Raw genomic sequence first — 54,845 nt, 5'->3', positions numbered from 1 at the left:
GATCATGTGGCGCGCGCCCTCGCCGCCGCGGCGGCTGCCTGAGCCTCGCGCAGGCCGGCGCCGGGATCGCGCGCGCCGATCAGCGCATAGGCCCGTTCATGCACCGCATCCAGCCCGGCCTGGACGGCGAGCCGCGCCGCCTCGCAGGTCGCCTCGTCCGCGTCGCGCGCGACATGGACCGGCTCGCCGACGACGATGGCGCCGCGTCCGAAGGGCAGGCCGATCGAGGCGCGGTCCCAGCTGTTGAAGTCGATGCGCCGGCTGGTCACCACGGCGATGGGGTGGATGGGGCGGCCCGAGGCGCGGGCCAGCTGCACGATGCCGGGGCCGCAGATCCGGGCGCGCTTGGGGATGTCGGCCGTCAGGACCATGGTGTCGCCTGCGGCCAGGCGCCGGACCATGGCGAGGAAGGCCGGTGCGCCGCCCTTCTCGCGGACCTTCTTGCCGGAAGCGCCGGAGCCGCGGATCGCGCCGATGCCGAGCTCGCGCAGCGCCACGGCGTTGAAGCCGCCATCGCCATGGCGCGAGACCAGCGAGCAGGCCGGCATCCAGTCGGGCCGGGCAAAGGGGATCATGATGTGCTGGCCATGCCACATCGCGATGATCAGCGGCAGCTCGCCGCGCACCCGCTCGTAGATGTCGGCCGGCTCCACGACGAAGCGGTTCGTGCGGCGCACCAGGCGCAGATAGGAGGCGAGGCTGCGGCCGAGCGCCTCCTGCGCGAACCTGGTCTTGAGCAGGGAAAATCCCATCGAACCGGACTGGCGGCGGCTCTGAAATCAGCGCTGCATGGTCGAGGGATCGAGCAGGCGGTGCAGATGGACGACGAAATAGCGGGTCTGGGCCTGGTCCACGGTCGCCTGCGCCTTCGCCTTCCAGACGGCGTAGGCCGCGGCGTAATTGGGATAGACACCGACGATGTCGACCTTGGAAAGATCCTTGAACTCGACCCCGTCGAGCGAGCTCAGCTCGCCGCCGATCACGAGGTGCAGCAGCTGTTTGGTATCCTGGCTCGCGCTCATCGTCCGTCTCCGGCCCGTGTCATCCTGATATGTCGAAAGCAGGCGGACGGCGCCGCCGGATCCGACCCGGCCCGCCCCGCCCGCGCTTTTGCCGTGCGACCAGATAAGCCATCCGCGCCGCGCGCGCGAGGCCCGTCCGTCAAGAAAATGCGGTTATTTCCGGCAGTTTTCCTGCTAACGCTGCGGCCGCGGCGTTGCGTCGCGTTCAGCCGCGCAGCGGCTGGCTTTCACGCAGGCGGCGCAGGGCCCGCGCGAGCGGAGCGGCGAGGCCGGAGCCCGCCGCCATGAGCATGCCGTGGACCGGCGTCTCGCAATTATAGCGCAGCGCTTCGCCCTCGGCCGTCGTCACCTGCCCGCCCGCCTCGCGCAGGACGAGGTCGGCGGCGGCGAGATCCCAATCGCGCGCATCGGGCGAGACCAGCCCGGCGTCGATCGTGGCATCCGCGATGCGCGCGAGCCGCAATGCGAGCGAGGGGATCTTGTCGGCCGCGACGAAGTCTTCATGGCGGGCCAGCGCGTCGAGCATCGGCTTGGGACCGGCGATGCGCGCGCCGGAGAGCGTGTCGATCGCGTTCGTGCGGATCGGCTGCTTGTTGCGCAGGGCGCCGCCGCCGCGGAGCGCCGTATAGGTCGCGGTCGCTGCGGGCGCGTGCACCACGCCGAGGATGGGTCTGCCCTCGTCGAGCAGGGCGACGCAGACCGCCCAGTCCGGCGAGCCCGTCATGAAGGCGCGGGTGCCGTCGATCGGGTCGACGACCCAGACGAAGCGGCGTGACAGCCGCACCGTGTCGTCGACGGTCTCCTCCGAAAGCCAGGCCGCCTCCGACAGCAGGGTAGACAGGCGCACATGCAGGAAGGTGTCGACGCCGATATCGGCTTCCGTCACCGGCGAGCCGCCCGCTTTCGACCAGGTCTTCGCCGCCGTCTTCGCGCCCGGCCGGAACAGGTCGAGCGCAAGCTGGCCGGCCTCGCGGCAGGAGGCCTCGACGGCCGGCAGCAGGTCCTCGGCGATGGGCAGCGGCATCGATGTCATCATGCTTCGTTATGGCGGCATATGGCGGCCGAACAAGGACAAAACCGGAGCCACCCGAAAGATTCCGTCAAGCATCATCCGGGAAACCGGCCGGGATCGGACCGAAACCGGCTTCGTCACCTTTGTTTAACCCAAGCTCTTAAGCGCTCGGACAATCCTTGCCGCCAGTCTCCTTCCTGCAAGCACGAGAACCCCGCATCGACAGAGGGTTCCGCGCAGCAGGGATTGAAGAGAGGCGTTCAAACCGATGGCCAGCGTCACGCCGGCCGCCGGGGAGGCCGGGCGCGTGCCCGCCTTCCCCGGCGCCGCACATAATCATAACCAGAACGGACAGCCTTCGCAGGCGGCGCATGCGCCGCAGCCCTGCGACAGCCCCCGCATCGAACGTGTCGGCCCCGTGCGCATCCTGCGCGGCGGCGCGGGCTGGCGCGGCATCGCGCTGCGCCTCGCCGGAGGCGCCATCGCCGACGACGACCGCTTCCAGCTCGCCCTGACCGCGGGCGACGGCCGCTCCGTCGTCGTCGCCGTGCTCGATCAGGACGATGCCATCGCCGTCTGGCGCGATGCCGGCCGCAGCAGCGGGCTGCCGCTCCTGCTCGAGACCAGCGACGGGGACATCACCGAGCCCTACCCGCAGCTCGGCCGGCTCGCCCTGGGGCCGATCCGCATCCGCCGCCGCCATGCGCTGCTGGCCGGCCGCCGGCCACGCTTCTTGGCCCGCCGCAAGACCGGCCGCCTGCCCGATCGCCCGGTGGTGATCACAGGCGAAATCCTGTCGTAGAGACGCTCTCCGCCCAAGCCGGCGCGGGGCCCGTCATCGTGGCGCGTGCGGCGAAGCGGGCGGGCGGGCCGGAGCGCTCTGACGCTCCCGATGGCGACGATCCGGCGCGGACGAAAGCGATCTAGAAGGCGAACTTCACCAGCGCATCGAGTGCCAATCCGGCGGCGAGGATCAGGCCGGCATGCCAGTTGGACCGGAACAGCATCAGCGCCGTGCGGCCGTCGGCGCCGGCGATGCTGTGGACCTGCCAGGCGAGGTGCAGCGCGAACAAGCCGAGCCCGATGAAGGCGACGAGGCCGGCGCCGGCAAACCAGGCCGCGACGCCGGCGAGGGCGATCGTCGCGCCGTAGCAGAGCCCGACCGCCTGCTGGGTGAAGGCGCCGAAATAGCGCGCGCTCGACTTGATGCCGGCGATCACGTCGTCCTCGATGTCCTGCATCGCGTAGATCGTGTCGTAGCCGATCGTCCAGAACACCGCGGCGGCGTAGATCAGATAGGCCGGCGCATCGAGCCGCCCGAACATCGCGCTCCAGCCGACGAGCCCGCCCCAGGAGAAGGCGAGGCCGAGCACGAATTGCGGCATGTTGGTCACCCGCTTCATGAACGGATAAATCGCGACGATCGCCAGCGAGGCGATGCCGACAGCCACCGTGAAGCGGTTGAACTGCAGCAGCACGACGAGGCCGACCAGCGACAGCCCGACCATGAAGAGCGCGGCGGCCTTGGCGCTGACCTGCCCGGAGGGCAAGGGGCGGCCGCGCGTGCGTGCCACCTGGGCGTCGAGCTTGCGGTCGACGATGTCGTTGAAGGTCGAGCCCGCTGCCCGCATCACGATCGCGCCGACCAGGAAGAGCAGGCAGTGCCAGAGGTTCGGACCAGGCTGGCGGGCCGCGATCGCCGCCAGCCCCGCCGACCACCAGCACGGCAGCAGCAGCAGTTGCCAGCCGATCGGGCGCTCGATCCGGGCGAGCTTGAGATAGGGCCGCAGGCGCCTGGGCGCGCGCGTGTCGACCCAATGGCCCGTGAGAGCGTCGGGAAGCGGAGCGTCGGTGGCGTGGGGAGAAGACGACGCCATCGCGCGCGGCTGCTTCAGAGCGCGCCCTGCGGCACGCGCATCGGGCCGCCGGTGATGGAATCGGCGCCGCCGAACGGGTTGGCACCCTGCTGCTGCGCCTGCTGCTGGGCTCGACGCTGCATCGCCGCCTGCTGCTTCACCGCGTTGCAGGCCTGGCCCTGGAAATTGGTGGCCTTCTGGTTGTCGGTCTTCATGCCGTCGATGAAGCTCGCCGGAATCTGGCACCAGTCCTGATTGGCGGTGGCGAACTTGATCAGCGCGTTGCCGTTGCCGACCAGCCGGCCGAAGGTGCTGCAGGCCTGCTGCGGCGTCAATTTGCGTTTCGCCTTCGACGAGGCGTTGAGCTGCTGCACGATCGACTGGCGTTCCTGGACGAGCTTCTGGAGGTTCTCGCAGCCCGAGGGCACTTGCGCCCATGCCGGCCCGGCCAGGCCCAGGCCGGCCAGCGCCGTAGCCAGCTTCAGGGTCGCGTATCGCCGCATCATCCGCTCCGCTCTTGTCCCGTCACCCCGCCCGTCCCGGCGTTGCGGGCCTTTCCATAACAGCCACAGCCGTGCGCCAACAAGCGCCGGCTTGCATTTCGCCGCGTATGCTTGCCGATAGCGCGGGATTGTGGCGACTTTCGCGCCATTCTGGCGCCATCGGATTCGGATCGCATGCGGGACTTCTCAAAACACCGGCTGTATTGCGATGCGGCACTGGCCCCGGAAGCCGTGCTCGATCTCGCCCGCGATCAGGCCAACTACCTGCTCAACGTGCTGCGACTGCGCAGCGGCGACACGATCCTGGTCTTCAACGGCCGCGACGGCGAGTGGCTCTGCGCGATCCGGGCGGAGGGGCGCAAGCAGGCGAGTCTCGAAGCGCTGCGGCAGGCCCGTCCGCAGCCTGTCGCGCCGGATCTCGTCTATCTGTTCGCGCCGCTGAAACATGCTCGGCTCGACTATATGGCGCAGAAGGCGGTCGAGATGGGGGCGGGCGTGCTCCAGCCTGTGCTGACGCGCTTCACCCAGGTGTCGCGGATCAATCTCGAGCGGCTCGCCGCCAACGCGGTCGAGGCGGCCGAGCAGTGCGGCATCCTGACCCTGCCGCAGATCCGGCCCGAGCAGCCGCTCGCCGCGGCGCTCGCTGCGCTGGAGCCGGAGCGGCTGCTGATCTTCTGCGACGAGGCGCTCGAGGCGGAAAGTCCGCTGGCGGCCTTGCAAGGATCGCCGCGCAGGCCGCTCGCCGTGCTGATCGGCCCGGAGGGCGGGTTCGACGAATCGGAGCGGGCGCTGATTCTCCGGCGCGAGCGCACGCTGCGTCTGTCGCTGGGTCCGCGCATCCTGCGCGCCGACACTGCGGCGGTCGCCGCGCTGGCGCTCGTCCAGGCGACGCTCGGCGACTGGTCCGCCAATTAGTCCCGGGACTTGCGGCCGCCCGTCCGCCATGCGGCGGGCTGGAACGTGCGGGCACCTTCCGCGTTGAGGCGGAGGAATTGCGCCTCCGGCCGCAGTTCTGACTCATTGACTGCCAGTCTGGCGCCGCTGCTTCGCACTGGAGCAGGCCGCCACGGGGGAGAGACATCATGGTGAGCAGCGCCTACCGCTTCGGCGTCGAGGAAGAGTATTTCCTGTCCGATGCCGAAAGCCGCGGCGCCGTGCGCAAGATCGCACCGCGTTTCATCGAGGCGGCGCAGGCCGCCTTTCCGGACGAGTTGCAGCGCGAGATGCTGCAATCGCAGATCGAGGTGGCGACGCCGGTCTGCGAGACCATGACCCAGGCGCGCCACTCGCTGCGGCGCCTGCGCTCGGGCCTGGCGAAGATCGCGCGCGAGCACGACATGCTGCTGCTCGCCTGCGGCACGCATCCGAGCGCCGTCTGGGCCCGCCAGCGCGCCACCGAGGCCAAGCGCTATGACGGCATCATGCGCGACCTGCAGATGCTCGGCAGCCGCAACCAGCTCTGCGGCCTGCATATCCATGTCGAGGTGCCCGACCAGGAGCAGCGCATCTCGATCATGGTCAGGATGTTGCCCTACCTGCCGCTGCTGCTCGCGCTCTCGACCTCCTCGCCGTTCTGGCAGGGGCGCCGGACGGGGCTGATGGGCTATCGGCTCTGCGCCTATGCGGAGCTGCCGCGGACCGGCCTGCCGGAGCTGTTCGCCGACGCCGCCGACTACCAGACCTATGTCGACACCATGGTCGCAGCCGGGGCGATGCGCGATTCCAGCTTCATCTGGTGGGCGGTCCGGCCCTCGCATCAGCATCCGACGCTCGAGTTGCGCGTCGCCGACAGCTGCACGCGGCTCGACGACACGCTCGCCATCACCGCGCTCTATCGCTGCCTCGTGCGTCATCTCGCCCGCAATCCCGGGCTCAACGCCGACCTGACCGCGGCCTCGCGCGCCCTCGCCGGCGAGAACATCTGGCGGGCCCAGCGCTATGGCCTGCATGGCGGCTTCGTCTGCGAGAAGCGCCGCGCCATGATCCCGGTCGCGCAGGTCCTGGACGAGGTCCTGGCTCTGCTCGACGAGGATGCGGCCGCGCTCGGCTGCGGCCTCGACCTGGCTCATTGCCGCACCATCGTCGCCGGCGGCACCAGCGCGGACATGCAGCTCGCGATCTTCGAGGAAGCGCGCGCCGGCGCCGGTGGCCAGGCTGCCGGGATCGCCGCGGTCACGGACTGGATCGCGGCGCAGACCCGGGCGGACGACGACGGGCTCCTGCCGCAAGGTGCGGATCTCCTGCGCGGTGCGGCCTGACGCGTCCGGGATCATGCATCGATGCAAGGTCGATGCGCGCGTGCACGCGTCCGCGGTCGTTGTCGGATGATCGCCGCTCGCCTATGTCTGGCGCTCCTCAGCGCATGGCGCGGCGGGGCGCCCGCTTGCGCTCGCCATGTCGCCCCGTTCGATCCGGCCTGTTCCGCTGCCCGAGAGGGCAGGCGGCGCGCCGGGCACGCATGCCGGAGCAGTCATGGCCCGCGACGTATCCGATTCGACACCGATCAGCTCGAAGGCCGAACTCGTCGGCTGGATCGCGCAGGGCGAAAAACCGGCGGACGAGTTCAGGCTCGGCACCGAGCACGAGAAGTTTCCGTTCTATCGCGACGATCTCGGCCCGGTTCCCTATGAGGGCGCCGCCGCCGGCCGCAGCGGCGGCATCCGGCAGTTGCTCGAAGGCATGCAGGCGCGCCTCGGCTGGGAGCCGATCCTCGACGCCGGCCACATCATCGGCCTCGCTGGCCCGGATGGCGGCGGCGCGATCTCGCTGGAGCCCGGCGGCCAGTTCGAGCTCTCCGGCGCGCCGCTTGCAAATGTGCACGAGACCGCGCGCGAGCTCGATCAGCACCTCGCCGATCTGAAGGCGGTGGCCGAACCGCACGGCATCGGCTTCCTCGCGCTCGGGCACTCGCCGCTCTGGACGCGCGAAGAGACGCCGATCATGCCGAAGCGGCGCTACGAGATCATGAGGAACTACATGCCGAAGGTCGGCACGCGCGGCCTCGACATGATGTTCCGCACCTGTACGGTCCAGGTGAATCTCGACTTCGCCAGCGAGGCCGACATGGTCCGCAAGCTGCGCGTCGCCCTTGCTCTGCAGCCGCTGGCGGCGGCGCTCTTCGCCGCCTCGCCCTTCAGCGACGGCAGGCTCAACGGCTTCCAGTCGATGCGCTCGGAGATCTGGCGCGACACCGACAACGCCCGCTCCGGCATCCTGCCCTTCGCCTTCGACGCGGGCATGTCTTATGAGGCCTATGTCGACTGGGCGCTCGACGTGCCGATGTATTTCGTCAAGCGCGGCGACACCTATCACGACGTCGCCGGGGCCTCCTTCCGCGACCTGCTCGCCGGCAGGCTGCCGCAATTGCCGGGCGAGCGCGCCACCATGTCGGACTGGGCCAACCACCTCTCGACCCTGTTCCCGGAGGCGCGGCTCAAGCGCTATATCGAGATGCGCGGCGCCGACGCCGGCCCCGTCGAGATGCTCAATGCGCTGCCGGCCTTCTGGGTCGGCCTGCTCTATGACGACGCCGCGCTCGCCGCCGCCTGGGACCTGGTCAAGGCGTGGAGCGCCGAAGAGCGGCAGGGCCTGCGCGACACCGTGCCGAAGGCCGGGCTCAATGCGCGGATCGGCGCGCGCCCGCTGCGCGATCTGGCGCGCGAGGTGGTCGAGCTGGCGCGCGCCGGCCTCGCCCGTCGCGCCCGCCTCGACGAACAGGGCCGCGACGAGACGCATTATCTCGATCCGATCGTGGCGATCACCCAGAGCGGGCGCACGCTCGCCGAGCGCCTGGCCGTGCGCGAGCAAGGAGCCTGGGGCGGCAAGGTCGAGCCGGTGTTTCCCGAACTGGCACTGTAATCGGCGCGCTTGCAAAGAAGAGTGCCGGTCAGGGCCGGTTTCGCGCTTCGGGTTAACCAATTATCCGGAGTTTTGCGTTAGTCGAGGAGCATGGAACGCCTTCCCGCCCTGGTCCTCGACTTCCTGCGCGACCGCCGCGGCGCGACCGCGCTCGAATACGGCTTCATCGCGTTCTTCATCTCGATCGCCGCGCTGGCCGCCCTGCGCGAGATCGGGCCGCTGCTGGCTACGAAATATGCCAGCGTCCTGCCGGGGCTCCAGTAAATCCGGTCCTCCAAACCGCTCGGCTGCCAGCCCGCCTGCCGAGCCCGACTCTCCATTCAGTTTTAACTGCATTTTACCATGTTGCCCGGGAATGCCGGATTCCACCGGTTTTCGCAGCGATAGCAGTGACATTCGCGGGTTCCGGAAAGGTTTTCTCAATCGCCTCGCGCCTAGCGTCCGGCAATCGTCCTCTTGCTTGCCAGTCCTGTTTGCGAGGCCTTCGATGCCCGGCCTGTTCCGATCGTTCCTGAAGGATGTCCGCGGCGTCAGCGCTCTGATGTTCGGCCTCGCCGCGCCGGCGCTCGCGCTCGCGGTCGGCGGCGGCATCGACCTCAGCCAGGCGGCGGCGCGCCGGCAGCGGATCGCGAGCGCGGTCGAGCTCGGCTGTCAGCAGGCTGCGAAGGACATTGCGAAACTGGCCGAGTCCAACCCGAACCAGAATTTCACATCGACCGCGAACCAGGTGATCTCCTCCTGGGTGAGCGGTCTCGCCCAGAACGGCGTCAGCGGCGTCACCGCGTCCACCTCGATCTCCAACAACGTCATCACCGTCAATGCCACGGCCGCGAGCACCAACGCTTTCGGCGGCATACTCGGTTTCGACACCATCAATCTCGCCGTGCAGCGGACCTGCAACATTACGCTGGCCGCGGCGCAGGCAGGCCAGATCATCTTCAGCGAATCCTTCGAGAACAACCATAACGTCGCCTCGAACAGCTGGACCGTGCTGAACAACTGGAACGGCTGGACGACCTTGAGCGGCAAGGGTGGCATCGAGATCAACGGCATTCCCGAGCTCGCTGCCAACGACATGCGCTTCGGCAACTTCTTCGCCGAGCTGGATTCCCATTGCTACACGTCCAATTGCAGGACCAATTCGGCCATGTATCGCGATTTCAAGGCGCCCGTGAACGGCGCCTACGAGCTGCGATACTGGTATATTTCGCGCGTTCGCAACCCAGCCTACGGCAACCAGGTCATCTGCGCGACGAAGACTGCGGCCTCCAATTGGGCGACCGCAGTGGACTGGGCCACCTGGGAACAGCAGACCAACCGGATCGAGGTGTTCTTCGACAAGAATACTGCGACAATCCCTGCCTCGAATCTGTCGAACATGGTCGATGTCTGCGTCCACAGCGCGCAATGGACCGAGCGGGTGATCAAATTCACCGGCCTCGTCAAGGGTACGACCTATCGCATCTATTTCCGCGCTGCCGGCCGCGAGGACACCTATGGCGGCCTGATCGACTATATCCGCTTCTGCAGCGGCGCTTGTCCGTGACGGAGGGCAGACGTGTCCTGCCGTGACGCCTTGTCGACCGCCACCGCGCGTCTCGCGTCGCGGTGGCGGGCCTTCTGCCGGAACGCGGCGGGCTCGACCGCGGTCGAGTTCGCCTTCATTGGCCTGACCTTTCTCGTCCTGATGCTCGGCATCCTCCAGTTCGCGCTCGCCTTCATGGCGCAGATGTACCTCCACGATGCGGTTTCCAACGCGGCCACTGGGCAAACTGCTGGAACTTACGCCGGAAATCGGGCGCAGGTCGTGGCGCAGGTCTGCGCGCGCATGATCGCGATCGACAATTGCGCGGCCAACCTGCTCCTCGAAAACCAGCCTCTCGCCAATTACGGGGCGGGGACGCAGCCGATCACCGGCGCCGCCTTCGTCGCCGGGGCCGCCGGGACCCTGATGCTGATCAGAGCCCGCGCGCCCGTCGCGACGTTCGTTCCCGGACTGCCGACGCTCTACGTCAGCGGTGCCGCGCTTTACAGGAGGCCGTGATGAGGAGGCTGGCCAACGTCTTCCGTCGGGGTTCGCGGCGCGGCATCGTCAGGGACCAGCGCGGCGTCGCCGCCGTCGAGTTCGCGCTCATCAGCACGGCCATGTTCGCGATGCTGTCCGGAGCCGTCGACCTCACCTATGCGATCACTATCCAGCGCGACCTCAATCGGATCGCCGCCGAGATCGCGCTGGCCCTTGCCTCCTGTTCGGATGAGAGCTGCCTCAATCAAGCGATCCAGTCGATCGGACCGCGCCGTCCGAGCATTGCTCCGGCATTGCCGACGATCGAAATCGGCATGGCCTATTTCCAGGAGAAGAACAACGCGATCGACGGCAACAGCATGGGTGGCACGATGACGTTCCTGCCTCCCGATATGAATGCGCGTGCCCTGGCCTTGCTCGGCGATCTCGATCATGGCGTGGCGGTGCGCGTCAGCTATACCCATCGCCCCATCATCCTCGGCTTCGCCGATGATTGGGGCTTCACCGTCAAGAATTTCAGTGCGTGGGTCGTGACGCTACGGCGGCACAATTGATCTTCCGGGTTGAACCCTACTCCGCCGCCACCTTGAAGCTCTGCAGGTTGTCCAGGCTCTGGATGATGTGCTCGGCCAGTGCGTTCGACAGGATCGAGGGGTCGTGCCTTGTGCGCAGCAGGCCGATCTTGCAGGAGGGGAGGGTCGAGAAGCCCTCCGCCGGCCCGAGGATGCGCATTCCGGGCCTGACGGCGCTTTCCGGCAGCACCGAGACGGCGAGCCCGGCCACCACGGCGGCGCCGACCGCGGTCGAGTTCCAGCTGGCGTAGAGCACGCGGAAGCGCCTGCCCTTGCTCTCCAGCGCCTCGACCGCCGCCTGGCGCCAGTTGCAGGTCGGTCGGCCGAGCGCCAGCGGCAGCGGATCCTCCTCGTGCACGCAATGGCGGGCCGACGTCACCCAGAGCAGCGGCTCGATCCGGATGATCTCGCCCTGGCCGCGGCCCTCGACATGGGTGATGATGGCGAGGTCGATGTCGCCGGTGCCGATCCGCTCCGCCAGCATCGGTGTCGGCTCGCACACCACCGTGACCTCCGTGCGCGGGTTGGAGCGGGCGAAGCGCGCCAGGATCTCGGGCAGGTAGCGGTCGGCGTAATCGTCGGGCACGCCGAGCCGGATGCGGCCCTTGAGATCGGCCTCGGTGAAGCTCGCCACGCATTCCAGGTTGAGCCGGACGATGCGGCGGGCATAATCGAGCAGGCGCTCGCCGTCCTCGGTCAGCTTGGCATGGCGCCCGTCGCGGCCGAAGAGCGGCCGGCCGATCCGCTCCTCCAACCGCTTCATCTGCATCGAGACGGCCGATTGCGTCTTGAACACGATCTCCGCCGCGCGGGTGAACGAGCCGGTATCGGCGATGGCGACGAAGGTCTTGAGCTGATCGGCGTCGAGCACATGGGCCATGCCGGCCTCCTGCCAGAGGTTCATCAAGATCGGTTGTGCTAAACATCATAACCATTCGTTTGGCTGATGACCAGCGCGGAGTTATCGTTTGGTCACTCTCCCGCATGGACCGGTCGGCATCGGTTCAGGGCGGAAGGCTCCGTTCCATGTCCAACCCGAGGAGGCCGTCATGCTGGTCATGACCTTCGTCACGAAGACCTTGTCTGCCGTTTCCGGCGGCGCGGCGCGTGCTGCCGCCCACACGGTTTCGGGCGCGAAACATCTGGGCCGAGCCTTGCTGCATCGTCGCGAGGTGATGCGTCTCAGCGAGCTCGACGAGCGCGGGCTGAAGGATATCGGCCTCGTCCGGTCCGATATCGAGGGCGCGCTCTCCGTCTCCTGGCTGAGCGACCCGTCGAGCGTGCTCGAGGCCCGCTCCGCCCAGCAGCGCTCGGCTGCCGCCGGCAGGCGAGAGGCCGGGCTTCGACGGCCCGTGGTGATCCAGGCCGCCCCCCGGCCGAGCGCGAAGGACATCAAGATCGCGTGCAACGCCTGACCCCTTGGCGTGACGCGTTCCTGCGGGCGGTGGCTTCGGCTGCCGCCCTTTTTCGTGCGCGAACTGCAACCTCGCCGAGATCGTTAACCGGGTCGCACGCGCAGTAACGCTTCGTTCAGCAACATCGGTCACATTTGCGCCGCATTGCGCCGGCCGCGGCGCGCTCGCCAATCCATGCCGGGGGCCTCGATGCGTCGCTTTCAGGATTTGCGGATCAGGTTCAAGCTCGCCATCCCCATGCTGGTGATGGGAGCGATCGGTATCGGCTCGGCGGTCTATGGCGCGGTCGAGTTCGGCCGCATCGAGAAGACCTATTCCGATCTGATCTCGCAGCGGGCGGCGGCCATCCTCGACTCGGCCCGCGCCGCCAGCGCCATGAGCGAGATCGTCGGCAATCTCTATCAGGCGATCGCCTATCCCGAGTTCATGAAGCAGAACGCGACCAGCATCGAGAAGGTGAAGAGCGCCTATGCGGCGTCGCTGCAGGCGCTGGTCGAGGCCAAGATCAGCTTTCCGCAGCGCGCCGAGAGCTTCGACGAGCTGAGCCGGCGCCTGCAGGCGGCGAAGGCCGACATCGACCAGATCATCGCCCAGGCCGCTCGCGACGAGGACCTGCCGGCGCTCTCGATCATGTCGCAGCTCGACAGGACGATCAGCGAGATCGCCGGCGCCGCCGCCAAGGTCAACGACGAGATCAGGCAGGACACCGAAGCGACATCGGAAGCGCTCGCCGGCGCGGCGCGGCGCGTCAACCTGATCGCGATCGGCCTCAGCGTCGCCGGCACCCTGCTCGGCCTGCTCGGCGGCGCCCTCCTCACGGCACGGGCCATCACGCGCCCGCTGGAGCGCCTCAAGCTCCGCATGGGCCAGATCGCGAGCGGCGACCACGCCGTCGAGGTCGAGGGGCAGGATCGCCGCGACGAGGTCGGCGAGATGGCCCGCGCCGTCCAGGTGTTCAAGGAGAACGGGCTCGCCGTCCAGCGCCTCGAGGGCGAGACGGAAGCCGGCCGCGCCGCCGCCGAGCGGCAGCGTCTGGCGATCGAGGCCGAGCGCGCCGCCGCCGCCGAGGCGCAGCAGCGCCTCGCCACCGAGCAGGCGGTCGTGGTCAGGGCGCTGGCGGGGGGATTGACCCGACTTTCGCAGGGCGATCTCGGTGTCCGCATCGAGGAGGAGGTCGCCGCCGACTATGTCGCGCTGAAGCAGGACTTCAACAACGCCGTCGCCCATCTGGCCCAGACGATCACGACGATCCAGGCCACCGCCGTCGAGGTCGGCAACGCCGCGCGCGAGATCAATTCCGGCGCCGACGACCTGTCCAAGCGCACCGAGGAGCAGGCCTCTTCGCTCGAGGAGACGGCCGCGACCACGGAACAGCTCGCCGCCTCGGTCAAGGCCTCGGCGCAGGCTTCGCGCCAGGCCGTCGCGCTCGCCAACGAGGCGACCGAGGTCGCGGTCGACGGCGGCGCGGTCGCCGGCCGGGCCGTCGACGCGATGAGCCGCATCGAGCAGGCCTCGCGCAGGATCACCGACATCACCTCGGTGATCGACGAGATCGCCTTCCAGACCAATCTGCTCGCGCTCAACGCGGCGGTCGAGGCGGCCCGCGCCGGCGACGCCGGCAAGGGCTTCGCCGTCGTCGCCTCCGAGGTCCGGACGCTGGCTCAGCGCTCGGCAGAGGCCGCCAAGGACATCACCGCGCTGATCGATCAGTCCGGTGTCGAGGTCGAGCAGGGCGTCGGGCTCGTGCGCGCCGCCGGCGAGGCGCTGAGCCGCATCGTCGAGGCCTCGAAGAAGGTGTCCGCCACCGTCTCCGACATTTCCGCCGCCGCTGCCGAGCAGGCGCACGGCATCGACGAGATGAGCCAGGCGGTCGCCCATATGGACGAGATGACCCAGGCCAATGCGGCACTGGCCGAGGAGAGCGCGGCTTCGGCGAGCACGCTGAGTGGCCAGATCGGGCGGCTCAACGAGCTCGTCGCGCGCTTCCACACCGACGACGGGTCGTCGCGGACGAGCGCACCCGTCGCCGACGACGCGTATGAATGGGACGAACGCCTGAGCGCCTGACGACAGGCTGCATCACGCAAATTGATCGATGGCCGCCTTCGGGGAGCTCCGGCGCCCGTCAACCGGTCCCGGATCTGCGCGCCTGTCGGCACCTGCGCGGAATGACGGTCCGAATTGACCGTGCCGCAATGCGTCGCTCAGGCCTTGCGCTGGCCGCCGCCGAGCATCGTCTCGAAGATCGAGCGCAGCGCCTCCTGCTGGTCGGCCTGGACCTTGCGGCCGTGCTCGAACATCTGGTTGAGCGCGTCGAGCCCGATCGAACCCGGCCCGGTCTCGCTCGATGGCGGCGGCTCGTCCGGCTCCGGTTCGGGCGCCGGCCGGCGCGATTGCGCTGCCGGCCCCGGACTGGCCTGAGGAGCCTGGCCCTGGGCGCCACCGAACATGCCGTTCAGGATCTGGCCGAAGATGGCGCCCATCTCCGCCGGCATGCCGGGCATGGCCCCGCCGAACGGGCCCCCCTGCGGCTGGCCGGCGGGCGGTCTCTGCCCGCCGAACAGCCCGCCCAGGATCTGCTCCCAGGGATTGGCCGGATTGGCCTGCGGGGCCGGCGCCTGCTGGCCCGGCATCTGGCCGCGCATCATCTCGGCGAACTGCCCGAGAATGCCGCCGAGACCCTGGCTGTTCACCGATTTGAACAGCCCGCCCATCAGGATCGAGGCGATGACCGGGAGCATCTGCTTGAGGATCGCCTGGCCGACCCCGCTCGTCGCGGCCGCCTGCGCGGCGATGGCGTTGGCGACCTCCTTGGACCCGAAGATCTGGCTCATCACGTCCTGGCCGAGCGGCGTCGCCCGGTCGGGGATGCCGTCGCCGTCGGAATCGTACATCTGGCCGAACGGCGTCGCCGTCATCATCTGGGCGAGATTGCCGAAGGCATAGGGATTCTGGATCTGTCGCTGCAGCCCCATCGAGAAGGCGGGCAGGAGCGCGTCGAGCGCCGCCTGGGTCTGCTGCAGGGAGAGCCCGTATTGCCGCGCCAGATTCTGCATCGCCTGGCCGTTCTGGGCCGACTGCATCATCTCGAACAGGGTCATCATGGCGCGCTCCCGCCAAGAGCATGGAGGCGGATTCGCCGACCGGGTTGTCGTAACCCGGCCGGATCCGGCTCCGGCGGGATCACCCCGCCAATTCCGAGGAGGAACGATAGCAGCCGGCCGCTGTCAGGCAAGCGAGGGCCTTGCGGCGGCCTCGGCCGCACGCTCGAGCCGGGCGATGCCGCGATAGGCGGTGACGAGCGCGGCGATGCCGAACAGCACGGCGCCGAGCGCGGCGCCGGCGAGCGCGCCCTTCGGACCGGCATGATAGGCGCCGAGCCAGGCGAGCGGCACCGTGCCGAGCGTGGCGCGGCCCCAGCTGAACAGCGTCGAATAGAACGGCATGCCGAGATTGTTGAAGGCGGCGTTGGCGACGAAGAGCGCGCCGACGAAGAGCCACATCGGCCCGGCGATCAGGCAGAAGAACGCCACGAGCTCCGCGGTCTCGCCGCCGGCGCCGAACAGGGCGCCGAGCTGGTGCCGCAGCAGCACCAGCAGCAGGCTGGCGACTGCGACATAGGCCGCGGCGAAGCCGACGGAATCGGTCAGCGCCCGGCGCATGCGATCATAGCGCTGCGCGCCCCAGTTCTGCGCCAGGATCGGCCCGACCGCGCCGGACAGCGCGAACAGCACGCCGAAGGCGACCGGCACCAGCCGGTCGATGATCGCGGTCGCGGCGATGACCTGGTCGCCGAAGCGGGCGATGATGCCGAAGAAGCAGGCATTGGCGATCGGGTTGGCGAGATTGGTCAGGATCGCCGGCGCCGCGATCGCGAAGGTCGGCCGGACGTCGCGGCGGAGCGCGGCGAGCGTCGGGCGCGCGATCATCCGGTGCACGCCGAGCGCTCCCTGGAAGCCGACGGCGAGGAAGACGATGCGCGAGAGCACGGTCGCCCAGGCGGCGCCGTTCGGCCCGAGGCCGAAGCCGAAGATCAGCAGAGGGTCGAGCGCCGCCGTGACGATGCCGCCGGCGAGGGTGACGTACATCGCCCGCCTCGCGTCGCCGACCGCGCGCAGGACGCCCGAAAGACCCATGCCGAGCGCCATCAGCGCGTTCGAGGGCAGGGTGATCCACAGGAACGCGGTCGCGACCGCGAGCGATTCCCCATGGGCGCCCAGCTGGGGCAGCAGCCAGGGCAGCAGCGGCAGCATCACCAGGCTCAGGCCAAGGCCGCAGATCGCCATCACGGCCAGCGAGGAGCCGGCGAGGCGGCGCGCGCTTTCGCGGTCGCCGGCGCCGAGCGCCCTCGCCGTCAGCGCGGTCACCGCGATCATCAGCCCGACATTGAACGAGACCATCACGTAGAGCACGATCGTCGCATAGCCGACACCCGCCGTCGCCTCGGGCCGGCCGAGGCGCGAGACGTAGAGCAGCGACAGGAAGTCGACGACGAAGATCGCGATCAGCCCGACCGAGGCGGTCGCCGTCATCGTCACGACATGGCCGAGCGTCGAGCCGCTGACGAAGACGGCTTGCACGGATTTCGTAGGCGCGTTCACTCGGCCGGTTCCCCGACCCCGCCGACCGCGACCTCGGCGCCGCCATCCTCGATCACGTCCTGCGTCTCCTTGGTGAGCGCCTTCGACTTGCCCTTGGGCGCGATCAGCGGCTCGGGCGTGACGCGCGGCACCTTGTCGAGGCCGGCGGCGATGCCTTCGCTGAACTGGATCTCCATGCGCTGCGCGTCGCGGTCGCGCACGTGCTCGATCACGAAGCTCGCCTCCTCATAGCTCAGCCCGAGCGCCTCCAGCGTCACGCGGCCGAAGCCGAGCGCCGATTCGAAGGTCTCGCGCAGCTGATAGTCGACATCGGCGCGCATCAGATCCATGGCGTGGACGCGGTCATAGGCGCGCGCATGGATGCGCGCCGCCGGGAACTCGGCCTTGGCCATCTCGACGATCCGCAGCGCCGCCTGCCGGTCGTCGATGCAGATGCACACCACCTTCGCCTTGCCGGCGCCGGCGGCGCGCAGCACGTCGAGACGGGTGCCGTCGCCATAGTAGATCTTGAAGCCGAACTTGGCGGCCGAGCGGATCCGCTCGATGTCGGAATCGATGATGGTGACGTCGAGGTGCTGCAGCAGCAGCGCCTGCGTCACCACCTGGCCGAAGCGGCCGAAGCCGATGACGAGGACCGAGGGCGCCACCCCGTCGAAGGTCTCCTCGATCTCCTCCGGCGGCGGCGCGTGGGCGGCGAGCCAGAGATCGATCAGCTTGGCCGCGACCGGGCCGAGCAGCATGCTGAGCGCGGCGATCGCCGTCGCCAGCGCGCCCTGCCTGTCGTCGAGCAGGCCGAGCGAGGCGGCGAGCGGCAGCAGCACGAAGGCGAATTCGCCGGCGGGCGAGAGCAGCGCGCCGGCGCGGATCGCCTCGGTCGTCGACGAGCAGGAGGCGCGCAGGATCGCCGCCGCCACGGCGATCTTGAACAGCACCAGCAGCGGCGCCGCGACCATCAGCAGCAGCGCGTTCTCGACGACGAGCCTCAGGTCGATCGACATGCCGACCGCCATGAAGAACAGGCCGAGCAGCACGCCGCGGAACGGTTCGATATCGGCCTCGAGCTCATGCCGGAAATGCGAATCCGCCAGCAGCACCCCGGCGAGGAAGGCACCCATCGCCATGGAGAGCCCGACCTGCTCCATCAGCAGGGCGGCACCGAGCACGACGAGCAGCGCGGCGGCCGTCATCACCTCCTTCGCACCGGCCTTGGCCAGCAGCCGGAACAGGGGATTGAGCGCATAGCGGCCGGCGAGCACCACCATGGCGATGGCGAGCAGGGCGAGGCCGAGCCCGGTCAGCGCCTTGCCGGAGCCGCCGCCATGAGCGGCGCCGGTCGTGGCCAGCAGCGGCAGGAAGGCCAGCATCGGCGCGATCGAGATGTCCTGGAACAGCAGGATCGAGAAGGTGCGCCGCCCGTAGGGCTCGGCGCCGTCGCCGCGCTCCTCGAGCAGCTGCAGCGCGATCGAGGTCGCCGACAGGGCGAGGGCGAGGCCGATCGCGGTCGCGCCGCCGGCGGCGACGCCGAACTGCCAGGCGGCGGCGCCGATCGCCAGCGCGCTCAGCGCCATCTGCGCCAGGCCGGCGCCGAGGATGTCCTTGCGCATCGAATAGAGCCGGGCCGGCTGCAGTTCGAGCCCGACCAGGAAGAGCAGCAGCACGACGCCGATCTCGGCGGTGCTGCGCACCGTGTCGGGGTCCTTGACGATCGCCAGCGCCGAGGGGCCGATGACGATGCCGGCGGCGAGGTAGCCGAGCACGGCCGACAGTCCGAAGCGTCGGAAGATCGGCACAGCCACCACGGCGCCCGCGCAGAAGGTCAGGATCGGCGGCAGATAGCTGGCATGCGAGGCATCGGCCATGAAGGGACTCGTGCTGGAGCGAAGGGTGGGCGGCGCGAAGGCGATGGCCGATCGCGAGCAATGTAGGGCCTGCGGCCCCATCCTGCGAGAGGGCGGCCGCGCAGGCGGCGATGCGCTGCGGCCCACCTTCCTTGACATCGAAGCCGCCAGATCGAAAGAAGACGCGATCGTCTCGGAACCCGCACAGTGACCGCCAAGCCGCCGCTCGATATCCTGCTCTGCGCTCCGCGCGGCTTCTGCGCCGGCGTGGTCAGGGCGATCGACGCCGTCGAGAAGGCGCTCGCCTTGCATGGCGCGCCCGTCTTCGTGCGCCATGAGATCGTGCACAACAAATACGTCGTCGAATCGCTGAAGCGGAAGGGCGCGGTCTTCGTCGCCGAGCTGTCCGAGGTGCCGGACGCGACGCGGCCGGTGATCTTCTCCGCCCATGGCGTGCCGAAATCGGTGCCGGCCGAGGCGCAGGCGCGCCATTTCTTCGCCATCGACGCGACCTGCCCGCTGGTCACCAAGGTGCATCGCGAGGCCGAGGTCCACCACAAGCGCGGCCGCCATATCCTCCTGGTCGGGCATGCCGGCCATCCCGAGGTGATCGGCACGATGGGACAGTTGCCCGACGGCGCGATCACGCTGATCGAGACGCTCGATGACGTCGCCAGGCTGAGCCCGCCGGCGGGGCAGGAGCTGGCCTATGTCACGCAGACCACCCTCTCGGTCGACGACACCCGCGAGATCGTCCAGGCCCTGCAGGCGCGCTTCCCGGCGCTGATCGCTCCGCACAAGGAAGATATCTGCTACGCCACCACCAACCGCCAGGAGGCGGTCAAGCGCGTCGCGCCGCTGGTCGACGGGCTGATCGTGGTCGGATCGCCCAATTCCTCCAATTCGCAGCGCCTGCGCGAGGTCGCCGAGAGGGCCGGCTGCCCGGTGGCGCGCCTCGTCCTGCGCACCAACGAGATCGACTGGTCGCTCTTCGGCGACATCCGCCGCCTCGGCATCACCGCCGGCGCCAGCGCGCCCGAGGTGCTGGTCGAGGAGATCATCGACGCCTTCGCCGAGCGCTACGAGGTCACGGTCGAGACGGTCTCGACCGCCGACGAGAGCGTGTTCTTTCCGCTGCCGCGCGAACTGCGCGAGCCCACCCCGACCGCAGCCGAGTGAGCTGAGAGTTTAGCGTGGCCGTCTATACCGAAGTGCCCGATGACGAGATGGCCGCGTTCGTGGCCGGCTACGGCATCGGCGAGCTGCTCTCCGCCAAGGGCATCGCCGAAGGCGTCGAGAACTCCAATTATCTCGTGCACACGACGCGAGGCTTCTACATCCTCACCCTCTATGAGAAGCGGGTGAATCCGGCCGACCTGCCGTTCTTCATCGAGCTGATGCAGCATCTCGCTCGGCGCGGACTCACCTGTCCGGTGCCGGTGCTCGACCCGTCGGGCAAGGCGCTCGGCACGCTCTGCGGCCGCCCGGCGGCGATCGTGAGCTTCCTCGACGGGCTGTCGGTGCGCCGCCCCGGCGTGGCCCATTGCGCCGAGGTCGGGCGGGCGCTCGCCCTGCTGCACCGGGCGGGCGCGGATTTCGCGATGAGACGGGTCAACGCGCTCTCGGTACCGGGCTGGCGGCCGCTGGCCGAGCAGGCTGGGGCCGATGCCGACAAGGTCTCGCCCGGGCTGGCGCGGCGGGTCATGGCCGAGATCGCGGTGCACGAGGCGGCCTGGCCGAAGGACCTGCCCGCCGGCGTCATCCATGCCGACCTCTTCCCGAACAACGTCTTCTTCATAGGCGACAAGCTGTCGGGCCTGATCGATTTCTACTTCGCCTGCACCGACGCCTATGCCTACGACCTCGCCATCTGCCTGAACTCCTGGTGCTTCGAGGCCGATGCCTCGTTCAACCTGACCAAGGGCCAGGCGATGCTGGCCGGCTATGAGAGCGTGCGCCCGCTCGGCGCGGCCGAGATCGCGGCGCTGCCGACGCTCTGCCGCGGCTCGGCGCTGCGCTTCCTGCTGACCCGGCTGGTCGACTGGCTCAACGTGCCGCCCGGCGCGCTGGTCAAGCCGCATGATCCGCTCGAATACGATCGCAAGCTCGCCTTCCATCAGCGCGTCGCGGACGCGCGCGACTACGGGTTGAGGCGGTGAGCGAGGCGGTCGAGGTCTGGACGGATGGTGCCTGCTCGGGCAATCCCGGCCCCGGTGGCTGGGGCGCGATCCTGTCCTACAAGGGCAAGGAGCGCGAGCTCTCAGGCGGCGAGGCGCTGACCACCAACAACCGCATGGAGCTGATGGCGGCGATCGCGGCGCTGGAGACGCTGACGCGGCCCTGCACCGTCGCGCTCCATACCGACAGCCAGTATCTGCGCCAGGGCATCACCGGCTGGATCCATGGCTGGAAGAAGAACGGCTGGAAGACCGCCGATCGCAAGCCGGTCAAGAACGAGGAGCTCTGGAAGCGCCTCGACGCCGCGCTCGGCCGCCACAAGATCGAGTGGAAATGGGTCAAGGGCCATGCCGGCGACGCGATGAACGAGCGCGCCGACGCGCTGGCGCGGGCCGGCATGGCGCCCTTCAAGCCGGGGCGGTGAGGGCCGGGGCAGCGCCGTCAGATCTCCGCAAAGGGCCGGCAACCAACGCTCGACTACTGCCGGAAAGCAGACATAAGCTGGCGACCGTTGGCTACCAGCCGCTATCGGCCTCAGCGGGCATTCGCAAGAGTCGCCGGTCGCCAAACGAGCCGCAGCCTCGTCATCGCACTCCGATTTCTCCCTGGCCAATTTGCCACTTCTAACTCGCCGTTAACCTCGATCGGTCAATTCGTCGGAGGAGTAGTGGCTTCGCGCAGGCTGTAGCTGCTGTGGTGTGAGGTAGCAGGTCATGCGGCTGATCGTCGGCGCAATCATCGTCTTCGTCTGCGTCTTCGGCAGTTACGCGGCCATGGGCGGCCACCTCGAGGTCCTTTGGCAGCCGTTCGAGTTCGTTATCATCCTCGGTGCAGCGATCGGCGCCTTCATCATCGGCAATCCCGGGCCGGTCCTCAAGGCCGTGCCCGGCATGCTTGGCACGATCGTGAAGGGCTCCAAGTACAATCAGGAATGCTACGTCGAGCTGCTGGGGATGCAGTATTCGCTGTACAAGCTCGTGAGGCAGAAGGGCATGCTCGCGCTCGAGGAGCACATTGAAAATCCGAGCAATTCGTCGCTGTTCAATGCCTTTCCGACGTTTGCCGCGAACCATCATGCGGTCGAGTTCGTCTGCGACTACATGCGCATGTTGACGCTCGGCGCCAACAACGTTCACGAGATCGACGCTCTCATGGACGAGGAACTGGAGACGCATCACCAGGAGCAGGAGCGTCTCGTGTCGGCCATGCAGTCGATCGCCGACGGAACGCCCGCACTCGGCATCGTCGCCGCCGTGCTCGGCGTGATCAAGACGATGGGAGCGATCAAGGAGCCGCCGGAGGTGCTGGGGCACCTGATCGGCGGCGCGCTCGTCGGCACCTTCTTCGGCGTCTTCGTCGCCTACGGCTTCTTCGCGCCCATGGCGGCGTCGCTCAAGAGCACCTTCGAGGCGGAGGCCAAATATTTCCTGTCACTCAAGGCGGGCCTCCTCGCCCACATCAGCGGCCAGCCGCCGGTGATGGCGGTCGAATTCGCGCGCAAGGCTCTGATGAGCGACGTCCGCCCGACCTTCAGCGAAGTGGAAGCGGCAACCGCCAAACTGGCTGCCTAGATCCGGCCCCATCTCCAGCAGGGACTCGATGACCAAGCCCGCCCAGCAGATCATCGTCAAGAAAGTCAAAAAGGCCGCTCATGCGCACCATGGCGGCGCCTGGAAGATCGCCTATGCGGACTTCGTGACCGCCATGATGGCGTTCTTTCTGCTGATGTGGCTGATCAGCATGACGACGCAGGAGCAGAAGGAAGGCCTGGCGGAGTATTTCGCGCCGGGGGCTGTGAGCCCCAGCACCAGTGGCGCTGGCGGCATGCTCTGGGGTACCTCCCTCGACAAATCAGGCGGCAAGCCGTTGGTGCCACGCGAGGTGGCGAGGGGGACCACCAAGGCGGAGGACAGCGCGCGCCAGACCAGCTCTGGCCGTACCGGCGACCGCGACGTCAACCGCCCGGTTGCCAGCCAACAGGCCAACCACAGCGCGATAGCCAGCATCCGGCAGGCGCTCCAGAGCATGCCCGAAATCGCCGATCTGTCGCGCAACATTGTGATCGAGCCGACCAAGGACGGGTTGGATGTCGCCCTCATGGACGAGGCGGGGCGCTCCATGTTCCCCGAGGGTTCGGTCCAGCCCTACCCGAGTACCCGTCGCGTGCTGGAGACGCTCGCGCCCACGCTGCGCCGCCTGCCCAACCGCCTGGCTGTCACCGGCCACACGGCCTCCGCGCGCCCGGGCTCGGTGGCGGGCGTCGATCCCTGGAGCCTCACCACAGGGCGCGCGCTCGCGGTGCGCGAGATTCTGTCGAGTGCAGGGTTCCCCAACGACCGCTTCGCTTCCGTGGTGGGACGCGCCGACACCGAGCCGGTCTTTCCCGACAACCCCTACATCTCGCCGAACCGACGGGTGAGGATCACTCTGCTCAGTGAAGAGCCGCCATTGCCCCCAAACCTCCTTCGCTGAACACGTCGCTCGCGAAACGCCACCTGTCAGCTCGAGCGGTTTGGCGGCCGGGTCTCCGAAACCGGACACTGCAAATGCCCGCACGGTTCGATAGCGGAGCCGCCGGCTTCCCGTCTCCTCCGCTCACCCCAGCGGCTGCCGATAGACGATGAAGCCCGATCTCTGCGCCACCTTGTCGTAGAGCTCCTGCGCCTGCAGGTTGCTCTCATGCGTCTGCCAGTAGACGCGGAAGCAGCCTTTCGTCTGCGCCATCTGCCGGACCGCCTCGATCAGCTTGCGGCCGACGCCGTGGCCACGCGCCGCCTCGCTGGTGAACAGGTCCTGCAGATAGCAGATCTCTTTCGGGCTCCAGGTCGTGCGGTGCAGGACATAGTTGACGATGCCGACCGCCTTGCCGTTGCGCTCGGCGATGAAGCCGCCCATCGGCTCCCGGCCGTTCGTCAGCCGGGTGAAGGTGGTCTCCGTCGTCTCCGGCGTCAGCGAGGCCTTGTAGAAGGTGAGATAGCCCTGCCAGAGCGGCTCCCAGGCGGCGCGGTCATTGGCCGTGAGCGGGCGGATGCTGATCTCTGACATGGGCCGGGCCTCTCCTCGATTGCACGGGAGGCTAGCGGCGGCGGGCCGCGCTGTCTCATGACAAGGCGATATCGGATCGATCAGGATTGCTGTGGCGGCGCGGCTGTCGTCCCGTCCCGTGTGCGGGACATCTACTGCCTCGAACGGGCGAAGGCCGGCACCTGGAAGCGCCGGCGATACGCGCCCGGCGTCATGCCGGTCAGGCGCTTGAACAGCCGGCGGAAGAAGGCGGCGTCCTCGTAGCCGACCGTCCAGCTGATCTCGTCGGCCGGCGCGTCGGTGCGCTCGAGCCGGCGCTTGGCATCCTCGATCCGCAGGCGCTGCACATAGTCGATCGGCGCGAAGCCCGTCGCCTCGGTGAAGCGGCGCTTGAAGGTGCGCTCGGCGAGCGCCGAGCGTCGCACCATCTCCTCGACCGGGGCTGCGAGCGAGAAATGCGTCGCGAGCCAGGCCTGCGCCTCGGAGATCGCGGCGTCGCCATGATCAGTCCGGCCCTGAAACACGATATAGGGCGCGAGCCCGTCATGGTGCCATTGCAAGGCGAAGGACCGCGCCACCGTCTGGGCCGCCGTCGCGCCGACATGGCGGGCGATCAGATAGAGTACGAGGTCGTGCCAGGTCATCGAGGCGCCCGAGGTGACGAGGTCCTCGCGCGCCCCGGAGACGACCAGGACACGGTCGGGCCGCAGCGGCACCCGCGGGAAGGTCCGTGCGAACTGGTCGGCATAGGCCCAGTGCACGGTCGCGTCCTGGCCGTCGAACAGTCCGGTCTCGGCGAGCAGGAACACGCCCGAGCAGGCCGAGCAGAGCAGCGCGCCCCGGGCATGCATGCGCCGCGCCCAATCGACGATGCCGGGGTAGCGTCCGACCTGCCAGCCATCGGGCCCGAGCAGGACGGACGGGACGATGACGATGTCGGTCGCCGCGACTTCCGCGACCGCCAGCCGGGCCTCCACGGGCAGGCCGCTCGCCAGGCTCACGCTGCCGCGCTCGGCGGCGACGATCTCGACCGTGAACGGTGGCTCCTGCGGCAGCGTCGGCTCGGTGCGTCCGAGCATGCGGAACGCGCCCAGCACGTCGTAGATGCCGCTCAGCGTCGAGATGACCGCATCGGGGATGGCGACGAGGCTGACGCGCAGTGGCCGTGCCGTCGCTGACATTCGACGCTCTCCTGGCACCAACGGACCGTCATTGGCCGGTTTCGCACTCCCGGGCGACGTCGCTGGCCGCCACCCTGCGTCAAGTCTCGGCGCAATCGGCGCGACACGACAAGACTGGAGCCAAACATGACCGTCAACCAGCAAAAGCTCGATGCGCTCGTCGGGCGCCTGATCGGGGAGATCTCGGCCGGCTATGGCGGCGTCATGGTCGGCCTCGGCGACAAGCTCGGGCTCTACAAGGCCATGGCCGGGGCCGGGCCGGTGAGCTCGCAGGAGGTCGCCAGGCGCAGCGGCTGCGCGGAACGGTATGTGCGCGAATGGCTCAATTCGCAGGTCGCCGGCGGCTATGTCGACTATCATCCCGCATCGAGGACCTATGAGCTGACGGCGGAGCAGGCCGCCGTCCTCGCCGATGAGCTGAGCCCGGTCTTCCTGCCGCACGCCTGGCAGATCGTCGCGTCCATGTGGGCCGACGAGGCCAAAACGCTCGCCGCGTTCAGATCAGGCAGGGGAGTGAGCTGGGGCGAGCATGACGAGCGCCTCTTCTGCGGTATCGCCGCCTTCTACCGGAATGCCTACAGCGCCAGCCTGGTCGATGACTGGCTGCCCATGCTCTCGGGCGTGACGGAAAAGCTCGGAAGGGGCGCCATGGTCGCCGATATCGGCTGCGGCCACGGCCATTCGACGGTGCTGATGGCGAAGGCCTTTCCCGAGAGCCGGTTCTGGGGCTTCGACACGCATGCTGACTCCATCGCGATCGCCCGCCGCGTCGCGCGGGCGGCAGGGGTCGAGGACCGCGTCACCTTCGAGGTCGAGAAGGCCGACACCTATGCCAGGCGCGGCTATGATCTCGTCTGCTTCTTCGACTGCCTGCACGATATGGGCCGCCCGGTCGAGGCGGCCCGCCACGCTGCGTCGGCGATGGCAGAGGACGGCACGCTGATGCTGGTCGAGCCCTATGCCGGGGACCGCGTCGAGGACAATATCAACCCGGTCGGCCGGCTCTACTATGCCGGATCCACCACCATGTGCTGCGCCCACGCCATATCCGAGAACGGAACCCATGTTCTCGGCGCCCAGGCGGGTCCGGGCCAGCTCGAGGCCATCCTCAGGTCGGCCGGGCTCGGCACCGTGCGCAGGGCGATGGAGACGCCGTTCAATCTGATCATCGAGGCGCGCCGGTAGGGGCGCTCTTCGGGTCTTCCCGCAGCGCGCCTGAGGCTCGCGGCCGGGCGCCGATGAAAAAGCCCGCGCGGCTCCTGGCCGGCGCGGGCTCCTGTTTCGGCTCCCGTCTCAGAGCTGGTTCAGCATCGCCTCGGCGCCGGAGATTTCGGTCTTGCCCGGCGCATCCTCGACGTTGAGGGCGGTCACCACGCCGTCCTCGACGACCATCGAATAGCGCTGCGAGCGGGTGCCGAGGCCGAAGCCGGAGCCGTCCATCGACAGGCCGATCTCCTTGGCGAAATCGGCGTTGCCGTCCGAGAGGAAGGTGATCACGCCGGCCCCGCCGGTGGCCTTCGACCAGGCGTCCATGACGAAGACGTCGTTGACGCCGGTGACGAAGATCTCCTCGACGCCCTTGGCCTTGATCTCGGCCGCCTTGCTTACATAGCCCGGCAGATGGTTCTTGTGGCAGGTCGGCGTGAAGGCGCCCGGCACGGCGAAGAGCACGACCTTGCGGCCCCTGAACAATTCGTCCGTGGTCTTGGCCACCGGCCCGTCGGCCGTCATCACGCGAAACGTCGCCTGCGGAAGCTTGTCACCGACCTTGATCGCCATGGAACCTCTCCTGCTCGCGGCGTCGCCGCCCGGCCGGCAGGGTTACGGCTTCGCGGAGCCGATGTCGAGTTCGAGCCGCGCTTCGACCGATTGCGGCTTGCCGCGCACGGTCACGATGAAGGGAGCGGGGCCGCTCGCTCCCTTGGGGCGCTCGACGATCTTGAGCTTCGCCACCACCGTGCCATCGGGCTGTGCCGCCAGCATCGGCCGTCCGAAGGACCACATTCCGGCGCCCTCGACGAAGAGGTCGTGGATCGCGCCGCCCTCGGGCGCCTTCAGCGTCAGCCGCAACGCGGCCTCGCTATGGGTCACGTCGAGGATCGCCAGGCGATCGCTGGCCGCGCCGGGCTTGACCTGGTGCGGGATCAGCGCCTCGAACTGCTCGAGCCGTGGCGAGCTTACCGAGGTCACGCCGGGCTTGAGCCAGAGCCGTGCCTCGCCCTTCGCCGGAACGCAGATCTTGTCGCAGACGGCATAGTCGAGCTTCAGCACCACGGTGACCGGCCGCGTCGGATCGACCGGCTGGACCGAGACCGGAATCACCACCTCGCCGACATAGCCGATGCCGGAGCCGGCTCCGTCCTCGAAGCGTTCCGGCGTCGGCCAGCGCACGTCCAGCCCGCCGACATTCTCCGAGCCGCTCCAGTCGAAGACAGGCGGCACCCCCGCATCGCCTGGGCTGCGCCAATAGGTCTTGAAGCCCGGCGTCATCGCGATCTCGACGCCGATGCGCTGCTTGCCCGACGGGGCGGTGGCGCCGGCGATCAGGCGCATCGACGAATAGGCGGCCTTGGACCACGGCGAAACCGCGGCATCCTGCGCGGAAGCCGGAGAGCCGAGCGCCAGCGCGGCGAGAAGGGTAAGAGCCGTAACGGTTTTCACGGGTTCTGATGTAGGCGATCTTGTCTGGATTTGCGAGGAAGGCGTCGAGGCGGCGGTTTCAGGATTGCGAGAGCGCGGGCGGCACCGACCTTGCCCCGGCATTGCGGCGGGAAAGCGAGGCCTTCCGAGCCGGCGCAAAGGCCGGCGAGGGGGCATGGCGGGCGCCCGGGCTCAAAGAGGTTCCCACCTGCGCCGAACATGCTCTAGCATGCTCTCATGAATCTCGGATCGAACCAGCGCATCAGCGGCCGCAGCTATCTCGACGGGCAGTGCCTCATCGCCATGCCGGGCATGAGCGATCCGCGCTTCGCCCGCAGCGTGGTCTATCTCTGCGCGCATTCCGAGGACGGGGCGATGGGCATCATCGTCAACAAGCCGGCCGCCGACACGCGCTTTCCCGAGCTGCTCGTGCAGCTCGACGTGATTCCGCCCGACCAGGCGATCCGCCTGCCCAGCCAGGTCGAGAAGGTCAAGGTGCTGCGCGGCGGCCCGGTCGAGACCAAGCGCGGCTTCGTCCTGCACAGCGCCGACTTCTTCCTGGAATCGGCGACGCTGCCGATCGACGACGGCATCTGCCTGACCGCGACGCTCGACATCCTGCGTGCCATCGCCGTCGGCAGCGGGCCGGAGAATGCGGTGCTGGCGCTCGGCTATGCCGGCTGGGGGGCAGGGCAGCTCGAGGCGGAGATCCAGTCGAATGGCTGGCTGCACTGCGCCGCCGACCATGCGCTGCTCTTCGACGACGCGCTCGACACCAAATATGCCCGTGCGCTCAGCAAGCTCGGCATCGATCCCGCCTTCCTGTCCAAGGATGCCGGGCACGCCTGAAGAGGCGTTCCAAACTCGCCATGCTCGGGCTCGACCCGAGCATCTCAGGCCGGACGAAACTCCCAAAGGCGCCCTCTCGTCACGAGATTCTCGGATTGCGCTTCGCTCCGCCCGAGAATGACGCCAGGTGGTTACGCCGGCTCGAAGGACGTGCTCGACGCGCCGACCAGGCGCCGCGCTTCCGCGGCCGTCATCGGCTGGCCGAAGGTATAGCCCTGCGCGTACTGGCAGCCGAGCTGATAGAGCTCGATCGCGTCCGATTCGGTTTCGGCACCTTCGGCGACCACGTCCATCCGCAGATCGGCGGCGAGCTGGACGATCGAGCGCAGGATCACCGGCGGCTTGCCGTTGCCCATCTGGCGCACGAAGCTCTGGTCGATCTTGATCGTGTCGAAGGGGAAGCGCTGCAGATAGGACAGCGAGGAATAGCCGGTGCCGAAATCGTCGAGCGACAGGCCCGCGCCGAGGTCGCGGATGCGCGCCAGCATCTGCGCCGCATATTCGGGGTTCTCCATCACCAGGCTCTCGGTGATCTCGAGCTTGAGCGTGCCGGGCAGCACGCGCCGGCGCGCCAGCACGGCCTTGACGTCGCGCAGGAGGTCGTGACGCAGCAGCTGGCGGCTGGAGACGTTGACGCTGGCGAAGATCGGCGGCTCGACCTCGAGCGCGGCCTGCCAGGCCGCGAGCTCGCGCGCGGTGCGGTCCATCACATAGACGCCGAGATCGACGATCAGCCCGGTCTCCTCGGCGATGGCGATGAAATCCTGCGGCAGCAGCCGGCCCTCGCGTGGATGGTCCCAGCGCATCAGCGCCTCGAAGCCGGCGATCGTCCGGTCCTCCAGCCTGACGATCGGCTGGTACATCACCTGGATTTCGCCGCGCTCGATCGCACGGCGCAGGTCGCTTTCGAGCGCCAGCCGGTCGTTGCGGTCGCTGCGCATCGCCGGGACGAAGACCTCGACCAGGTTGCCGCCCTGGTTCTTGGCGTGCGCCATGGCGAGCTCGGCATTCTTCAGCGCGTCGTCCTTGCGCGCCGTCGGCGTGCCGTCGAAGAGGGCGAGGCCGATCGAGGGGGTCAGCACGATCTCGCGCTCGGCGAAGGTGATGGGGGTCGAGACGGCGCGGCGGATCAGCTCGGCCAGGGCCAGGATGCGTTCGGGGTCGCTTTCCGAGACCAGGATCATCGCGAAGATGTCGCCGCCGATCCGGGCCAGCGTGTCCTGGCTGCGCAGAAGCCGGCCGAGGCGCCGCGCCAGCGTCAGCAGGATCGAGTCGCCGGCCGAGAAGCCGACGGATTCGTTGACCTGCTTGAAGCGGTCGATGTCGATGACGATCACGGTCGGGCGGATGGCGTCGTCGGCGCGACTGAAGCCGAACACCGCGGTGAGCCTGTCCTGGAACAGTTCGCGGTTGGGCAGCCCGGTCAGGTTGTCGTGCACCGCGTCGTGCAGCATGCGCTCCTGCGCCGTGCGCTGCTCGGTGACGTCGGCGAGGGTGCCGATGACGCGGATGACCTCGCCGTCCGAGCCGATCACCGGCCGCGCCTTCAGGCTGAACCAGTGATAGGCGCCATTGGCGGCGCGCAGGCGGAAATCCAGCTGCAGTTTGCCGCGGCGCTGCTCGATCACCGCATCGAGCGAGACGCGATAGCGATCGCGGTCGGCGACGTGCATGTGCTCCAGCCAGCGCGCGGCCGACCCTTCGAGCGCGCCCTTCGGCAGGCCGAGCAGCGTCTCGGTCTGCGGCGAGATGAAGATCTTGTCGGCCGAGACGTCCCAGTCGAAGACGAGGTCGCCGGAGCCGGACAGTGCCAGCGCCCGCCGCTCGGTATCGGAGACCAGCCCCTGCGCCAGCGCGCCGCCGGCGAAGGCGTGCTGCACCACCGTGAAGCCGATCAGCAGCACGATCAGCACGAGGCCGCCGATCAGCGCCGGCGGCACGAGGTCGCGCGTGACCTGGCCGACCACGGTGAAGCCCGCCGCGGTCACCCAGACCAGCAGCAGGAACCAGGTCGGGATCAGCATCACCGCCCGCTCGTAGCCATGGGTGGCGAGGTGCAGGATCAGCACGAAGCCGATGGCCGCGACGGCCGCGATCGAGATGCGCGCGATACCGGCAGCCATCGGCGCGTCGAACACGGCGAGGCCGACCAGGCCGGCGAGGCCGAGAATCCAGATGAAGGTGATGTGGCTGTAGCGCACATGCCAGCGCGACAGGTTGAGATAGGCGAACAGGAAGACCAGCAGCGTCGCCGCCAGCACCACCTCGGCGCCGGCGCGGTAGATCCGCTCGATCGCCGGCGTCAGCGGGAAGATGCGCTGGAAGAAGCCGAAATCCAGCCCGGCATAGGCCAGGACCGCCCAGGCCAGCGCCGCCGCGGCGGGGAAGATCACCGCGCCCTTGACCACGAAGATGATGGTCAGGAACAGCGCCAGCAGGCCGGCGATGCCGATGATGATGCCCTTGTAGAGCGTCAGCCCGTTCGTCTTCTGGCGGTAGGCCTCCGGCTCGAACAGATAGAGCTGCGGCAGGTTCGGCGATTTGAGCTCGGCCACGAAGGTTACGGTGGTGCCGGGGTCGAGCGTGATCTGGAAGATATCGGCGTCGGTCGCGTCCTCGCGCTCCGGCCGGAGACCCTGGCTCGCCGTGATCGCCTCGATGCGGCGGTCGCCGAGGTCGGGCCAGATCACGCCGGAGCCGATCAGCCGGTGGAAGGGCGCGACCAGCAGCCGGTCGATCTGCTCGTCGGAATCATTGGTCAGCGCGAACACGATCCAGTCCGGCCGCGCCCCGGATTCGCGCGCCCTGACGGCGATGCGCCGGACGATGCCGTCGGCGCCGGGCGCGGTCGAGATCTGGATGACGTCGCCATCGGATTTGTTGCGCTCGACCACGTCCGTCAGGTCGAGCACCGGCACGTCGAGCGGCACGCGCTGCGCTTCGACCGCGAGTGCCGGCCGCACCAGCGTGAGCAGCGCCAGCAGGAGGCCGAAAACGGCGATGCCGGACCGGAAGAAGCGGAATGTCGATGGCAAGGCGGGCTCTGCGGAGGGCTCTTCAGGCGTGACGGTCAGTGGTATCGGCGGGACGTGGCGAGGGCAAGGCAGGGCCGCCCCGTTCACGGCTTGCGATCGGCTTCGGGCGCGCGGCGCAGCTCGGAGGCCAGGATGCCGTAGAGCAGATGATCGGCCCAGACGCCGTTGATGCGCAGATAGCCGCGCGCCTCGCCTTCGCGCCTGAAGCCGACGCGTTCCAGAAGCCGTCGCGACGGCTCGTTGTGCGGCAGGCAGGCGGCTTCGACGCGATGCAAGGCGAGTTCGGAGAAGGCGAAGTCGAGCGCGCCGCGCACCGCTTCCGTCATGTGGCCTTTGCCGGCATGGCGCTGGCCCATCCAGTAGCCGAGCGTGCAGGCCTGGGCGACGCCGCGCCGGACGAGGCCGAGCGTCAGCCCTCCGAGCAGGGTTTCGCTGCGGGCATCGAGGACGAACAGTGAATAGGCCTCGTCCGTCGCGATCTCGCGGGCGGCGCGCTTGACCCGCAGGCGGAAGGAGGTCCGGGTCAGGTCGTCCTCGCTCCAGACGGGCTCCCACGGCGTGAGGAAATCCCGGCTTTCCATCCGCAGGCTCGCCCAGGCCGCATAGTCGCCGGCGAGCGGGGCGCGCAGGACCAGGTTCCGCGTCCTGATCAGCGGCCGCGCCGGCGGATCGGTGGCGAAGCGGAAGAGCGCCATGGCGGTCAGGCTGCCTGCGTCAGCTGCGCGCGCAGGGCCGTGACCGGCGCCAGGTCGTCGAGGGCGCCGACGGCGGCGACCGTGACGACGCCGTCGAGCAGGGCCCGTCCGGCGGAGCGGACATCGGCGAGGCTGACCGCATCGAGCCGCCGCGCCAGCTCTTCGCGCGGAATTGCCCGGCCGAAGACCAGCACCTGCCGCGCCATCTGCTCGAGCTTGCCGCCGGGGCTCTCCAGGGAGGCGAGCAGGCCGACCTTCATCTGGGCCCGTGCCCGCGCGACCTCCGTCTCGCTGACGTCCTGCGCCGCCTGCCGCAGGCAGTCGAAGGCGACCCCGACCAGCTCGCCGACATCCTCAGGAGCTGTGCCGGCGCTGATCCCGAAGACGCCGCAATCCGAGAAGGGCCAGTGGAAGGCGTCGATCGCATAGGCGAGGCCGCGGCGCTCGCGCACCTCCTGGAACAGGCGCGAGGACAGGCCGCCGCCGAGCACGGCCGAGAAGATCTGCAGCGGATAATGCGCGCCATGGGTGAAGGGCTTGCCGGGGAAGCCGAGTACGACGTGGACCTGCTCCTCGTCGCCGTCGATGCGGGCCTCGCCGCCATGGTAGAGCGCCTGCGTGCGTACGGCGGGAACCGTCTCAGGTTGCGCCGGCAGGTCGGCGAGCGCGGCCTGCGCCAGCGCGACGAGTTCGTCATGGTCGACCGCCCCCGCGGCCGCCAGCACCATGTTGCCGGCATGGTAGTGCCGGCTCAGATAGGCGCGGATCGCCTCGGGCGTGAAGCTCTTCACCGTCTCCGCCGTGCCGAGGATCGGCCGGCCGAGCGGCTGCTCCGGGAAAGCGGCCTGCAGGAAGCGGTCATAGACCAGATCGTCCGGCGTATCCTGCACGGCGCCGATCTCCTGCAGGATCACGCCCTTCTCGCGCGCCAGCTCCTCCTCGCTGAGGGCCGGTTGCGTCAGGATGTCGGCGAGGATGTCGACGGCGAGCGGCAGGTCCTGGCCGAGCACGCGGGCGGTGTAGCAGGTGTATTCGACCGACGTCGCGGCATTGAGATCGCCGCCGACGCTCTCGATCTCCTCGGCGATCTGGAGCGCCGTGCGCCGGGTGGTGCCCTTGAAGGCCATGTGCTCGAGCAGATGGGCAAGGCCGTGCTCGTGCGGCAGCTCGTCGCGCGCCCCAGCGCCGATCCAGATGCCGAGCGAGACGGTCGAGGCATGGGCCATGCGCTCGGAGACGATGCGCAGCCCCGACGGCAGCGTCGTCAGGCTGACGGCCGGATCGTGACCGGGCTCGCCCGGCCTGGCGAGCTTCTCCGCCTTGGACTTGAGCGTCTTGGCCGGGCTCATGCCGCCACGCTCCTGACGGCCCGGGCTCGCTCGGCGATGAAGCGTTCCAGCCGGCCCTGATCGTTCGGCAGCAGGCTGGAGCGCTCCTCGCGCTCCATCAGGTCGGAGAGATGGGCGGGCAGGGCGGGGGTGACGCCGCTCGCGGCGGCGACGGCGGCCGGGAACTTGGCCGGGTGGGCGGTGCCGAGCGCGATCACCGGCGTCGCCGGGTCGGCCTGCAGCGCCTTGCGGGCGGCTGCGACGCCGACTGCGCTGTGCGGATCGAGCAGATAGCCGGCCTCCCGCCAGGTCGTGCCGATCTCGGCCGCGATCGAGGCCTCGTCCTGCGCGACGGCGTCGAAATCGGCGCGGATGCGGGCGAGCGGTTCCGGTCCGATCTCGAAGCGGCCGGACTGAGCCAGCGACTGCATCAGCCGGCGCACCGCTGCGCCGTCGCGGCCATGCGCCTCGAACAGCAGGCGCTCGAAATTCGAGGAGATCTGGATATCCATCGAAGGCGAGGTCGTCGCGGCGACGCCGCGCATCTCGTAGACGCCGGTGTCGAGCGTGCGCGCCAGGATGTCGTTGCTGTTCGTGCCGATCACCAGGCGGCCGATCGGCAGCCCCATCCGCTTGGCGACCCAGCCGGCGAGGATGTCGCCGAAATTGCCGGTCGGAACCGCGAAGGAGACCGGCCGGTGCGGCCCGCCGAGCGCGACCGCCGCGGTGAAGTAATAGACGACCTGCGCCGCGATCCGCGCCCAGTTGATCGAGTTGACGCCGGACAGGCGAAGCTCGTCGCGGAAGGCGTGGTGGTTGAACAGCGCCTTCACCAGGTTCTGGCAGTCGTCGAAGGTGCCCTCGATCGCGATGGCGTGGACATTGTCGGCCCGGGTCGTCGTCATCTGCCGGCGCTGCACGTCGGAGACGCGGCCATGCGGGTAGAGGATGAAGACGTCGACGCGCTCCAGCCCCTTGAAGGCGTCGATCGCGGCGCCGCCCGTGTCGCCGGACGTCGCGCCGACGATGGTGGCGCGCTCGCCGCGCTGCGCCAGCACATGGTCCATCAGCCGGCCGAGCAGCTGCATCGCCACATCCTTGAAGGCGAGCGTCGGCCCATGGAACAGCTCGAGCGAGAACAGGTTGTCGCCGAGCTGGACGAGCGGGCAGACCGCCGGATGGCGGAACGTGGCATAGGCCTGGGCGATCATCGTCTTGAGCGCGTCGGCCGCGATGTCGCCATCGGCGAGCGCGCCGACGACGCGCTCCGCGACCGCGGCATAGGGCTTGCCGGCGAAGCCGGCGATCTCCTGCGCGCCGAAGCGCGGCAGAGCTTGCGGCAGATAGAGGCCGCCGTCACGGGCGAGACCGGCGAGCAGCGCATCGGCGAAGGAGAGCGACGGCGCCTCGCCGCGGGTCGAAATATGCAGCACGGTTCTTGTTCTCGAATGTCGTGCTGATCCTATAGGCCTGTTGGCAAAGGAGGGCAAAGCCCGGCTGCGCAACCCGGCCGGTCGTCATCAGCCTTCGTCCCGAGGAGCAGGCGCAGCTTGCGTCTCGCAGGAGGCTCCGGCTGCTTCGGGAGCCTTCTGCGAGACACCCTCCGGCGGAGCGCCCCTCGGGACGAGGGCTGGAGGGTATGCACGCGCTTCATTCCGTCTGCGCCGGTTTCGCGCGCGCCTGCCGGGCATAAGCTCCGAACACCCCGATCAGCGTCAGCGCGAGCCCCCACCAGGTCAGGGCGTACTGGAGATGATTGTCCGGGATGCGGGCGATGAGCTCCCTGGCGTCGACGCCGGCAGGCGGCGTCAGCCCGTCGCCCTGGCGCTCGGCCTCGAGATAGAAGGGCGCGACCGTCCCGATGCCGAGCGCCGCCGCGATGGCGGCCGGATCGCGCGTGTAGAATTCACGTTTCCCCGGCAGGTCGGCCGGCGTGAAGCTGCCGCGCTCTTCCGGCGCGCGCAGGAAGCCCGTGACCGTCGCCGGGCCGCTCGCCGGCGCGACCGTCGCGAAGCGGTCCTCGGGCACGAAGCCGCGATTGATGAGGATGGTCGCGCCGTCCTCGAGCCGGAAGCCCTGGAAGACCCAGCGCCCGAAGCCGGAGAGCTGGCGCGAGCCGGGCGGCCCGGCGGCGATCGTGGTGCGCACGCTGGCGATGCCGTCGAGATAGCTGCCCCTGGCGGCGGAGCGGGTGAGGTCCAGCGCCGCAAGGTCGAGCCGCGGCCATTCGCCGGCCGGGGGCAGCGGCGCTGCCGGGCCCTGCGCCTGCGTCTCCAGCCGGCTGATGAAGGCGCGCTTCTCGCCCATGCGCTGCCATTGCCAGGCGCCGAGGCCGCAGAGCACGGCGACGCCGACGACGGTCAGCACCGCCGGCAGCAGGAGCCTGGGCCGGGCAGGGGCAGCCGGGCGGCTCACTTCTCCAGCCTGCCTTCCTCGGCCCGGTGGGTGTATTGCAGCGCGACGGCGAGCCCCTTCATCGGTCGCAGCAGGCCGAGGCATGTGACGAGCGCCAGCGGCAGCCAGAGCAGCAAATGCAGCCAGATCGGCGGCGTGTAGGCGATCTCGACATAGAGCGCGAGCCCGAGCACCAGGAAGCCGGCGATCAGCATGATGAAGACCGCCGGCCCGTCGGCCGAATCGGCGAAGGCGAAATCGAGCCCGCAGGCGGTGCAGCGCGGCTTGAGCTTGAGATAGCCGTCGAACAGCTTGCCCTCGCCGCAGCGCGGGCAGCGGCCGGCCAGCCCCGTCGAGAAGGGCGAGGGCGGCGTGATCTGCGGCTCGGCCATGACAGCCTCCTGTTACGCAAAAGGGCGGCCTCGCGGCCGCCCCTTGTCAAGGTTCGCGACCGCTTCCGGCCCGGGACCTAGTGGGCTGCCGGCGTGCCGGCGCCCCAGACATAGATCGAGGCGAACAGGAACAGCCAGACGACGTCGACGAAATGCCAGTACCAGGCGGCGAACTCGAAGCCGAGATGCTGATCCGGCTTGAAGTGGCCGAGATAGGCGCGCCACAGGCAGATCGCCAGGAAGATGGTGCCGATGATGACATGGAAGCCGTGGAAGCCGGTCGCCATGAAGAAGGTCGCGCCGTAGATGTTGCCCTTGAAGGCGAAAGCGGCGTGCGCGTACTCGTAGGCCTGGCAGGTGGTGAACAGGATGCCGAGGATCACGGTCAGCCACAGGCCCTGCTTCAGACCCTTCCGGTCGCCCTGGATCAGCGCGTAATGCGCCCAGGTCACGGTCGTGCCGGAGGTCAGCAGGATCAGCGTGTTGAGCAGCGGCAGGTGCCAGGGGTCGAAGGTCTGGATGCCCTTCGGCGGCCAGTGCCCGCCGGTGAACTCGGCGCGGGCGTACTGGATCTGCTCGCCGGTGAACAGGCTGGCGTCGAAATAGGCCCAGAACCAGGCGACGAAGAACATCACCTCGGAGGCGATGAACATCAGCATGCCGTAGCGGTGATGCAGCTGCACCACGCGGGTGTGGTGGCCTTCCCTCTCCGCCTCGCGGATCACGTCCATCCACCAGGCGAGCATGGTGTAGAGCACGCCGAGCAGGCCCACGCCGAAGACCAGCGGGCCGATATGCATGCCGGCGACCGGCAGCGCCTTCATCCACATCACCGCGCCGATGGCGAGCACGGTCGCGCTGGCGGCGCCGACGAGCGGCCACGGGCTGGGATCGACGAGGTGGTAGTCGTGATGCTTGGTATGGGCCTCGGCCATCGTCCTCAAATCTCCGCGTCCGACAGAATGCAGCGCTCGTCGCGCAGCTTTATAGTTTCGATTGGTTGCCGTCACCCTTGCTCTCGGCCACCGGCTGCCCGTTCTTCGACGGGAAGTAGGTGTAGGACAGGGTGATCGATTTCAGGCTTGCGAGCTCGCGGTTCGCCTCGAGCTCGGGGTCGATGTAGAACACGACCGGCGCCTCGATGCTTTCGCCCGGCTGCAGCGTCGTCTCGGTGAAGCAGAAGCACTGGATCTTGACGAAATGGGCGCCCGCCTGGTTCGGCTGGACATTGTAGGTCGCGATCCCGGTCATCGGCCGCGACGAGGTGTTGGTGATCTTGTAGAACACCGTCTGCGTCACGCCGAGCTGCGCCTGGATCTCGGTCTTCTCGGCCTCGAAGCGCCAGCCCAGCGCGGGGGCGACATTGGCGTCGAACGCCACCGAGACGACCCGCTCGCTGGTCTTGCCGGTGGCGGCGGTGCCGACCATCGGCGTGCCGGCGAAGCCGGTGACCTTGCAGAACAGGTTGTAGAGCGGCACCGCGGCGAAGGAGAGCCCGGTCATGGCGAGCACGGCGGCGCTGCAGGCGATGACGGTGCGGCGGTTCCTGGAAGCGGCGCTCATGGCGTCACAGCGGGCGGTTGAGGATCGCCGGACCGGTCTTGGCCAGCGTCACGATGAAGAAGAACAGCACGAGCCCGCCGAGCACGAGCGCGAGCGCGACCGAACGGCGGTTGCGCCGCGCCATGTCCTCCGGCGAGAACGGCGCCGGCGGCTGCTTGCGATCCTGCGGGTCCTGGCTCATCCCAGCACCTTGGGCAGCGCCCACATCAGGCCGAGCCCGTTCTCGGCGAGCAGTACGGCGAAGAGCAGGAAGAGATAGAGGATCGAGAAACCGAACAGGGCATAGGCCGCCTTGCTCGCCGCCTCGCCCTCGGTGACGCGCAGCACCCGAAGCGACAGGCCGATCATGGCGAGCCCGGTCACGGCCGAGACGAGGAGATAGATCAGCCCGCCGAAGCCCATCAGCGCAGGCAGCACCGCGACCGGAGCCAGAACCAGCGTATAGGCGACGATCTGGCGCCGCGTCGCGGCCGGGCCGGCGACATTGGGCAGCATCGGGATGCCGGCGCGGGCGTAATCGCCGGACTTCACCAGCGCGAGCGCCCAGAAATGCGGCGGCGTCCACAGGAAGATGATGGCGAAGAGGACGATCGAGGTCAGGCCGAAATCGCCGGTGACCACCGCCTCGCCGATCATCGGCGGAAAGGCGCCGGCGGCGCCACCGATGACGATGTTCTGCGGCGTCGCCCGCTTCAGCCACATCGAATAGACGACGGCGTAGAAGAAGATGGTGAAGGCCAGCATCGCCGCCGAGAGCAGATTGGCGACGAGGCCGAGCACCAGCACGGAGCCGACCGAGAGGGTCAGCCCGAAGGCGAGCGCCTCGGAGGGCAGGATGCGGCCGGCGGGGATCGGCCGGCCGGCGGTGCGCGCCATCACCGCGTCGATGTCGGCATCCCACCACATGTTGAGGCAGCCGGAGGCGCCGGCACCGACCGCGATCGCCAGCAGCGCGGCGAAGCCGATGACCGGGTTGACCGTGCCCGGCGCCGCCACCATGCCGCCGAGCGCGGTCACCACGACCAGGAACATCACGCGGGGCTTGAGCAGCGCGAAGAAGTCGCGGGCCTCGCCGGTGGAACTCAGCGCGAGGCGGTCGTCAGCCTGGGAAATCTGATCGAAGGCAGCAGACATCGATACTCGTTCGCTTCAACTCGGTGTGGATGCCCGCGGGCATCGTCTACGGGATCCGCCCGTCTCCGGAACGCCTCGGATCAGGCGCTCGGGGGAAGGGCGGCGGCGGGCGGTGACGCCCGCCGCCTGAAGGTCAGTGGTCCGAGCCGGCGATGCGCGGCAGGGTCTCGAACTGGTGGAAGGGCGGCGGCGAGGACAGGGTCCACTCCAGCGTGGTCGCGCCTTCGCCCCAGGGGTTGTTGCCGGCGAGCTCCTTCCTGGAGAAGGCGACGACGATGCCGAAGAGCCAGATCAGGAGACCGGCCGCGAAGATGTACGAGCCGATCGAGGACCAGAAGTGCCAGCCGGCGAAGGCGTCCGGATAGTCGACATAGTGGCGCGGCATGCCGGCGAGCCCGAGGAAGTGCTGCGGGAAGAACAGCAGGTTCGCGCCGATGAAGGCGACCCAGAAGTGCAGGCGGCCGATCCAGTCCGGGATGATGTAGCCGCTCATCTTCGGGAACCAGTAGTAGAAGCCCGCGAAGATGCCGAACACGGCGCCGAGCGACAGCACGTAGTGGAAGTGGGCCACCACGTAATAGGTCGCATGCAGCGAGCGGTCGAGGCCGGCATTGGCCAGCACCACGCCGGTGACGCCGCCGACGGTGAACAGGAAGATGAAGCCGATCGCCCAGACCATCGGCGCGGTGAAGCGCAGGCTGCCGCCCCACATCGTCGCGATCCAGGAGAAGATCTTCACGCCGGTCGGCACCGCGATCACCATCGTCGCGAAGACGAAATAGCGCTGCGTGTTGAGCGACAGGCCGACCGTGTACATGTGGTGGGCCCAGACGATGAAGCCGACCACGCCGATCGCGACCATGGCGTAGGCCATGCCGAGATAGCCGAAGATCGGCTTCTTGGAGAAGGTCGAGATGATGTGGCTGATGATGCCGAAGGCCGGCAGGATCATGATGTAGACTTCGGGGTGGCCGAAGAACCAGAACAGGTGCTGGTAGAGCACCGGGTCGCCGCCGCCGGCCGGGTCGTAGAAGGTCGTGCCGAAATTGCGGTCGGTCAGCAGCATGGTGATCGCGCCGGCCAGCACCGGCAGCGCCAGCAGCAGCAGGAAGGCGGTGACCAGCACGCCCCAGGCGAACAGCGGCATCTTGTGCATGGTCATGCCGGGCGCGCGCATGTTCAGGATGGTCGTGATGAAGTTGATCGCGCCCAGGATCGAGGCCGCGCCGGCGAGGTGCAGCGACAGGATGCCGAAATCGACCGACGGGCCGGGATGCCCGGTCGAGGCGAAGGGCGGATAGACCGTCCAGCCGGTGCCGACGCCGTGCGCGCCCGGGGCGCCCTCGACGAACATCGAGATCAGCAGCAGGATCAGCGCCGCGACCGTCAGCCAGAACGAGATGTTGTTCATGCGCGGGAACGCCATGTCCGGCGCGCCGATCATCAGCGGCACGAACCAGTTGCCGAAGCCGCCGATCACCGCGGGCATGACCATGAAGAAGATCATGATCAGGCCGTGGCCGGTGACGAAGACGTTGTAGCTCTGGCCGTTGGCGAAGATCTGCAGGCCCGGCTCCTGGAGCTCGATGCGCATCATGATCGACAGGAAACCGCCGATCAGGCCCGAGATGACCGCGAAGATCAGGTAGAGCGTGCCGATGTCCTTGTGGTTGGTGGACAGCAGCCAACGCCGCCAGCCCGTCGGATGGGCGTGCTCGTGGGCGTGGGCGTCGTCATGCCCGTGACCGTGGACGTGGGGAGCCGCGGTAGCCATGGATTTCGTCTCCTCCTGCGAATTCGGTTCGCGTGAGTTCTTTACAAGAGTGTCGGGTTCAGCGGGTCGCTGCGGCGACCTTGCTGGCGGCGTCGGCCGCATTGGCGAACTTCTGCTTCGCTTCCGCGAGCCAGGCCGTGTAGCGCTCCTGGCTGACGACGCGGATGGCGATCGGCATGAAGGCGTGGTTCTGGCCGCAGATGAACGAGCACTGGCCGTAGAAGATGCCCTCGCGATCGGCCCTGAACCAGGTTTCGTTCAGGCGGCCGGGGATGGCGTCGATCTTCACGCCGAAGGCCGGCAACGCGAATTTGTGGATGACGTCGGCGCCGGTGACCTGCAGGCGGACGACCTTGCCGACCGGAACGACCGCCTCGTTGTCGACGGCGAGCAGGCGCGGCGCCTCGGATTCGGCGATCTTCTTGGTCTGGATCGCCTCGGCGCGCTGCTTCTCGTCGAGCATCAGCGAATCGAAGCCGAAGGCGGCGCCGTCCTGCGGGTATTCGTAGGACCAGTACCACTGCTTGCCGGTGACCTTCACCGTCACGTCCGCCTTGGGAACCTCGAGCTGCAGCTTGAGCAGGCGGAAGGAGGGGATGGCGATGACGACCAGGATCAGCACCGGGATGATGGTCCAGGCCACCTCGAGCAGGGCATGGTGCGTCGTCTTGGAGGGGACCGGGTTGGCCTTCTCGTTGAAGCGGAAGACCACATAGACCAGCAGCGCCAGCACGAAGAGCGTGATGACGGTGATCAGGATGTTCACCCAGTCGTGGAACCAGTGGATGAAGGTCGCGACCTCGGTGGCGGCCGGCTGCAGGTTCACCTGCCAGGGCAGGGGCATGCCGTTCTGAGCCGATGCGATGGCCGGCGCGAACGCCACCAGAGCCGCAGCGAGGGCTGCCAGCGCGTTCCTGGGAGGAATGGTCACAAATCGCATCGGTCCGACATAGCTCCTGTGATGCCGCGCGATCCGCCTCCGTCAGCTTCAAGGCAGGCGCGCGCCGGGAAGGCCACGTCTGGCTGCCCCGGTTCTTCGGGATTGCGATAAATCAAAGATCACGCTTGCGCCAGTGGGGTAATGGCACGCTGCGGCATAGTCCGTGCGGCATAAGTACGCGACATCTGCTGGATGTCGGCGATCGATCGCGGCTGTCTGCTTTCCGCCCACCTCGGGTTCGGCATCCGGGCCCAGGTGATCCTTCGCCTTGACAGGAATCGGGACCCATGGTCGGAACGCACTCTCGCTTGGCGGGGGCGCCGTTCGGCGTGGGTATGCGCGCATCCCCACGCCCATCAGGAGGAGGACAGGGATGCGCTCATCTATCGGTCCCGTGGCCGCGGCGCTCGCCGTCCTCGGCTGCGGCTTGCTCTCGGCTGCGCCCGCCGCTGCCCAGGGCGCCGTGCGCGCCACCCATGGCGACTGGCAGATGCGCTGCGAGACCCCGCCCGGAGCCAAGGCCGAGCAGTGCGCGCTCGTGCAGAACGTCGCAGCCGAGGATCGGCCGAATCTCACCTTGCTGGTGATCGTATTGAAGACGGCCGATCACAAGAGCCGCCTGCTGCGCGTCGTCGCGCCGCTCGGCGTGCTCCTCCCGTCCGGCCTCGGCCTCAAGATCGACGACAAGGACATCGGCCGTGCCGGCTTCGTGCGCTGCCTGACCACCGGCTGCGTCGCCGAGGTGGTGATGGACGACACCTTGCTCGGCCAGCTCAAGGGCGGCAAGAACGCCACATTCATCGTGTTTCAGACGCCGGAGGAAGGGGTCGGCATTCCGGTTTCTCTGAACGGATTCGGCCCCGGCGTGGAGGCTTTGCCGTGATTGATCGCTTCGCTGGCCGCATCGGCCGGTTCGCTCTGCCCGCTGCCCTGGCGCTTGTGCTCGCCGGCTGCGGCTCATCGGGTTCGTCGGGCACCGGCGAGCCCAGCGCCGCGCAGAAGCTCGGCAATATCCTCGTCTTCCAGTCGACCACGCCGCCGCCGGCCAACCAGCTGCCGACCGATGACGACGTCTATTTCGTCTGCCCGCAGGTGATCGTCGCCGATGGCGGTGCCGCGATCCGGGCCCAGTCGGGGCCGGACAGCGGCAGCCTGCGCAGCCAGGTCTCGATCACGACGGTCGCGCGCGAGTGCACGCCGGTCGGAAAGGATGGCGGCTTCACGCTCAAGGTCGGCACCGAAGGCCGCGTCCTGATCGGTCCCGCCGGCAGCCCCGGCAGCTATGGTGCGACGCTGATCGTCCAGGTGATGCGCAACAACCAGGTCGTCGCCCGGCGCAGCGCCCGCGTCGGCGGCTCGATCCCGCACGGCCAGACGGGCGTCGACTTCTCGCATGTCGAGAGCAACATCAGCGTTCCGGCCGGTTCCGGCGATGTCGAGATCATCGTCGGCCTGAGCCCGGGCGGCGGCGAACCCGCCCGGCGCCGGCGCAGGTGATCCGCACGCTGGCGTGAATTCAGGCGGGCGGGCCGATTGACTTGGCCTCTCGCTCGTCTATTGCTGGCTCAGCCGTATCATCCCCGCGGGAGAGACCGGCGCAGGACCGCACGGGTCCGGCGCCGGCGCCGAAGGCGCAACCGCCCCGGAAACGCTCAGGCCTTAAGGACCGCGCGGGAGTTGGCACTCTGGAAAGCGGCGGAGCGACGTTCCGCCCACCGACGGGGGTAACCTGCCTCGGCCGCTGGCCCGCAGGGAAATCTCTCAGGTCCCGGGACAGAGGGGGCGCGCTCCGGGCGAATCCGTCCGGGGTCCGCGCTCGATTCTGGAAGGGACGCCATGGCTGCCGCAGCCGACACTGCAAGCTCCGAGCCGCTGCTCGAGACGCCGCTCCACGCCCGTCATGTCGCGCTGGGCGCGCGCATGGTGCCGTTCGCGGGTTACGACATGCCGGTGCAGTATCCCACCGGCATCATGACCGAGCACAACTGGACGCGCGAGAATGCCGGCCTGTTCGACGTCTCCCATATGGGCCAGGCCTTCCTCATCGGCCCCGACCATGAGACGACGGCCCGCGCGCTCGAGGCGCTGATCCCGGCCGACATCGTCAACCTGCCGCCCGGCAAGCAGCGCTATTCGCAGCTGCTGAACGAGGAGGGCGGCATCCTCGACGACCTGATGGTGACGCGCTCGGCCGATCCGGACGAGGACGGCGCGCTGCTGCTCGTCGTCAACGCCGCCTGCAAGACTGCCGACTACGCCCATATCGAGGCGCGCCTTCCCGCCAATGTGAAGCTGGTCAAGGCCGAGCATCGCGGCCTGATCGCCCTGCAGGGGCCCAAGGCCGAGCAGGCGCTGGCGGCGCTCAATCCCGAGGTCGCGGGGATGCCGTTCATGAGCTTGCGCACGCTGAAGCTCGGCGGCGTCAAGGCCAATGTCAGCCGCTCCGGCTATACCGGCGAGGACGGCTACGAGATCTCGGCCGCGGCCGACCGGATCGGCGAGATCTGGGACACGCTCCTGCTCGATCCGGGCGTGAAGCCGATCGGGCTCGGCGCGCGCGATTCGCTGCGCCTCGAGGCGGGCCTCTGCCTCTACGGCCACGACATCGACACCACCACCTCGCCGGTCGAGGCGGCGCTGACCTGGTCGATCCAGAAGCGCCGGCGCGAGGAGGGCGGCTTCCCGGGCGCGGCCCGCATCCAGCGCGAATTCGCCGAAGGGGTCGCGCGCGTCCGTGTCGGCCTCCTGCCGGAAGGTCGGGCCCCGGCGCGCGAGGGCGCCGAGATCGCGACCGCAGACGGTGCGATCGTCGGCAAGGTCACCTCGGGCGGCTTCGGCCCGACGCTGAACGGCCCCTGCGCCATGGGCTACGTCGCCAGGGAGCATTCCGCGCCCGGCACCAGGCTCGACCTGATCGTGCGCGGCAAGCCGCTGCCGGCGACCGTCGCCGCGATGCCCTTCGTTCCCAACCGCTACAAGCGCTGAGCTTCACATCGTTCCGCCGGAGGACACCATGGCCGATACCCGCTACACCAAGGACCACGAATACATCCGCATCGAGGGCGATACCGGCACGGTCGGCATCACCGACTACGCCCAGGGCCAGCTCGGCGACGTCGTCTTCGTCGAGCTGCCGGCGCTCGGCAAGGCGCTGAGCAAGGGCGGCGAGGCCGCCGTGGTCGAGAGCGTCAAGGCGGCGTCCGAGGTCTACGCGCCGGTCTCCGGCGAGGTGGTCGCCGTCAACAGCGAGCTCGAGGCGGCGCCGGGCACCGTCAACGAGGACCCGGCCGGCAAGGGCTGGTTCGTCAAGCTCAGGCTCGCCGATGCCTCCGAGCTCGACGGGCTGATGAGCGAGGCCGAGTACCAGGACTACATCAAGACGCTGTGAACTGACCGCTGGCGCGTCATTCTCGTCCGGAGATCCGAGAATCTCCGGACGAGCAGGCACTGGTTGAAGAGATGCTCGGGTCAAGCCCGAGCATGACGCCATTCAAGGAACTCCCATGCGCTATCTCCCCCTCACAGAGACCGACCGCGAGGACATGCTCGCGCGCATCGGCGTCCCCGATGTCGATGCGCTCTTCTCCGACGTGCCCAGGGGCAAGCTGCTCGAGCAGCTGCTCGATCTGCCGCGCGCCAAGGGCGAGCTCGAGGTCGAGCGCATCCTCGGGCGGATGTCGGCGAAGAACACGGCGGCGGGTTCGGTGCCGTTCTTCGTCGGGGCGGGGGCCTACAAGCACCATGTTCCGGCGACGGTCGACCATCTGATCCAGCGCTCGGAATTCCTGACCAGCTACACGCCCTATCAGCCCGAGATCGCCCAGGGCACGCTGCAATATCTCTTCGAGTTCCAGACGCAGGTCGCGGCGCTGACCGGCATGGAGGTCGCCAACGCCTCGATGTATGACGGCTCGACCGGCACGGCCGAGGCGGTGCTGATGGCGCATCGCGTCACCAGGCGGCGCAAGGCGGTGCTCTCCGGCGGGCTGCATCCACACTATGCCCAGGTCGTCGAGACCCTGTCCGGGATGGCCGATGACGAGGTCGTGGCGCTCGCGCCCGATGTCCGCGCCGGCGAGGACATCCTCGGCCAGATCGACGACAGCGTCTCCTGCGTCGTCGTGCAGTCGCCCGACGTCTTCGGCAATCTGCGCGACCTCAAGCCCATCGCCGAGAAGGCGCATGCCCATGGCGCGCTGCTGATCGCGGTCTTCACCGAGGTCGTCTCGCTCGGCGCGGTGACGCCGCCCGGCGCACAGGATGCCGACATCGTCGTCGGCGAGGGCCAGTCGATCGGCAATGCCCTGAACTTCGGCGGCCCCTATGTCGGCCTCTTCGCCGCCAAGGCGAAATATGTCCGCCAGATGCCGGGCCGGCTCTGCGGCGAGACGGTCGATGCGGATGGCCGCCGCGGCTTCGTGCTGACGCTGTCGACGCGCGAGCAGCATATCCGCCGCGACAAGGCGACCTCGAACATCTGCACCAATTCCGGCCTGTGCGTGCTGGCCTTCACCATCCACATGACCCTGCTCGGCCAGGCCGGCCTGACCCGGCTCGCCGAGGTCAACCACGCCAACGCGGTCAAGCTCGCCGACCTGCTCGCCGGCGTGAACGGCGTCGAGGTCCTGAACGAGAGCTTCTTCAACGAGTTCACCGTGAAGCTGGCGAGGCCGGCGGCGCAGGTGGCCGAGGCTCTGGCCGAAAAGGGCATTCTCGCCGGCGTCCCGGTCTCCCGCCTGATCCCGGGCGCCGGGCTCGACGATCTCCTGATCGTCGCCAACACCGAAGTGAACACGGATGAAGACCGGGCGGCGCTGGTTGCGGCGCTGAAGGAGGTGCTGTGATGCTGAACCGTCAGGGACGCCCGACCCAGGCCGGCGAGGGCGAGAGCCAGCACCACGAGACCTTCACCGGCAACCGTGCGCTCGAGCAGATCGAGCCGCTGATCTTCGAGATCGGCCATCACGAGACCACCGGCGTCGACATCGAGAAGCCGGCGCCGTTCGCGAGCCGCCTCGGCAAGCATGCCCGCCAAGGCGAGATCGGCCTGCCCGGCCTCTCCGAGCCCGAGGCGATGCGCCATTACGTCCGTCTCAGCCAGAAGAATTACGGCATCGATACCGGCCTCTTTCCGCTCGGCTCCTGCACGATGAAGCACAATGCCCGCCTCAACGAGAAGATGGCGCGGCTGCCGGGCTTCGCCGACGTGCACCCGCTGCAGCCGGTCTCGACCGTGCCGGGCGCGCTCGAATTGATGCTGGAGCTCGCCCGCTATCTGATGACGCTGACCGGCATGCCGGCGGTGGCGCTGTCGCCCAAGGCGGGCGCCCATGGCGAAGCCTGCGGCATGATGGCGATCAAGGCCGCGATCGCCGCCAGGGGCGAGGGCGCGACCCGCAACGTCGTGCTGGTTCCCGAATCGGCGCATGGCACCAACCCGGCGACGGCGGCGCTGGTCGGCTTCTCGGTGAAGCCGGTTCCGGCCCGGCCGGATGGCACCGTCGCGGTCGAGGACGTCAGGGCGCTGCTCGGCCCCGAGGTCGCGGCGATCATGCTCACCAACCCGAACACCTGTGGCATCTTCGAGCCGCAGATCGTCGAGATCGCCGCGGCGATGCACGCGGCCGGCGCCTATTTTTACTGCGACGGTGCCAATTTCAACGCGATCGTCGGCAAGGCGCGCCCGGGCGATCTCGGCGTCGACGCCATGCACATCAACCTGCACAAGACCTTCTCGACGCCGCATGGCGGCGGCGGCCCGGGCGCCGGCCCGGTCGTGCTCTCGGAGCGGCTGGCCCCTTTCGCGCCGGTGCCGTTCATCCACGTCGAGAAGGGCAAGTCGCGCCTCGTCGAGCACAAGGCCGATGCGCCCGCGGGCAACGATCCATTCGGCCGCATGACCGCCTTCCACGGCCAGATGGGGATGTATGTCCGTGCGCTCGCCTATATGCTCAGCCACGGCGCCGACGGCATGAAGCAGGCCTCGGAAGACGCCGTGCTCAACGCCAACTACATCCGCGCCGGCCTCGCCGACCTGATGTCGCTGCCCTTCCCGGACCACCCCTCGATGCACGAGGCGCTGTTCGACGACGACTGGCTGAAGGGCACCGGCGTCTCGACGCTCGACTTCGCCAAGGCGATGATCGACGAGGGTTACCACCCGATGACGGTGTACTTCCCGCTCGTGGTCCACGGCGCCATGCTGATCGAGCCGACCGAATCCGAGTCGAAGGCCTCGCTCGACCTGTTCATCGCGACGCTGCGCGACCTCGCCATGGCGGCCAGGGGCAACGACAAGAGCCGCTTCACCTCGGCGCCTCACCATGCTCCGATCCGCCGTCTCGACGAGACCCGGGCCGCGCGCCAGCCGGTGCTGAAATGGGAGAGGCCCGCGCCCGTGCAGCAAGCGGCGGAGTAGAGGCGACGAAAGGGCAGGGCCCGGCGGCCGCTGCCCTTTCGTCACCGGGTCAGCCTGCCTTAAGGCTTCCTTGACCATATGCGAGGGAAGCTTCCGACGGCGTGTATGTTCGCGCCTTGGAAGCTGGCCCATGTATCGCGTTTGCCTTCGCCATGTCCTCGCCGCCGCGGTCTCCTTCGCGGCGATGCTCTCGGCGTCCCGCGCCGAGGAGCCGGGCTATGGCCCCAGGACCTATGACCGCACGCTCGAGGCGCTGATCGCGCATGAGGACATCGCCGGCCGCGGCGGCTGGCCGAAGGTGCCGGGCAGCGCGACGGCGCTGAAGCCCGAATCGCAGGGGCCGGATGTCGCCCTGCTCAAGCAGCGCCTGATGCTGAGCGGCGACCTGCCGCCGGCCGCCCTGCCGGGCGACGTCTATGATGACGTCGTGATCGCCGCGGTGAAGCGTTTCCAGCGTCGTCACGGCCTGTCAGAGCTCGGCACCGTCGGGCGCCTCACCCTGAAGGCGCTGAACGTGCCGGTCGAGGTCCGCCTCAACCAGCTCACCGCGACGCTGGAGCGGCTCAAGGGCAACGGCTTCAGCTTCACCGAGCGCTATGTCGTGGTGAACATTCCCGGCGCCAGCGCCGAGGCGGTGGAGAACGGTGCCGTCCAGCGCCGCCACCTCGCCGTCGTCGGCCGGCCCGACCGTCCCTCGCCGGTGCTCCAGGCCAGCATCACCTCGGTCAACCTCAACCCGTACTGGACGGTGCCGATGTCGATCGTGAAGGCCGACATCATCCCGCACATGCGCAAGGATCCGGGCTTCGTCGCCAAGTCGAACATGAAGCTGCTCGGCGCCGAGAACCGCGAGATCGACCCGGCGAGCGTCAACTGGGCGAGCCTGAGCAGTCCCTATTTCTATGTCCGGCAGGAGCCGGGGCCGAGCAATTCGCTCGGCCAGCTCAAGATCGACATGCCGAACAGCGAGGCGGTCTACATGCACGACACGCCGAAGAAATCGCTGTTCCGCAACGATGTCCGCTTCAACTCCTCCGGCTGCGCCCGGATCGAGGGCGTGCGCGATCTGGCGGCCTGGCTGCTGGACGGCACGGAATGGACGCCGGCGGCGATCGAGGCCGAGATCGCCAAGGGCGAGCGCAGGAACATCCCGCTGAAGAAGGCGGTGCCGGTCGCCTGGGTCTACATGACCGGCTGGCAGGACGCCGAGGGGCTCGTGCAGTTCCGCGACGACATTTACGGGCTCGACACGCCCCAGGGCATCGTCACCTCGACGATCCAGCCGCGCCGGCCCAGGCCCAGGCCCGCCGCGGCGCCGGCGGCGCCCGCCATGGCGAAGCTGCCGCAGCCCGTCGGGAGGCCCGCCGCGCCGAAGGCCGCAGCGGCTCCCGCCTCCGCGCCGCTCCCGCCGCCGGGAACGGCCGTCGCCATTCAATAGGGCGGGCGTCTCAGCCTCGTTCTACATGGCAGACATGAAAACGCCGCGGCCTGAAGGCCGCGGCGTTGTTCGTCTGGTCGTCCGGGAGCGGCGGCTCAGTTGAGCTTGGCGCGCACGTCCTTCAGCCCGGCGGCGATCAGCTCGGCGCCGGCCTTGCCGGCGACCTGGCCGCGCAGGATGAGCTCGGCGGCGCGCGTCGCGGCCTCGGCGGCGGCGGCTCGGACCTCGGCGGTGGCCTGGGTCTCGGCCTGGGCGATCTTGTCCTCGGCCGACTTGGTACGCCGGGTGACGAACTCGGCCAGCTTCTCCTCGGCCTCCTTGGCGAGGCGCTGGGCCTCGTCCTTGGCATTGGCGACGATCGCCTCGGCCTCGGCCTCGGCGGCCTTGCGCTTGCCCTCGTACTCGGCGAGCAGCAGCTCGGCCTCGTGACGCAGGCGCCGCGCCTCGGCCAGCTCGCGGGCGACGAGCTCGCCACGAGCGTCGAGTGCGCCGGTCAGGCTTTTGACGGCACCCATCTTCACCGCCATGGCGATGAAGACGATGGTCGCGACCAGGACCCAGAAGGTCGGATTGCTCAGCAGGGTCATCTCGTCAGCCTCCCAGCGCGGTCTTCACCGCCTTGGCGGCGTCGGCCGGGGCCGGAGCGGCCCCGGTGAGGCGGCCGACGATGGCGCCGGCCGCGTCGGCGGCGATCGCCTCGACATGGCTCATCGCCTCGGTCTTGGTGGCGACGATCTTGGCCTCGGCGGCGGCGAGCTTGGCGGCGAGGTCGGCCTCGACGCTCTTGCGACGCTCGGCGCTGTCGGCATTGACCGTCTCGCGCGTCTCCTGCGCGATCGCCTGCGCCCTGGCGCGGGCCTCGGCGAGGGACTTCTCATAGGCCTGGCCGGCCTCTTCGGCCTTGGCCTTCATCGCGGCCGCCTCGTCGAGATCGTTGCCGATCTTGCTGGCGCGCTCCTCGAGGATACCGCCGAGGCGCGGCACGATGACCTTGGCGGCGAGCCAGTAGAGAACGCCGAAGGTGATCGCGAGCCAGAGCAGCTGCGAAGCGAAGGTTTCGCCCTGGAAGGGCGGGAAGCCGCCGCTGTGGGCGGCGTCAGCGCCGCCATGGGCGGTCGTTCCGGTGGTCGTGGCTGGCGCTGCCATCACTGAACCTCATCCGGCCGCACGAGCCCGGATGGTTCGCACGGCGATACGGGAAGGGAGGCGGGAGCCCGCCGCGAGACGCCGATGAGGACGTCGCCCGCGGCGGGCTCGGGTCGTGGTCGCGATCAGACCGCGAAGAGCAGCAGCAGCGCGATCAGCAGCGAGAAGATGCCGAGCGCTTCGGTCAGCGCGAAGCCGAGCAGCAGGGTGCCGCGCTGGCCGTCGGCCGCGGACGGATTGCGCAGCGCGCCCGAGAGGAACTGGCCGAAGAGGTTGCCGAGGCCGATGCCCGCGCCGGCCATGCCGAGGCAAGCGAGACCAGCGCCGATGTACTTGGCTGCGACGGGATCCATTGAAAAGCTCCTTAGGGGGAAGGTTGTGGCTTAGGAGGGGTGAACTCGAGGATCAGGGCCGCTCAGTGGCCCGGATGCAGGGCATCGTGCAGGTAGATGCAGGTCAGCACCGCGAAGACATAGGCCTGCAGCGCGGCGACCAGGAACTCCAGCGCGATCAGAGCGATGGTCAGTGCGAGCGGCAGCGGCGACAGGATCGCCCAGCCGCCGGCGAAAAGCAGCGTCGCCACGAAGCCGGCGAAGATCTTCAGCGCGATGTGGCCCGCCAGCATGTTGGCGAAGAGACGGACCGACAGGCTGATCGGGCGCGAGACGAAGGAGATCACCTCGATCGGCACCAGGATGATCAGCATCAGCGGGTGGACGCCGCCCGGCACGAACAGGCCGAAGAAATGGGTGCCGTGCTTGTAGATGCCGTAGACGATGACCGTGAGGATCACGAGTGCGGCGAGTGCCGCGGTGACGATCAGGTGGCTGGTGACGGTGAAGGCGCCGGGGATCATGCCGAGCAGGTTGCTGACCAGCACGAACATGAAGAGCGAGAACACCAGCGGCAGGAACCTCATGCCGTCATGGCCGGCCGAGTCTCTGACTGTATTGGCGACGAACTCGTAGCCCATCTCTGCCAGCGACTGCAGCCGCCCCGGCACCAGCGAGCGGTTGCGCGTGCCGTAGACGAAGAGCAGCGCGATGATGGCGACAGCGGCGACCATGAACAGGGCGGAATTGGTGAAAGCGATTTCGCTTCCCCCGATCTTGCCGAGAGACACGATCGGTTTGATCTCGAATTGCTCGATCGGACCAGCCATCGTTCGCCCTGTCTCCGCCACAAGAAGGCCCGTTTCGGGGCCGAACCTCAATTCTGCGCGCCCGACTTATCGTCAGAGCGCGATTTCATCAAGCCCGCTGCGCGCACGACGTTCATCACGCCAGCGCCGAAGCCGAGCATCAGCAGGACGATCATCCCGAAGGGCGCCGTCCCGAGCCATTTGTCGACGGCCCAGCCGAGCCCGCCGCCGACGATGATGCCGGCGACGAATTCCGTGGAAAGCCGCATCGCCTGCCCGATTCCGCTGGAATCGGACGGAGCGGCTTCCCGCCGGATCTCGGCTTCCGTCTGGTTGGTCGCACGCTTCAGGCCCGCATCGAGCGATTTGAGCCGGCTCTCCAGGCTCGCATCCTCATCCGCGGGCCGCCCCGGACCCGAACCTTTTCCGTCCTGGCCCGTCATCGCCGCTTGACCACCGTCATGGCACGACCCTTCCGTGCTCGGTTCGCGAAGGAACCGGACGATACCGGATTTGTCGCTGATTTGCGCTGCCCGGACCGGCCGATCCGCTCGCGGACGACTCGGGACGGGTGCTCGTCGGATTGCCGATCGCTCCGTGCGATGAAAAAGCCCCGCCGCCCGGAAAAATCGGGCGAACCATATTGACGGCTCGACAGGGTGTCAAGGCGAGTTGTTTGCAGCTAATCTATTGGAAAAAAAACGATTCTACGATTCGGGCGGACGCCGGCGACGATTTTGCGCGCTGCGGTGGAAGTCAGACCGCCTCGCGGATGCGCTCTGCCGTGGCGAGGTCGACCGAGACCATCTGGCTGACGCCGCGCTCGGCCATGGTGACGCCGAACAACCGGTCCATGCGCGCCATGGTGATCGGGTTGTGGGTGATCAGGATGAAGCGCGTCGAGGTGTTGCGCGCCATCTCCTCGAGCAGGTCGCAGTAGCGCTCGACATTGGCGTCGTCGAGCGGCGCGTCGACCTCGTCGAGCACGCAGATCGGCGACGGGTTGGTCAGGAATACCGCGAAGATCAGCGCGGTCGCGGTCAGAGCCTGCTCGCCGCCGGACAGCAGCGTCATCACCTGCGGCTTTTTGCCCGGGGGGCGCGCGATGATCTCGAGCCCGGCTTCGAGCGGATCGTCCGAATCGACCAGCGAGAGCTCGGCCGTGCCGCCGCCGAACAGGACGCCGAACAGATGCTGGAAATGGCCGTTGACGATCTCGAATGCGGCAAGAAGCCGCTCCCGGCCTTCACGGTTGAGGGCGCCGATCGCCTGCCGTAGGCGCCTGATCGCCTCGGTCAGGTCGTCCCGTTCGGTCGCGAGGCCGCTGCGCTTGCCCTGGACCTCGGTCAATTCGTCCTCGGCGCGCAGGTTGACCGCGCCCAGCCGCTCGCGCTCGGCCTTGAGTCCGCCGAGCCGGCGCTCGACATCGTCCGCGTCCGGTGGCGTCTCTCCCGCCTTCAGGCCGGCGAGCCGATGCAGGCCGGCAACCTCGGTCTCCAGCCCGTCGACGATCTGGCGCGCGACGTCGGCGAGGCGCTGGCGCGCCGCCTCCAGCCTGGCTTCGGCGCTCGCCCGGCCCTCGCGCGCCGCCGAAAGCGCTTCCAGCGCGGCGCGCGCCTGCCGGTCGGCATCCGCCTGCGCGACCTCGCCGGCGGCGAGCCTGTCGGCGGCGCTGCGACGGGCGCCTTCGGCCGTCTCGATCTCGGCGAGAAGCCGGCGACGCTCGACCAGGAACGTGTCCGGGGCCTCCAGCAACGCCTTGTGCTCGGCCGCCGCCGTCTCGATTCGCCGACGGGTGTCGGCGGCGCCCTGTTCGCTCGCCACCGCCCGCTCGCGCCAGGCGCGCAGGTCCTGTGCGATCGCCTCACGCCGGCGGCTGCGCAACTCGGCTTCTCGCGCCTGCGTCTGCACCTGCGCCCGCGCTTCGGAGGCCGCGGCGCGGCGCTCGCCGAGTTCGGCCCGGGCGGCGAGCAGGGCGCTCTCCAGCTCGGGCGCCGGCGCGAGGCCTTCCAGGTCCTGAGTCGCGGCCTGGGCGTGGGCCTGCGCATCGGCGATGTTCTGGCCGAGCCGGCCGATCGCTTCGGTCAGGGCCGAGCGGCGGGCCGCGGTCTCGCCGGCGCGACGCTCCGCCTGGGTGAGGCGCTCGCGCGCCAAATCGAGGTTGCGCCGCGCCTCGCGGGTCGCCTCCAGGGCCCTGGCTTCGGCCTGCGCAGCCGCCTTGGTGCGCTCGCCCGCCTGGTCGAGGCCGTCGCGGGCCGCCTCGGCAGCCTCGCGTGCGCCTTGCGCCTCGCGCTCGAGATCGCCGAGCCGGTTCTTCTCCGCGAGCCGGCGGGCGGCGGGCGAGGGCGCCTCGGCGGCGCTGGTGAAGCCGTCCCAGCGCCAGATGTCGCCCTCGCGCGAAACCAGCCGCTGGCCGGGCAGCAGCTTCGCCCGCAATGCGGTTCCGTCCGGCCGGGCGACGACCCCGATCTGGCGCAGCCGCCGGGCGAGTGCCGCCGGCCCGCGCACATGGCTGGCGAGCGGCTCGACGCCGTCCGGGAGGGCAGGGTCGCTCTCGCCGCCGCCGCTGTCGGACCAGTGCGCCGGCGCCGCCGGATCGGCGGAGGCGTCGAGATCGTCGCCGAGCGCCGCGCCCAGCGCGGTCTCGTAGCCCTTGGCGGCCGCGATCGCGTCGAGGATCGCCGGCCAGCGTCCGCCCGCCGCCGGGGCGAGCAGCTTCTGCAAGGTGCGGACCTCGGTTTCGAGGCGCTGTGCCTTGCGGTCCGCCTCCGCGACCGGCCCGCGCAGCCGCGCCTCGTCCTCGCGCGTGGCGGCGAGGGCGCTGCGTGCCGTCGCCGCCGCCGCATCGGCGCCCTGCATCGCGGTCTCCGCC

The 54,845-nt window shown here is 68.9% G+C and carries 56 protein-coding genes, 1 pseudogene and 1 riboswitch (1 of these 58 running past the window's edge); of the genes and pseudogenes, 25 read left to right on the top strand and 32 right to left on the bottom strand.

Annotated features, from left to right (window positions below):
* From CS1GBM4_RS10730 to CS1GBM4_RS10715, 4 genes are all read right to left on the bottom strand, one after another.
* Positions 1–6, bottom strand: partial view of a 3-deoxy-D-manno-octulosonic acid transferase gene (locus tag CS1GBM4_RS10730; RefSeq protein WP_186418712.1) — the 5' end (the start) only. The gene continues 1,296 nt to the left of window position 1, outside the view; the window shows 6 of its 1,302 coding nt (coding positions 1–6); it begins with the start codon at positions 4–6; its stop codon lies beyond the left edge, outside the window.
* Entirely contained in the window at positions 3–752 is a 750-nt protein-coding gene (locus CS1GBM4_RS10725) for a lysophospholipid acyltransferase family protein (RefSeq protein ID WP_186418711.1), read from the bottom strand. The genes CS1GBM4_RS10730 and CS1GBM4_RS10725 overlap by 4 nt, the downstream gene beginning before the upstream one ends.
* A gap of 27 nt (positions 753–779) precedes the next feature.
* Positions 780–1,022: a DUF4170 domain-containing protein gene (locus CS1GBM4_RS10720; protein WP_186418710.1), complete on the bottom strand. Its 243-nt coding sequence runs from the start codon at positions 1,020–1,022 to the stop codon at positions 780–782.
* A gap of 205 nt (positions 1,023–1,227) precedes the next feature.
* Complete coding sequence (locus tag CS1GBM4_RS10715; RefSeq protein WP_186418709.1) at positions 1,228–2,046, bottom strand: 3'(2'),5'-bisphosphate nucleotidase CysQ; 819 nt, start codon at positions 2,044–2,046, stop codon at positions 1,228–1,230.
* Positions 2,047–2,302: 256 nt separating this feature from the next.
* Between CS1GBM4_RS10715 and CS1GBM4_RS10710 the strand changes: the two genes are divergently transcribed.
* A complete protein-coding gene (locus CS1GBM4_RS10710) occupies positions 2,303–2,836 on the top strand; it encodes a DUF6101 family protein (protein WP_186418708.1) in 534 nt (177 codons plus the stop codon).
* A gap of 121 nt (positions 2,837–2,957) precedes the next feature.
* Here CS1GBM4_RS10710 and ubiA read toward each other — a convergent pair whose 3' ends face one another.
* Positions 2,958–3,911: a 4-hydroxybenzoate octaprenyltransferase gene (ubiA, locus tag CS1GBM4_RS10705; RefSeq protein ID WP_186418707.1), complete on the bottom strand. Its 954-nt coding sequence runs from the start codon at positions 3,909–3,911 to the stop codon at positions 2,958–2,960.
* 14 nt (positions 3,912–3,925) lie between these two features.
* Entirely contained in the window at positions 3,926–4,393 is a 468-nt protein-coding gene (locus tag CS1GBM4_RS10700; RefSeq protein WP_186418706.1) for a hypothetical protein, read from the bottom strand.
* 174 nt (positions 4,394–4,567) lie between these two features.
* Between CS1GBM4_RS10700 and CS1GBM4_RS10695 the strand changes: the two genes are divergently transcribed.
* The 7 genes from CS1GBM4_RS10695 (at position 4,568) to CS1GBM4_RS10665 (ending at position 10,831) form a co-directional block, all read left to right on the top strand.
* Complete coding sequence (locus CS1GBM4_RS10695) at positions 4,568–5,308, top strand: 16S rRNA (uracil(1498)-N(3))-methyltransferase (protein WP_186418705.1); 741 nt, start codon at positions 4,568–4,570, stop codon at positions 5,306–5,308.
* A 167-nt stretch (positions 5,309–5,475) separates the two neighbouring features.
* Complete coding sequence (locus CS1GBM4_RS10690; protein WP_186418704.1) at positions 5,476–6,651, top strand: carboxylate-amine ligase; 1,176 nt, start codon at positions 5,476–5,478, stop codon at positions 6,649–6,651.
* Between the two features lie 214 nt (positions 6,652–6,865).
* Positions 6,866–8,251 carry a glutamate--cysteine ligase gene (locus tag CS1GBM4_RS10685; RefSeq protein WP_186418703.1) on the top strand — a complete coding sequence of 462 codons (1,386 nt, stop codon included), beginning with the start codon at positions 6,866–6,868 and terminating at the stop codon, positions 8,249–8,251.
* Positions 8,252–8,341: 90 nt separating this feature from the next.
* Positions 8,342–8,515, top strand: a complete 174-nt coding sequence (locus tag CS1GBM4_RS10680; RefSeq protein WP_186418702.1) for a Flp family type IVb pilin — start codon at positions 8,342–8,344, stop codon at positions 8,513–8,515.
* Between the two features lie 91 nt (positions 8,516–8,606).
* Positions 8,607–9,797 carry a hypothetical protein gene (locus CS1GBM4_RS10675; protein ID WP_186418701.1) on the top strand — a complete coding sequence of 397 codons (1,191 nt, stop codon included), beginning with the start codon at positions 8,607–8,609 and terminating at the stop codon, positions 9,795–9,797.
* A gap of 30 nt (positions 9,798–9,827) precedes the next feature.
* Positions 9,828–10,295 carry a TadE/TadG family type IV pilus assembly protein gene (locus CS1GBM4_RS10670; RefSeq protein ID WP_186418700.1) on the top strand — a complete coding sequence of 156 codons (468 nt, stop codon included), beginning with the start codon at positions 9,828–9,830 and terminating at the stop codon, positions 10,293–10,295.
* Entirely contained in the window at positions 10,295–10,831 is a 537-nt protein-coding gene (locus CS1GBM4_RS10665) for a TadE/TadG family type IV pilus assembly protein (RefSeq protein WP_186418699.1), read from the top strand. The genes CS1GBM4_RS10670 and CS1GBM4_RS10665 overlap by 1 nt, the downstream gene beginning before the upstream one ends.
* Positions 10,832–10,847: 16 nt before the next feature.
* On the opposite strand, the gene CS1GBM4_RS10660 is transcribed toward CS1GBM4_RS10665, so the two are convergent.
* Positions 10,848–11,729, bottom strand: a complete 882-nt coding sequence (locus tag CS1GBM4_RS10660) for a LysR substrate-binding domain-containing protein (RefSeq protein WP_186418714.1) — start codon at positions 11,727–11,729, stop codon at positions 10,848–10,850.
* A gap of 169 nt (positions 11,730–11,898) precedes the next feature.
* Here CS1GBM4_RS10660 and CS1GBM4_RS10655 point away from each other — a divergent pair, with 169 nt between their 5' ends.
* A complete protein-coding gene (locus CS1GBM4_RS10655; protein WP_186418698.1) occupies positions 11,899–12,264 on the top strand; it encodes a DUF1127 domain-containing protein in 366 nt (121 codons plus the stop codon).
* A gap of 189 nt (positions 12,265–12,453) precedes the next feature.
* The gene (locus CS1GBM4_RS10650) at positions 12,454–14,331 is read left to right on the top strand and encodes a methyl-accepting chemotaxis protein (RefSeq protein WP_186418697.1); all 1,878 of its coding nucleotides are present in this window, start codon (positions 12,454–12,456) and stop codon (positions 14,329–14,331) included.
* 137 nt (positions 14,332–14,468) lie between these two features.
* Here CS1GBM4_RS10650 and CS1GBM4_RS10645 read toward each other — a convergent pair whose 3' ends face one another.
* From CS1GBM4_RS10645 to CS1GBM4_RS10635, 3 genes are all read right to left on the bottom strand, one after another.
* On the bottom strand, positions 14,469–15,368 hold the full coding sequence (locus CS1GBM4_RS10645; RefSeq protein ID WP_186418696.1) for a DUF937 domain-containing protein: 900 nt from the start codon (positions 15,366–15,368) through the stop codon (positions 14,469–14,471).
* A 123-nt stretch (positions 15,369–15,491) separates the two neighbouring features.
* Positions 15,492–16,865 (bottom strand): MATE family efflux transporter, encoded by a 1,374-nt coding sequence (locus CS1GBM4_RS10640; protein ID WP_244607164.1) that lies wholly within the window; start codon positions 16,863–16,865, stop codon positions 15,492–15,494.
* Positions 16,862–18,724: a monovalent cation:proton antiporter-2 (CPA2) family protein gene (locus CS1GBM4_RS10635; RefSeq protein WP_186418695.1), complete on the bottom strand. Its 1,863-nt coding sequence runs from the start codon at positions 18,722–18,724 to the stop codon at positions 16,862–16,864. The genes CS1GBM4_RS10640 and CS1GBM4_RS10635 overlap by 4 nt, the downstream gene beginning before the upstream one ends.
* Here CS1GBM4_RS10635 and CS1GBM4_RS10630 point away from each other — a divergent pair.
* The 6 genes from CS1GBM4_RS10630 (at position 18,723) to CS1GBM4_RS10605 (ending at position 23,353) form a co-directional block, all read left to right on the top strand.
* Complete coding sequence (locus CS1GBM4_RS10630) at positions 18,723–18,914, top strand: hypothetical protein (RefSeq protein WP_186418694.1); 192 nt, start codon at positions 18,723–18,725, stop codon at positions 18,912–18,914. The genes CS1GBM4_RS10635 and CS1GBM4_RS10630 overlap by 2 nt on opposite strands.
* Positions 18,911–19,882: a 4-hydroxy-3-methylbut-2-enyl diphosphate reductase gene (gene ispH / locus CS1GBM4_RS10625; protein WP_186418693.1), complete on the top strand. Its 972-nt coding sequence runs from the start codon at positions 18,911–18,913 to the stop codon at positions 19,880–19,882. The genes CS1GBM4_RS10630 and ispH overlap by 4 nt, the downstream gene beginning before the upstream one ends.
* 14 nt (positions 19,883–19,896) lie before the next feature.
* Positions 19,897–20,862: a homoserine kinase gene (locus CS1GBM4_RS10620; protein WP_186418692.1), complete on the top strand. Its 966-nt coding sequence runs from the start codon at positions 19,897–19,899 to the stop codon at positions 20,860–20,862.
* Positions 20,859–21,305 (top strand): ribonuclease HI, encoded by a 447-nt coding sequence (gene rnhA, locus CS1GBM4_RS10615; RefSeq protein WP_186418691.1) that lies wholly within the window; start codon positions 20,859–20,861, stop codon positions 21,303–21,305. Before CS1GBM4_RS10620 ends, rnhA begins: the two co-directional genes overlap by 4 nt.
* A gap of 289 nt (positions 21,306–21,594) precedes the next feature.
* Positions 21,595–22,452 carry a flagellar motor stator protein MotA gene (gene motA / locus CS1GBM4_RS10610; RefSeq protein ID WP_186418690.1) on the top strand — a complete coding sequence of 286 codons (858 nt, stop codon included), beginning with the start codon at positions 21,595–21,597 and terminating at the stop codon, positions 22,450–22,452.
* Positions 22,453–22,480: 28 nt separating this feature from the next.
* A complete protein-coding gene (locus tag CS1GBM4_RS10605) occupies positions 22,481–23,353 on the top strand; it encodes a flagellar motor protein MotB (RefSeq protein WP_186418689.1) in 873 nt (290 codons plus the stop codon).
* 123 nt (positions 23,354–23,476) lie between these two features.
* On the opposite strand, the gene CS1GBM4_RS10600 is transcribed toward CS1GBM4_RS10605, so the two are convergent.
* Both CS1GBM4_RS10600 and CS1GBM4_RS10595 read right to left on the bottom strand, forming a co-directional pair.
* Complete coding sequence (locus CS1GBM4_RS10600) at positions 23,477–23,926, bottom strand: GNAT family N-acetyltransferase (protein ID WP_186418688.1); 450 nt, start codon at positions 23,924–23,926, stop codon at positions 23,477–23,479.
* A 131-nt stretch (positions 23,927–24,057) separates the two neighbouring features.
* Entirely contained in the window at positions 24,058–25,086 is a 1,029-nt protein-coding gene (locus CS1GBM4_RS10595; RefSeq protein ID WP_186418687.1) for a helix-turn-helix domain-containing protein, read from the bottom strand.
* 126 nt (positions 25,087–25,212) lie between these two features.
* Here CS1GBM4_RS10595 and CS1GBM4_RS10590 point away from each other — a divergent pair, with 126 nt between their 5' ends.
* Positions 25,213–26,271 (top strand): class I SAM-dependent methyltransferase, encoded by a 1,059-nt coding sequence (locus CS1GBM4_RS10590; protein ID WP_186418686.1) that lies wholly within the window; start codon positions 25,213–25,215, stop codon positions 26,269–26,271.
* Positions 26,272–26,379: 108 nt separating this feature from the next.
* On the opposite strand, the gene CS1GBM4_RS10585 is transcribed toward CS1GBM4_RS10590, so the two are convergent.
* Positions 26,380–26,865 (bottom strand): peroxiredoxin, encoded by a 486-nt coding sequence (locus tag CS1GBM4_RS10585; protein ID WP_186418685.1) that lies wholly within the window; start codon positions 26,863–26,865, stop codon positions 26,380–26,382.
* A gap of 42 nt (positions 26,866–26,907) precedes the next feature.
* Positions 26,908–27,747 carry a protein-disulfide reductase DsbD domain-containing protein gene (locus CS1GBM4_RS10580; protein WP_186418684.1) on the bottom strand — a complete coding sequence of 280 codons (840 nt, stop codon included), beginning with the start codon at positions 27,745–27,747 and terminating at the stop codon, positions 26,908–26,910.
* Positions 27,748–27,963: 216 nt separating this feature from the next.
* Here CS1GBM4_RS10580 and CS1GBM4_RS10575 point away from each other — a divergent pair, with 216 nt between their 5' ends.
* Positions 27,964–28,575 (top strand): YqgE/AlgH family protein, encoded by a 612-nt coding sequence (locus CS1GBM4_RS10575; protein WP_186418683.1) that lies wholly within the window; start codon positions 27,964–27,966, stop codon positions 28,573–28,575.
* 131 nt (positions 28,576–28,706) lie between these two features.
* On the opposite strand, the gene CS1GBM4_RS10570 is transcribed toward CS1GBM4_RS10575, so the two are convergent.
* The 12 genes from CS1GBM4_RS10570 to coxB form a co-directional block, all read right to left on the bottom strand.
* Complete coding sequence (locus CS1GBM4_RS10570) at positions 28,707–31,577, bottom strand: EAL domain-containing protein (protein WP_244607168.1); 2,871 nt, start codon at positions 31,575–31,577, stop codon at positions 28,707–28,709.
* Between the two features lie 116 nt (positions 31,578–31,693).
* Positions 31,694–32,305 carry a GNAT family protein gene (locus CS1GBM4_RS10565; protein ID WP_186418681.1) on the bottom strand — a complete coding sequence of 204 codons (612 nt, stop codon included), beginning with the start codon at positions 32,303–32,305 and terminating at the stop codon, positions 31,694–31,696.
* Positions 32,306–32,310: 5 nt separating this feature from the next.
* A complete protein-coding gene (locus CS1GBM4_RS10560; RefSeq protein WP_186418680.1) occupies positions 32,311–33,654 on the bottom strand; it encodes a pitrilysin family protein in 1,344 nt (447 codons plus the stop codon).
* Positions 33,651–35,066, bottom strand: a complete 1,416-nt coding sequence (gene thrC, locus CS1GBM4_RS10555; RefSeq protein WP_186418679.1) for a threonine synthase — start codon at positions 35,064–35,066, stop codon at positions 33,651–33,653. Before thrC ends, CS1GBM4_RS10560 begins: the two co-directional genes overlap by 4 nt.
* Positions 35,067–35,283: 217 nt before the next feature.
* Positions 35,284–36,048: an SURF1 family cytochrome oxidase biogenesis protein gene (locus CS1GBM4_RS10550; RefSeq protein ID WP_186418678.1), complete on the bottom strand. Its 765-nt coding sequence runs from the start codon at positions 36,046–36,048 to the stop codon at positions 35,284–35,286.
* Complete coding sequence (locus CS1GBM4_RS10545) at positions 36,045–36,419, bottom strand: DUF983 domain-containing protein (protein ID WP_186418677.1); 375 nt, start codon at positions 36,417–36,419, stop codon at positions 36,045–36,047. The genes CS1GBM4_RS10550 and CS1GBM4_RS10545 overlap by 4 nt, the downstream gene beginning before the upstream one ends.
* A 77-nt stretch (positions 36,420–36,496) precedes the next feature.
* Positions 36,497–37,354, bottom strand: coding sequence for a cytochrome c oxidase subunit 3 (locus CS1GBM4_RS10540; RefSeq protein ID WP_186418676.1), 858 nt, complete (start codon positions 37,352–37,354; stop codon positions 36,497–36,499).
* Positions 37,355–37,403: 49 nt separating this feature from the next.
* Positions 37,404–37,982, bottom strand: a complete 579-nt coding sequence (locus tag CS1GBM4_RS10535; RefSeq protein ID WP_186418675.1) for a cytochrome c oxidase assembly protein — start codon at positions 37,980–37,982, stop codon at positions 37,404–37,406.
* A 4-nt stretch (positions 37,983–37,986) separates the two neighbouring features.
* Entirely contained in the window at positions 37,987–38,163 is a 177-nt protein-coding gene (locus CS1GBM4_RS10530) for a hypothetical protein (protein WP_186418715.1), read from the bottom strand.
* Complete coding sequence (locus CS1GBM4_RS10525; protein ID WP_186418674.1) at positions 38,160–39,116, bottom strand: heme o synthase; 957 nt, start codon at positions 39,114–39,116, stop codon at positions 38,160–38,162. Before CS1GBM4_RS10525 ends, CS1GBM4_RS10530 begins: the two co-directional genes overlap by 4 nt.
* 133 nt (positions 39,117–39,249) lie before the next feature.
* Positions 39,250–40,890 carry a cytochrome c oxidase subunit I gene (gene ctaD / locus CS1GBM4_RS10520; RefSeq protein WP_186418673.1) on the bottom strand — a complete coding sequence of 547 codons (1,641 nt, stop codon included), beginning with the start codon at positions 40,888–40,890 and terminating at the stop codon, positions 39,250–39,252.
* Positions 40,891–40,948: 58 nt separating this feature from the next.
* Complete coding sequence (gene coxB / locus CS1GBM4_RS10515) at positions 40,949–41,734, bottom strand: cytochrome c oxidase subunit II (RefSeq protein ID WP_244607166.1); 786 nt, start codon at positions 41,732–41,734, stop codon at positions 40,949–40,951.
* Positions 41,735–42,203: 469 nt separating this feature from the next.
* Here coxB and CS1GBM4_RS10510 point away from each other — a divergent pair, with 469 nt between their 5' ends.
* From CS1GBM4_RS10510 to CS1GBM4_RS10480, 7 genes are all read left to right on the top strand, one after another.
* Positions 42,204–42,713 carry an invasion associated locus B family protein gene (locus CS1GBM4_RS10510; RefSeq protein ID WP_186418671.1) on the top strand — a complete coding sequence of 170 codons (510 nt, stop codon included), beginning with the start codon at positions 42,204–42,206 and terminating at the stop codon, positions 42,711–42,713.
* On the top strand, positions 42,710–43,327 hold the full coding sequence (locus CS1GBM4_RS10505) for a hypothetical protein (protein WP_186418670.1): 618 nt from the start codon (positions 42,710–42,712) through the stop codon (positions 43,325–43,327). The genes CS1GBM4_RS10510 and CS1GBM4_RS10505 overlap by 4 nt, the downstream gene beginning before the upstream one ends.
* 76 nt (positions 43,328–43,403) lie before the next feature.
* Positions 43,404–43,509: riboswitch (glycine riboswitch) on the top strand.
* Positions 43,510–43,666: 157 nt separating this feature from the next.
* Positions 43,667–44,815 (top strand): glycine cleavage system aminomethyltransferase GcvT, encoded by a 1,149-nt coding sequence (gene gcvT, locus CS1GBM4_RS10500; RefSeq protein ID WP_186418669.1) that lies wholly within the window; start codon positions 43,667–43,669, stop codon positions 44,813–44,815.
* Between the two features lie 28 nt (positions 44,816–44,843).
* Positions 44,844–45,218: a glycine cleavage system protein GcvH gene (gene gcvH / locus CS1GBM4_RS10495; RefSeq protein ID WP_186418668.1), complete on the top strand. Its 375-nt coding sequence runs from the start codon at positions 44,844–44,846 to the stop codon at positions 45,216–45,218.
* Between the two features lie 115 nt (positions 45,219–45,333).
* Positions 45,334–46,674 carry an aminomethyl-transferring glycine dehydrogenase subunit GcvPA gene (gcvPA, locus tag CS1GBM4_RS10490; RefSeq protein WP_186418667.1) on the top strand — a complete coding sequence of 447 codons (1,341 nt, stop codon included), beginning with the start codon at positions 45,334–45,336 and terminating at the stop codon, positions 46,672–46,674.
* Positions 46,674–48,248: an aminomethyl-transferring glycine dehydrogenase subunit GcvPB gene (gcvPB, locus tag CS1GBM4_RS10485; protein ID WP_186418666.1), complete on the top strand. Its 1,575-nt coding sequence runs from the start codon at positions 46,674–46,676 to the stop codon at positions 48,246–48,248. The genes gcvPA and gcvPB overlap by 1 nt, the downstream gene beginning before the upstream one ends.
* A 130-nt stretch (positions 48,249–48,378) precedes the next feature.
* Positions 48,379–49,686, top strand: a complete 1,308-nt coding sequence (locus tag CS1GBM4_RS10480; RefSeq protein ID WP_186418665.1) for a L,D-transpeptidase family protein — start codon at positions 48,379–48,381, stop codon at positions 49,684–49,686.
* Between the two features lie 95 nt (positions 49,687–49,781).
* On the opposite strand, the gene CS1GBM4_RS10475 is transcribed toward CS1GBM4_RS10480, so the two are convergent.
* From CS1GBM4_RS10475 to CS1GBM4_RS10450, 6 genes and pseudogenes are all read right to left on the bottom strand, one after another.
* A complete protein-coding gene (locus tag CS1GBM4_RS10475) occupies positions 49,782–50,273 on the bottom strand; it encodes an ATP F0F1 synthase subunit B (protein WP_186418664.1) in 492 nt (163 codons plus the stop codon).
* A gap of 4 nt (positions 50,274–50,277) precedes the next feature.
* Entirely contained in the window at positions 50,278–50,832 is a 555-nt protein-coding gene (locus tag CS1GBM4_RS10470; RefSeq protein WP_186418663.1) for a F0F1 ATP synthase subunit B, read from the bottom strand.
* A 125-nt stretch (positions 50,833–50,957) separates the two neighbouring features.
* Positions 50,958–51,185, bottom strand: coding sequence for a F0F1 ATP synthase subunit C (locus CS1GBM4_RS10465; protein ID WP_091831801.1), 228 nt, complete (start codon positions 51,183–51,185; stop codon positions 50,958–50,960).
* Between the two features lie 62 nt (positions 51,186–51,247).
* Positions 51,248–51,994 carry a F0F1 ATP synthase subunit A gene (locus CS1GBM4_RS10460; RefSeq protein ID WP_186418662.1) on the bottom strand — a complete coding sequence of 249 codons (747 nt, stop codon included), beginning with the start codon at positions 51,992–51,994 and terminating at the stop codon, positions 51,248–51,250.
* A 47-nt stretch (positions 51,995–52,041) separates the two neighbouring features.
* Positions 52,042–52,242 (bottom strand): AtpZ/AtpI family protein, encoded by a 201-nt coding sequence (locus tag CS1GBM4_RS24555; protein WP_244607163.1) that lies wholly within the window; start codon positions 52,240–52,242, stop codon positions 52,042–52,044.
* A gap of 487 nt (positions 52,243–52,729) precedes the next feature.
* A pseudogene (locus CS1GBM4_RS10450) lies at positions 52,730–54,845 on the bottom strand (chromosome segregation protein SMC); the annotation flags it as partial.

The organism is Allobosea sp. CS1GBMeth4 (assembly GCF_900185715.1).
Lineage (GTDB): Bacteria > Pseudomonadota > Alphaproteobacteria > Rhizobiales > Beijerinckiaceae > Allobosea.
Note: the sequence above shows the minus strand (reverse complement) of the source record. Positions and strands in the feature narration are given on the sequence as shown.

Excerpts from the sequence above, each read along its gene's own strand:
- CS1GBM4_RS10725 (WP_186418711.1), bottom strand. The coding sequence starts at position 752 with ATGGGATTTTCCCTGCTCAAGACCAGGTTCGCGCAGGAGGCGCTCGGC.
- CS1GBM4_RS10720 (WP_186418710.1), bottom strand. The coding sequence starts at position 1,022 with ATGAGCGCGAGCCAGGATACCAAACAGCTGCTGCACCTCGTGATCGGC.
- CS1GBM4_RS10715 (WP_186418709.1), bottom strand. The coding sequence starts at position 2,046 with ATGCCGCTGCCCATCGCCGAGGACCTGCTGCCGGCCGTCGAGGCCTCC.
- CS1GBM4_RS10710 (WP_186418708.1), top strand. The coding sequence starts at position 2,303 with ATGGCCAGCGTCACGCCGGCCGCCGGGGAGGCCGGGCGCGTGCCCGCC.
- ubiA (WP_186418707.1), bottom strand. The coding sequence starts at position 3,911 with ATGGCGTCGTCTTCTCCCCACGCCACCGACGCTCCGCTTCCCGACGCT.
- CS1GBM4_RS10700 (WP_186418706.1), bottom strand. The coding sequence starts at position 4,393 with ATGCGGCGATACGCGACCCTGAAGCTGGCTACGGCGCTGGCCGGCCTG.
- CS1GBM4_RS10695 (WP_186418705.1), top strand. The coding sequence starts at position 4,568 with ATGCGGGACTTCTCAAAACACCGGCTGTATTGCGATGCGGCACTGGCC.
- CS1GBM4_RS10690 (WP_186418704.1), top strand. The coding sequence starts at position 5,476 with ATGGTGAGCAGCGCCTACCGCTTCGGCGTCGAGGAAGAGTATTTCCTG.
- CS1GBM4_RS10685 (WP_186418703.1), top strand. The coding sequence starts at position 6,866 with ATGGCCCGCGACGTATCCGATTCGACACCGATCAGCTCGAAGGCCGAA.
- CS1GBM4_RS10680 (WP_186418702.1), top strand. The coding sequence starts at position 8,342 with ATGGAACGCCTTCCCGCCCTGGTCCTCGACTTCCTGCGCGACCGCCGC.
- CS1GBM4_RS10675 (WP_186418701.1), top strand. The coding sequence starts at position 8,607 with ATGCCGGATTCCACCGGTTTTCGCAGCGATAGCAGTGACATTCGCGGG.
- CS1GBM4_RS10665 (WP_186418699.1), top strand. The coding sequence starts at position 10,295 with ATGAGGAGGCTGGCCAACGTCTTCCGTCGGGGTTCGCGGCGCGGCATC.
- CS1GBM4_RS10660 (WP_186418714.1), bottom strand. The coding sequence starts at position 11,729 with ATGGCCCATGTGCTCGACGCCGATCAGCTCAAGACCTTCGTCGCCATC.
- CS1GBM4_RS10655 (WP_186418698.1), top strand. The coding sequence starts at position 11,899 with ATGCTGGTCATGACCTTCGTCACGAAGACCTTGTCTGCCGTTTCCGGC.
- CS1GBM4_RS10650 (WP_186418697.1), top strand. The coding sequence starts at position 12,454 with ATGCGTCGCTTTCAGGATTTGCGGATCAGGTTCAAGCTCGCCATCCCC.
- CS1GBM4_RS10645 (WP_186418696.1), bottom strand. The coding sequence starts at position 15,368 with ATGATGACCCTGTTCGAGATGATGCAGTCGGCCCAGAACGGCCAGGCG.
- CS1GBM4_RS10630 (WP_186418694.1), top strand. The coding sequence starts at position 18,723 with ATGAAGGGACTCGTGCTGGAGCGAAGGGTGGGCGGCGCGAAGGCGATG.
- CS1GBM4_RS10635 (WP_186418695.1), bottom strand. The coding sequence starts at position 18,724 with ATGGCCGATGCCTCGCATGCCAGCTATCTGCCGCCGATCCTGACCTTC.
- motA (WP_186418690.1), top strand. The coding sequence starts at position 21,595 with ATGCGGCTGATCGTCGGCGCAATCATCGTCTTCGTCTGCGTCTTCGGC.
- CS1GBM4_RS10605 (WP_186418689.1), top strand. The coding sequence starts at position 22,481 with ATGACCAAGCCCGCCCAGCAGATCATCGTCAAGAAAGTCAAAAAGGCC.
- CS1GBM4_RS10600 (WP_186418688.1), bottom strand. The coding sequence starts at position 23,926 with ATGTCAGAGATCAGCATCCGCCCGCTCACGGCCAATGACCGCGCCGCC.
- CS1GBM4_RS10595 (WP_186418687.1), bottom strand. The coding sequence starts at position 25,086 with ATGTCAGCGACGGCACGGCCACTGCGCGTCAGCCTCGTCGCCATCCCC.
- CS1GBM4_RS10590 (WP_186418686.1), top strand. The coding sequence starts at position 25,213 with ATGACCGTCAACCAGCAAAAGCTCGATGCGCTCGTCGGGCGCCTGATC.
- CS1GBM4_RS10585 (WP_186418685.1), bottom strand. The coding sequence starts at position 26,865 with ATGGCGATCAAGGTCGGTGACAAGCTTCCGCAGGCGACGTTTCGCGTG.
- CS1GBM4_RS10575 (WP_186418683.1), top strand. The coding sequence starts at position 27,964 with ATGAATCTCGGATCGAACCAGCGCATCAGCGGCCGCAGCTATCTCGAC.
- CS1GBM4_RS10565 (WP_186418681.1), bottom strand. The coding sequence starts at position 32,305 with ATGGCGCTCTTCCGCTTCGCCACCGATCCGCCGGCGCGGCCGCTGATC.
- CS1GBM4_RS10560 (WP_186418680.1), bottom strand. The coding sequence starts at position 33,654 with ATGAGCCCGGCCAAGACGCTCAAGTCCAAGGCGGAGAAGCTCGCCAGG.
- CS1GBM4_RS10545 (WP_186418677.1), bottom strand. The coding sequence starts at position 36,419 with ATGGCCGAGCCGCAGATCACGCCGCCCTCGCCCTTCTCGACGGGGCTG.
- CS1GBM4_RS10540 (WP_186418676.1), bottom strand. The coding sequence starts at position 37,354 with ATGGCCGAGGCCCATACCAAGCATCACGACTACCACCTCGTCGATCCC.
- CS1GBM4_RS10535 (WP_186418675.1), bottom strand. The coding sequence starts at position 37,982 with ATGAGCGCCGCTTCCAGGAACCGCCGCACCGTCATCGCCTGCAGCGCC.
- CS1GBM4_RS10530 (WP_186418715.1), bottom strand. The coding sequence starts at position 38,163 with ATGAGCCAGGACCCGCAGGATCGCAAGCAGCCGCCGGCGCCGTTCTCG.
- CS1GBM4_RS10525 (WP_186418674.1), bottom strand. The coding sequence starts at position 39,116 with ATGTCTGCTGCCTTCGATCAGATTTCCCAGGCTGACGACCGCCTCGCG.
- ctaD (WP_186418673.1), bottom strand. The coding sequence starts at position 40,890 with ATGGCTACCGCGGCTCCCCACGTCCACGGTCACGGGCATGACGACGCC.
- coxB (WP_244607166.1), bottom strand. The coding sequence starts at position 41,734 with ATGCCCCTGCCCTGGCAGGTGAACCTGCAGCCGGCCGCCACCGAGGTC.
- CS1GBM4_RS10510 (WP_186418671.1), top strand. The coding sequence starts at position 42,204 with ATGCGCTCATCTATCGGTCCCGTGGCCGCGGCGCTCGCCGTCCTCGGC.
- gcvT (WP_186418669.1), top strand. The coding sequence starts at position 43,667 with ATGGCTGCCGCAGCCGACACTGCAAGCTCCGAGCCGCTGCTCGAGACG.
- gcvH (WP_186418668.1), top strand. The coding sequence starts at position 44,844 with ATGGCCGATACCCGCTACACCAAGGACCACGAATACATCCGCATCGAG.
- gcvPA (WP_186418667.1), top strand. The coding sequence starts at position 45,334 with ATGCGCTATCTCCCCCTCACAGAGACCGACCGCGAGGACATGCTCGCG.
- gcvPB (WP_186418666.1), top strand. The coding sequence starts at position 46,674 with ATGCTGAACCGTCAGGGACGCCCGACCCAGGCCGGCGAGGGCGAGAGC.
- CS1GBM4_RS10480 (WP_186418665.1), top strand. The coding sequence starts at position 48,379 with ATGTATCGCGTTTGCCTTCGCCATGTCCTCGCCGCCGCGGTCTCCTTC.
- CS1GBM4_RS10475 (WP_186418664.1), bottom strand. The coding sequence starts at position 50,273 with ATGACCCTGCTGAGCAATCCGACCTTCTGGGTCCTGGTCGCGACCATC.
- CS1GBM4_RS10470 (WP_186418663.1), bottom strand. The coding sequence starts at position 50,832 with ATGGCAGCGCCAGCCACGACCACCGGAACGACCGCCCATGGCGGCGCT.
- CS1GBM4_RS10465 (WP_091831801.1), bottom strand. The coding sequence starts at position 51,185 with ATGGATCCCGTCGCAGCCAAGTACATCGGCGCTGGTCTCGCTTGCCTC.
- CS1GBM4_RS10460 (WP_186418662.1), bottom strand. The coding sequence starts at position 51,994 with ATGGCTGGTCCGATCGAGCAATTCGAGATCAAACCGATCGTGTCTCTC.
- CS1GBM4_RS24555 (WP_244607163.1), bottom strand. The coding sequence starts at position 52,242 with ATGCGGCTTTCCACGGAATTCGTCGCCGGCATCATCGTCGGCGGCGGG.